The organism is Vibrio sp. 10N.286.45.E10 (assembly GCF_002874195.2).
GTDB lineage: Bacteria > Pseudomonadota > Gammaproteobacteria > Enterobacterales > Vibrionaceae > Vibrio > Vibrio crassostreae.
In genome coordinates this window covers 2,710,025-2,764,439 of the sequence record NZ_MCWD02000001.1, presented here as the reverse complement: position 1 = coordinate 2,764,439, position 54,415 = coordinate 2,710,025, and the positions used below count along the sequence as shown (strand labels likewise).

Annotated in this window: 67 protein-coding genes and 1 riboswitch (2 of these 68 cut by a window edge); of the genes, 41 read left to right on the top strand and 26 right to left on the bottom strand. The window is 45.2% G+C overall.

Features of this window, described 5'->3' with window-relative positions; all coding sequences use genetic code 11:
* The 25 genes from rplW to rplQ form a co-directional block, all read left to right on the top strand.
* Positions 1–209, top strand: partial view of a 50S ribosomal protein L23 gene (rplW, locus tag BCU34_RS12430; protein WP_004736765.1) — the 3' portion only. The gene continues 94 nt to the left of window position 1, outside the view; 209 of the gene's 303 nt are visible here — the last part of the coding sequence; its start codon lies beyond the left edge, outside the window; its stop codon occupies positions 207–209.
* A 14-nt stretch (positions 210–223) separates the two neighbouring features.
* Positions 224–1,048, top strand: coding sequence for a 50S ribosomal protein L2 (rplB, locus tag BCU34_RS12425; RefSeq protein WP_010435149.1), 825 nt, complete (start codon positions 224–226; stop codon positions 1,046–1,048).
* A 19-nt stretch (positions 1,049–1,067) separates the two neighbouring features.
* A complete protein-coding gene (gene rpsS / locus BCU34_RS12420) occupies positions 1,068–1,346 on the top strand; it encodes a 30S ribosomal protein S19 (RefSeq protein WP_004736729.1) in 279 nt (92 codons plus the stop codon).
* A 10-nt stretch (positions 1,347–1,356) separates the two neighbouring features.
* On the top strand, positions 1,357–1,689 hold the full coding sequence (gene rplV / locus BCU34_RS12415; protein WP_004736732.1) for a 50S ribosomal protein L22: 333 nt from the start codon (positions 1,357–1,359) through the stop codon (positions 1,687–1,689).
* A gap of 18 nt (positions 1,690–1,707) precedes the next feature.
* The gene (gene rpsC / locus BCU34_RS12410; protein ID WP_004736734.1) at positions 1,708–2,406 is read left to right on the top strand and encodes a 30S ribosomal protein S3; all 699 of its coding nucleotides are present in this window, start codon (positions 1,708–1,710) and stop codon (positions 2,404–2,406) included.
* 11 nt (positions 2,407–2,417) lie between these two features.
* Complete coding sequence (gene rplP / locus BCU34_RS12405; RefSeq protein WP_004736736.1) at positions 2,418–2,828, top strand: 50S ribosomal protein L16; 411 nt, start codon at positions 2,418–2,420, stop codon at positions 2,826–2,828.
* A complete protein-coding gene (gene rpmC / locus BCU34_RS12400; protein ID WP_004736737.1) occupies positions 2,828–3,019 on the top strand; it encodes a 50S ribosomal protein L29 in 192 nt (63 codons plus the stop codon). Before rplP ends, rpmC begins: the two co-directional genes overlap by 1 nt.
* Complete coding sequence (gene rpsQ / locus BCU34_RS12395; RefSeq protein WP_004736739.1) at positions 3,019–3,273, top strand: 30S ribosomal protein S17; 255 nt, start codon at positions 3,019–3,021, stop codon at positions 3,271–3,273. Before rpmC ends, rpsQ begins: the two co-directional genes overlap by 1 nt.
* Before the next feature lie 162 nt (positions 3,274–3,435).
* Positions 3,436–3,807: a 50S ribosomal protein L14 gene (rplN, locus tag BCU34_RS12390; RefSeq protein WP_004736740.1), complete on the top strand. Its 372-nt coding sequence runs from the start codon at positions 3,436–3,438 to the stop codon at positions 3,805–3,807.
* 11 nt (positions 3,808–3,818) lie between these two features.
* Positions 3,819–4,136, top strand: coding sequence for a 50S ribosomal protein L24 (gene rplX, locus BCU34_RS12385; RefSeq protein ID WP_004738792.1), 318 nt, complete (start codon positions 3,819–3,821; stop codon positions 4,134–4,136).
* A gap of 24 nt (positions 4,137–4,160) precedes the next feature.
* Entirely contained in the window at positions 4,161–4,700 is a 540-nt protein-coding gene (gene rplE / locus BCU34_RS12380) for a 50S ribosomal protein L5 (RefSeq protein ID WP_004738790.1), read from the top strand.
* A gap of 16 nt (positions 4,701–4,716) precedes the next feature.
* Positions 4,717–5,022 carry a 30S ribosomal protein S14 gene (rpsN, locus tag BCU34_RS12375; protein WP_004738789.1) on the top strand — a complete coding sequence of 102 codons (306 nt, stop codon included), beginning with the start codon at positions 4,717–4,719 and terminating at the stop codon, positions 5,020–5,022.
* 29 nt (positions 5,023–5,051) lie between these two features.
* Positions 5,052–5,444, top strand: a complete 393-nt coding sequence (gene rpsH / locus BCU34_RS12370) for a 30S ribosomal protein S8 (protein WP_017061309.1) — start codon at positions 5,052–5,054, stop codon at positions 5,442–5,444.
* A gap of 10 nt (positions 5,445–5,454) precedes the next feature.
* Entirely contained in the window at positions 5,455–5,988 is a 534-nt protein-coding gene (rplF, locus tag BCU34_RS12365; protein WP_017061308.1) for a 50S ribosomal protein L6, read from the top strand.
* 9 nt (positions 5,989–5,997) lie between these two features.
* Complete coding sequence (rplR, locus tag BCU34_RS12360) at positions 5,998–6,351, top strand: 50S ribosomal protein L18 (protein ID WP_004738784.1); 354 nt, start codon at positions 5,998–6,000, stop codon at positions 6,349–6,351.
* Positions 6,352–6,365: 14 nt separating this feature from the next.
* The gene (gene rpsE, locus BCU34_RS12355; RefSeq protein ID WP_017061307.1) at positions 6,366–6,866 is read left to right on the top strand and encodes a 30S ribosomal protein S5; all 501 of its coding nucleotides are present in this window, start codon (positions 6,366–6,368) and stop codon (positions 6,864–6,866) included.
* 7 nt (positions 6,867–6,873) lie between these two features.
* Positions 6,874–7,050 (top strand): 50S ribosomal protein L30, encoded by a 177-nt coding sequence (gene rpmD, locus BCU34_RS12350; protein WP_004736756.1) that lies wholly within the window; start codon positions 6,874–6,876, stop codon positions 7,048–7,050.
* Between the two features lie 5 nt (positions 7,051–7,055).
* Positions 7,056–7,490 (top strand): 50S ribosomal protein L15, encoded by a 435-nt coding sequence (rplO, locus tag BCU34_RS12345; RefSeq protein WP_004736758.1) that lies wholly within the window; start codon positions 7,056–7,058, stop codon positions 7,488–7,490.
* A gap of 20 nt (positions 7,491–7,510) precedes the next feature.
* Positions 7,511–8,845, top strand: coding sequence for a preprotein translocase subunit SecY (gene secY / locus BCU34_RS12340; RefSeq protein ID WP_004738781.1), 1,335 nt, complete (start codon positions 7,511–7,513; stop codon positions 8,843–8,845).
* Between the two features lie 41 nt (positions 8,846–8,886).
* Positions 8,887–9,000, top strand: a complete 114-nt coding sequence (gene rpmJ / locus BCU34_RS12335; RefSeq protein ID WP_000868186.1) for a 50S ribosomal protein L36 — start codon at positions 8,887–8,889, stop codon at positions 8,998–9,000.
* Between the two features lie 148 nt (positions 9,001–9,148).
* Positions 9,149–9,505 (top strand): 30S ribosomal protein S13, encoded by a 357-nt coding sequence (rpsM, locus tag BCU34_RS12330; protein WP_004738779.1) that lies wholly within the window; start codon positions 9,149–9,151, stop codon positions 9,503–9,505.
* 19 nt (positions 9,506–9,524) lie between these two features.
* Positions 9,525–9,914 carry a 30S ribosomal protein S11 gene (gene rpsK / locus BCU34_RS12325; protein WP_004738778.1) on the top strand — a complete coding sequence of 130 codons (390 nt, stop codon included), beginning with the start codon at positions 9,525–9,527 and terminating at the stop codon, positions 9,912–9,914.
* A gap of 31 nt (positions 9,915–9,945) precedes the next feature.
* Positions 9,946–10,566: a 30S ribosomal protein S4 gene (rpsD, locus tag BCU34_RS12320; RefSeq protein ID WP_004738777.1), complete on the top strand. Its 621-nt coding sequence runs from the start codon at positions 9,946–9,948 to the stop codon at positions 10,564–10,566.
* Positions 10,567–10,588: 22 nt separating this feature from the next.
* The gene (locus tag BCU34_RS12315; RefSeq protein WP_102479441.1) at positions 10,589–11,581 is read left to right on the top strand and encodes a DNA-directed RNA polymerase subunit alpha; all 993 of its coding nucleotides are present in this window, start codon (positions 10,589–10,591) and stop codon (positions 11,579–11,581) included.
* 24 nt (positions 11,582–11,605) lie between these two features.
* Positions 11,606–11,986, top strand: a complete 381-nt coding sequence (gene rplQ, locus BCU34_RS12310; RefSeq protein WP_004729812.1) for a 50S ribosomal protein L17 — start codon at positions 11,606–11,608, stop codon at positions 11,984–11,986.
* Positions 11,987–12,264: 278 nt separating this feature from the next.
* Here rplQ and BCU34_RS12305 read toward each other — a convergent pair whose 3' ends face one another.
* Both BCU34_RS12305 and BCU34_RS12300 read right to left on the bottom strand, forming a co-directional pair.
* Positions 12,265–12,759, bottom strand: a complete 495-nt coding sequence (locus BCU34_RS12305; RefSeq protein WP_019825468.1) for a DUF2780 domain-containing protein — start codon at positions 12,757–12,759, stop codon at positions 12,265–12,267.
* A gap of 134 nt (positions 12,760–12,893) precedes the next feature.
* A complete protein-coding gene (locus BCU34_RS12300) occupies positions 12,894–13,514 on the bottom strand; it encodes an FKBP-type peptidyl-prolyl cis-trans isomerase (RefSeq protein ID WP_008220519.1) in 621 nt (206 codons plus the stop codon).
* A gap of 213 nt (positions 13,515–13,727) precedes the next feature.
* Here BCU34_RS12300 and BCU34_RS12295 point away from each other — a divergent pair, with 213 nt between their 5' ends.
* Positions 13,728–14,312, top strand: coding sequence for a LysM-like peptidoglycan-binding domain-containing protein (locus BCU34_RS12295; RefSeq protein ID WP_102478724.1), 585 nt, complete (start codon positions 13,728–13,730; stop codon positions 14,310–14,312).
* Between the two features lie 44 nt (positions 14,313–14,356).
* Here the strand turns inward: BCU34_RS12295 and BCU34_RS12290 are convergent, their stop codons facing one another.
* The 11 genes from BCU34_RS12290 to BCU34_RS12240 all read right to left on the bottom strand — a co-directional run bounded on the left by BCU34_RS12290 (position 14,357) and on the right by BCU34_RS12240 (position 24,317).
* On the bottom strand, positions 14,357–15,205 hold the full coding sequence (locus tag BCU34_RS12290) for a DMT family transporter (RefSeq protein WP_102478725.1): 849 nt from the start codon (positions 15,203–15,205) through the stop codon (positions 14,357–14,359).
* A complete protein-coding gene (locus BCU34_RS12285) occupies positions 15,205–15,657 on the bottom strand; it encodes a GNAT family N-acetyltransferase (RefSeq protein WP_060983539.1) in 453 nt (150 codons plus the stop codon). Before BCU34_RS12285 ends, BCU34_RS12290 begins: the two co-directional genes overlap by 1 nt.
* Before the next feature lie 57 nt (positions 15,658–15,714).
* The gene (locus BCU34_RS12280) at positions 15,715–16,281 is read right to left on the bottom strand and encodes a Crp/Fnr family transcriptional regulator (RefSeq protein WP_102478726.1); all 567 of its coding nucleotides are present in this window, start codon (positions 16,279–16,281) and stop codon (positions 15,715–15,717) included.
* Between the two features lie 71 nt (positions 16,282–16,352).
* A complete protein-coding gene (locus BCU34_RS12275; protein WP_102478727.1) occupies positions 16,353–18,107 on the bottom strand; it encodes a lysophospholipid acyltransferase family protein in 1,755 nt (584 codons plus the stop codon).
* A 12-nt stretch (positions 18,108–18,119) separates the two neighbouring features.
* Positions 18,120–18,563 carry a hypothetical protein gene (locus BCU34_RS12270; RefSeq protein WP_102478728.1) on the bottom strand — a complete coding sequence of 148 codons (444 nt, stop codon included), beginning with the start codon at positions 18,561–18,563 and terminating at the stop codon, positions 18,120–18,122.
* Between the two features lie 10 nt (positions 18,564–18,573).
* Positions 18,574–19,011 carry a YHS domain-containing (seleno)protein gene (locus BCU34_RS12265; RefSeq protein WP_102433638.1) on the bottom strand — a complete coding sequence of 146 codons (438 nt, stop codon included), beginning with the start codon at positions 19,009–19,011 and terminating at the stop codon, positions 18,574–18,576.
* 12 nt (positions 19,012–19,023) lie between these two features.
* Entirely contained in the window at positions 19,024–19,773 is a 750-nt protein-coding gene (locus BCU34_RS12260) for an NRDE family protein (protein ID WP_102433639.1), read from the bottom strand.
* A gap of 2 nt (positions 19,774–19,775) precedes the next feature.
* Positions 19,776–20,318 (bottom strand): hypothetical protein, encoded by a 543-nt coding sequence (locus BCU34_RS12255; protein ID WP_102433640.1) that lies wholly within the window; start codon positions 20,316–20,318, stop codon positions 19,776–19,778.
* A gap of 19 nt (positions 20,319–20,337) precedes the next feature.
* The gene (locus BCU34_RS12250; protein ID WP_060983533.1) at positions 20,338–21,471 is read right to left on the bottom strand and encodes an ATP-grasp domain-containing protein; all 1,134 of its coding nucleotides are present in this window, start codon (positions 21,469–21,471) and stop codon (positions 20,338–20,340) included.
* On the bottom strand, positions 21,468–22,055 hold the full coding sequence (locus BCU34_RS12245; RefSeq protein ID WP_102478729.1) for a DedA family protein: 588 nt from the start codon (positions 22,053–22,055) through the stop codon (positions 21,468–21,470). Before BCU34_RS12245 ends, BCU34_RS12250 begins: the two co-directional genes overlap by 4 nt.
* A gap of 285 nt (positions 22,056–22,340) precedes the next feature.
* Positions 22,341–24,317, bottom strand: coding sequence for a bifunctional 2',3'-cyclic-nucleotide 2'-phosphodiesterase/3'-nucleotidase (locus BCU34_RS12240; RefSeq protein WP_055319928.1), 1,977 nt, complete (start codon positions 24,315–24,317; stop codon positions 22,341–22,343).
* Between the two features lie 414 nt (positions 24,318–24,731).
* Between BCU34_RS12240 and cysD the strand changes: the two genes are divergently transcribed.
* The 4 genes from cysD (at position 24,732) to cysC (ending at position 29,560) form a co-directional block, all read left to right on the top strand.
* Entirely contained in the window at positions 24,732–25,676 is a 945-nt protein-coding gene (gene cysD, locus BCU34_RS12235) for a sulfate adenylyltransferase subunit CysD (protein ID WP_226088532.1), read from the top strand.
* Positions 25,677–25,694: 18 nt separating this feature from the next.
* On the top strand, positions 25,695–27,125 hold the full coding sequence (gene cysN / locus BCU34_RS12230) for a sulfate adenylyltransferase subunit CysN (RefSeq protein ID WP_048662155.1): 1,431 nt from the start codon (positions 25,695–25,697) through the stop codon (positions 27,123–27,125).
* A 65-nt stretch (positions 27,126–27,190) separates the two neighbouring features.
* The gene (locus tag BCU34_RS12225) at positions 27,191–28,915 is read left to right on the top strand and encodes an SLC13 family permease (RefSeq protein WP_102478730.1); all 1,725 of its coding nucleotides are present in this window, start codon (positions 27,191–27,193) and stop codon (positions 28,913–28,915) included.
* A gap of 24 nt (positions 28,916–28,939) precedes the next feature.
* Positions 28,940–29,560 (top strand): adenylyl-sulfate kinase, encoded by a 621-nt coding sequence (cysC, locus tag BCU34_RS12220; protein WP_017067555.1) that lies wholly within the window; start codon positions 28,940–28,942, stop codon positions 29,558–29,560.
* Between the two features lie 164 nt (positions 29,561–29,724).
* Here the strand turns inward: cysC and BCU34_RS12215 are convergent, their stop codons facing one another.
* The 7 genes from BCU34_RS12215 to BCU34_RS12185 all read right to left on the bottom strand — a co-directional run bounded on the left by BCU34_RS12215 (position 29,725) and on the right by BCU34_RS12185 (position 35,298).
* The gene (locus BCU34_RS12215; protein ID WP_048659288.1) at positions 29,725–30,633 is read right to left on the bottom strand and encodes a TIGR03899 family protein; all 909 of its coding nucleotides are present in this window, start codon (positions 30,631–30,633) and stop codon (positions 29,725–29,727) included.
* 351 nt (positions 30,634–30,984) lie between these two features.
* Positions 30,985–31,500: a DUF3299 domain-containing protein gene (locus BCU34_RS12210; RefSeq protein WP_017058892.1), complete on the bottom strand. Its 516-nt coding sequence runs from the start codon at positions 31,498–31,500 to the stop codon at positions 30,985–30,987.
* 14 nt (positions 31,501–31,514) lie between these two features.
* Positions 31,515–32,774 (bottom strand): ABC transporter permease, encoded by a 1,260-nt coding sequence (locus BCU34_RS12205; RefSeq protein WP_102478731.1) that lies wholly within the window; start codon positions 32,772–32,774, stop codon positions 31,515–31,517.
* Positions 32,771–33,487, bottom strand: coding sequence for an ABC transporter ATP-binding protein (locus BCU34_RS12200; RefSeq protein ID WP_102478732.1), 717 nt, complete (start codon positions 33,485–33,487; stop codon positions 32,771–32,773). Before BCU34_RS12200 ends, BCU34_RS12205 begins: the two co-directional genes overlap by 4 nt.
* A 139-nt stretch (positions 33,488–33,626) precedes the next feature.
* Positions 33,627–34,325 carry a zinc uptake protein ZrgA gene (gene zrgA / locus BCU34_RS12195; protein ID WP_108145172.1) on the bottom strand — a complete coding sequence of 233 codons (699 nt, stop codon included), beginning with the start codon at positions 34,323–34,325 and terminating at the stop codon, positions 33,627–33,629.
* Positions 34,326–34,366: 41 nt separating this feature from the next.
* The gene (locus BCU34_RS12190) at positions 34,367–34,657 is read right to left on the bottom strand and encodes a DUF2607 family protein (RefSeq protein WP_102479867.1); all 291 of its coding nucleotides are present in this window, start codon (positions 34,655–34,657) and stop codon (positions 34,367–34,369) included.
* Positions 34,658–34,746: 89 nt separating this feature from the next.
* Positions 34,747–35,298 carry a YtfJ family protein gene (locus BCU34_RS12185; protein ID WP_102480206.1) on the bottom strand — a complete coding sequence of 184 codons (552 nt, stop codon included), beginning with the start codon at positions 35,296–35,298 and terminating at the stop codon, positions 34,747–34,749.
* Between the two features lie 253 nt (positions 35,299–35,551).
* Between BCU34_RS12185 and BCU34_RS12180 the strand changes: the two genes are divergently transcribed.
* Positions 35,552–35,752 carry a DUF1107 family protein gene (locus BCU34_RS12180; RefSeq protein WP_019821424.1) on the top strand — a complete coding sequence of 67 codons (201 nt, stop codon included), beginning with the start codon at positions 35,552–35,554 and terminating at the stop codon, positions 35,750–35,752.
* Positions 35,753–35,861: 109 nt separating this feature from the next.
* Here the strand turns inward: BCU34_RS12180 and msrA are convergent, their stop codons facing one another.
* Positions 35,862–36,491, bottom strand: coding sequence for a peptide-methionine (S)-S-oxide reductase MsrA (gene msrA / locus BCU34_RS12175; RefSeq protein ID WP_048662151.1), 630 nt, complete (start codon positions 36,489–36,491; stop codon positions 35,862–35,864).
* Between the two features lie 195 nt (positions 36,492–36,686).
* On the opposite strand from msrA, the gene BCU34_RS12170 reads away from it, so the two are divergent.
* The 4 genes from BCU34_RS12170 (at position 36,687) to BCU34_RS12155 (ending at position 42,997) form a co-directional block, all read left to right on the top strand.
* Entirely contained in the window at positions 36,687–38,399 is a 1,713-nt protein-coding gene (locus BCU34_RS12170; RefSeq protein ID WP_102432488.1) for an autotransporter assembly complex protein TamA, read from the top strand.
* The gene (locus BCU34_RS12165; protein WP_102432489.1) at positions 38,396–42,154 is read left to right on the top strand and encodes a translocation/assembly module TamB domain-containing protein; all 3,759 of its coding nucleotides are present in this window, start codon (positions 38,396–38,398) and stop codon (positions 42,152–42,154) included. Before BCU34_RS12170 ends, BCU34_RS12165 begins: the two co-directional genes overlap by 4 nt.
* Positions 42,155–42,202: 48 nt before the next feature.
* Positions 42,203–42,559: a gamma-glutamylcyclotransferase gene (locus BCU34_RS12160; protein WP_048659278.1), complete on the top strand. Its 357-nt coding sequence runs from the start codon at positions 42,203–42,205 to the stop codon at positions 42,557–42,559.
* An 81-nt stretch (positions 42,560–42,640) separates the two neighbouring features.
* The gene (locus BCU34_RS12155) at positions 42,641–42,997 is read left to right on the top strand and encodes a DUF2799 domain-containing protein (protein WP_048659277.1); all 357 of its coding nucleotides are present in this window, start codon (positions 42,641–42,643) and stop codon (positions 42,995–42,997) included.
* 92 nt (positions 42,998–43,089) lie between these two features.
* Here BCU34_RS12155 and fbp read toward each other — a convergent pair whose 3' ends face one another.
* Positions 43,090–44,100, bottom strand: a complete 1,011-nt coding sequence (fbp, locus tag BCU34_RS12150; RefSeq protein ID WP_048659276.1) for a class 1 fructose-bisphosphatase — start codon at positions 44,098–44,100, stop codon at positions 43,090–43,092.
* A 270-nt stretch (positions 44,101–44,370) separates the two neighbouring features.
* Here fbp and mpl point away from each other — a divergent pair, with 270 nt between their 5' ends.
* The 5 genes from mpl to thiQ all read left to right on the top strand — a co-directional run bounded on the left by mpl (position 44,371) and on the right by thiQ (position 49,993).
* Complete coding sequence (gene mpl, locus BCU34_RS12145) at positions 44,371–45,729, top strand: UDP-N-acetylmuramate:L-alanyl-gamma-D-glutamyl-meso-diaminopimelate ligase (protein ID WP_102478652.1); 1,359 nt, start codon at positions 44,371–44,373, stop codon at positions 45,727–45,729.
* 38 nt (positions 45,730–45,767) lie between these two features.
* A complete protein-coding gene (locus BCU34_RS12140) occupies positions 45,768–46,391 on the top strand; it encodes a flavin prenyltransferase UbiX (protein ID WP_016787846.1) in 624 nt (207 codons plus the stop codon).
* 43 nt (positions 46,392–46,434) lie between these two features.
* A riboswitch (TPP riboswitch) is annotated at positions 46,435–46,554 on the top strand.
* Positions 46,555–46,607: 53 nt separating this feature from the next.
* Complete coding sequence (gene thiB / locus BCU34_RS12135; protein ID WP_102432492.1) at positions 46,608–47,600, top strand: thiamine ABC transporter substrate binding subunit; 993 nt, start codon at positions 46,608–46,610, stop codon at positions 47,598–47,600.
* Between the two features lie 82 nt (positions 47,601–47,682).
* Positions 47,683–49,278 carry a thiamine/thiamine pyrophosphate ABC transporter permease ThiP gene (gene thiP / locus BCU34_RS12130; protein ID WP_170960880.1) on the top strand — a complete coding sequence of 532 codons (1,596 nt, stop codon included), beginning with the start codon at positions 47,683–47,685 and terminating at the stop codon, positions 49,276–49,278.
* 10 nt (positions 49,279–49,288) lie between these two features.
* Positions 49,289–49,993, top strand: a complete 705-nt coding sequence (thiQ, locus tag BCU34_RS12125) for a thiamine ABC transporter ATP-binding protein (RefSeq protein ID WP_102432493.1) — start codon at positions 49,289–49,291, stop codon at positions 49,991–49,993.
* Positions 49,994–50,101: 108 nt separating this feature from the next.
* Here the strand turns inward: thiQ and yjgA are convergent, their stop codons facing one another.
* Positions 50,102–50,626 (bottom strand): ribosome biogenesis factor YjgA, encoded by a 525-nt coding sequence (gene yjgA, locus BCU34_RS12120; protein WP_017058909.1) that lies wholly within the window; start codon positions 50,624–50,626, stop codon positions 50,102–50,104.
* 118 nt (positions 50,627–50,744) lie between these two features.
* Here yjgA and pmbA point away from each other — a divergent pair, with 118 nt between their 5' ends.
* Positions 50,745–52,088 (top strand): metalloprotease PmbA, encoded by a 1,344-nt coding sequence (pmbA, locus tag BCU34_RS12115; protein WP_048659271.1) that lies wholly within the window; start codon positions 50,745–50,747, stop codon positions 52,086–52,088.
* A gap of 96 nt (positions 52,089–52,184) precedes the next feature.
* Here pmbA and mgtE read toward each other — a convergent pair whose 3' ends face one another.
* The 3 genes from mgtE to rapZ all read right to left on the bottom strand — a co-directional run.
* Entirely contained in the window at positions 52,185–53,540 is a 1,356-nt protein-coding gene (mgtE, locus tag BCU34_RS12110) for a magnesium transporter (protein WP_048605905.1), read from the bottom strand.
* A gap of 148 nt (positions 53,541–53,688) precedes the next feature.
* Positions 53,689–53,964: an HPr family phosphocarrier protein gene (locus BCU34_RS12105; RefSeq protein ID WP_048659270.1), complete on the bottom strand. Its 276-nt coding sequence runs from the start codon at positions 53,962–53,964 to the stop codon at positions 53,689–53,691.
* A gap of 2 nt (positions 53,965–53,966) precedes the next feature.
* Positions 53,967–54,415, bottom strand: the 3' portion of a protein-coding gene (gene rapZ / locus BCU34_RS12100; protein WP_048659269.1) for an RNase adapter RapZ. The gene runs 421 nt beyond the window's last position; only the last 449 of its 870 coding nucleotides appear in the window; the start codon falls outside the window, past its right edge — the gene reads right to left on this strand; it ends in the stop codon at positions 53,967–53,969.

The following is a 54,415-nucleotide window of genomic DNA, read 5'->3' as shown; positions in this document are numbered from 1 at the left end:
TCAAAGTAGCTAAAGATGCAACTAAGAAAGAGATCAAAGCAGCTGTAGAAAAGCTATTTGAAGTTGAAGTTAAGTCTGTAAATACTCTTGTATTAAAGGGTAAGACCAAACGTCAAGGTATGCGTGAAGGCCGTCGTTCAGACGTGAAAAAAGCCTACGTTACTTTGAAAGAAGGTCAAGATCTTGACTTCGTTGGCGGCGCGGAATAACAGGAGTAGTAAAAATGGCTATTGTTAAATGTAAGCCGACTTCCCCTGGTCGTCGTCACGTCGTTAAAGTTGTTAACGCTGACCTACACAAGGGTAAGCCATACGCACCACTTCTAGAGAAAAACTCTAAGAACGGTGGTCGTAACAACAACGGTCGTATTACAGTACGTCACATCGGTGGTGGTCATAAGCACCATTACCGTGTAATTGACTTCAAACGTACTAAAGATGGCATCCCAGCGAAAGTTGAGCGTCTAGAATACGATCCAAACCGTAGTGCTAACATCGCTCTAGTTCTGTACGCAGACGGTGAGCGTCGTTACATCATTGCACCTAAAGGTGTTAACGCAGGCGACCAGATTCAATCTGGCGTAGATGCTGCAATCAAAGCAGGTAACACTCTGCCGATGCGCAACATCCCAGTAGGTTCTACTGTACACTGTGTTGAACTTAAGCCTGGTAAAGGTGCTCAACTAGCTCGTTCGGCTGGTGCTTATGCTCAAATCATCGCTCGCGATGGTGCATACGTAACTATCCGTCTACGTTCTGGTGAGATGCGCAAAGTACTTTCTGAAGGTCGTGCAACGATCGGTGAAGTTGGTAACTCTGAGCATATGCTACGTGAACTTGGTAAAGCTGGTGCTTCACGCTGGCGCGGCGTACGTCCAACCGTACGTGGTGTAGTAATGAACCCGGTGGATCACCCACATGGTGGTGGTGAAGGCCGCACATCTGGTGGTCGTCACCCAGTTTCTCCTTGGGGCGTTCCTACTAAGGGCTTCAAGACTCGTAAGAACAAGCGCACTGACAAGTACATCGTACGTCGTCGCACTAAATAATTTATAAAGAGGAATCGCCATGCCACGTTCTCTCAAGAAAGGTCCTTTTATTGACCTACACTTGCTGAAGAAGGTAGAGAAAGCGGTGGAAAGCGGAGACAAAAAGCCTATTAAGACTTGGTCCCGTCGCTCAATGATCATCCCAACAATGATTGGTTTGACCATCGCTGTCCATAATGGTCGTCAGCACGTTCCAGTTTTCGTTACCGAAGAAATGATCGGTCACAAACTGGGCGAATTTGCACCAACTCGTACTTATCGCGGTCATGCTGCAGATAAGAAAGCTAAGAAGAAATAAGGAGTAGATGATGGAAGCTTTAGCTAAACATAACTTTGCTCGTATTTCTCCACAGAAAGCTCGCTTAGTTGCAGACCAAATTCGCGGTAAGTCGGTAGACCAAGCTCTAGAAATTCTAACTTTCAGCAACAAAAAAGCTGCTGTATTAGTTAAGAAGGTTCTTGAGTCAGCTATCGCTAACGCGGAACATAACGAAGGTGCAGATATCGACGATCTAAATGTCGCTAAAATCTTCGTAGATGAGGGCCCTATCATGAAGCGTATTATGCCTCGTGCTAAAGGTCGTGCGGATCGTATCTTGAAGCGTTCAAGCCACATCACTATTGTTGTAGCAGATCGCTAAAGACTAGGAGAGTAAGCAATGGGTCAGAAAGTACATCCTAATGGTATTCGTCTTGGCATCGTTAAGCCTTGGAATGCTACATGGTTTGCTAATACCAACGAATTCGCTGACAACCTAGACGGCGACTTCAAGGTACGTCAGTTCCTTACAAAGGAACTACAAAAAGCATCATTATCTCGTATCGTTATCGAGCGTCCAGCTAAGAGCATCCGTGTGACTATTCACACTGCTCGTCCTGGCGTTGTTATCGGTAAGAAAGGTGAAGACGTAGAGAAGCTACGCGCAGCTGTAGCTAAAATCGCAGGTGTACCAGCGCAAATTAACATCGCTGAAGTACGTAAGCCTGAGCTAGATGGTCAGCTTGTAGCTGATAGCATCGCGTCTCAACTAGAGCGTCGTGTTATGTTCCGTCGTGCAATGAAGCGTGCGGTACAAAATGCTATGCGTCTAGGCGCTAAAGGCATCAAAGTACAAGTAGGCGGCCGTCTTGGCGGTGCTGAAATCGCACGTTCTGAGTGGTACCGTGAAGGCCGTGTGCCTCTACACACTCTACGTGCAGACATTGATTACGCAACTTCTTCGGCTCACACTCAATACGGTGTGATCGGCATTAAAGTTTGGATCTTCAAAGGTGAGATTCTAGGCGGTATGCCAGCTGCTAACGCAGTAGAGCCAAAAGGCGATAAGCCTAAGAAGCAGCGTAAAGGCCGTAAGTAAGGAGTCGAACGATGCTACAACCAAAACGTACTAAGTTCCGCAAGGTTATGACTGGTCGTAACCGTGGTCTAGCTAAAGGTACTGAAGTAAGCTTCGGCGAATTCGGTCTTAAAGCTGTTGGCCGTGGTCGTCTGACTGCACGTCAAATCGAAGCGGCACGTCGTGCTATGACACGTCACATTAAGCGTCAAGGTCAAATCTGGATCCGTGTATTCCCAGACAAGCCGATTACTGAAAAGCCTCTTGAAGTTCGTCAAGGTAAAGGTAAAGGTTCAGTTGCGTACTGGGTTGCTCAAATCCAACCAGGCAAAGTTATGTACGAGATGAATGGCGTACCTGAAGAGTTGGCACGTGAAGCGTTCCGCCTAGCGGCACGTAAACTGCCTGTTAAAACTACTTTTGTAACTAAGCAGGTGATGTGATGAAAGCACAAGATCTACGCGAAAAGAACGTTGAAGAGCTTAACGCTGAGCTATTGAATTTGCTACGTGAACAGTTCAACTTGCGCATGCAAGCTGCAACTGGTCAACTACAGCAAACTCATACTCTAAAAGCTGTACGCCGTGACATCGCACGTGTGAAAACTGTTTTGACTGAAAAGGCAGGCGCATAATGAGCGAAACTAACCGCATCCAGCAAGGCCGTGTAGTAAGTGACAAGATGGACAAGTCTATCGTTGTTGCTATTGAACGCACTGTAAAACACCCAATTTACGGTAAGTTCATCAAACGCACGACTAAAGTACACGCACACGACGAAGACAACACTTGTGGCCTAGGCGACAAAGTTGAAATCGCTGAGTGTCGTCCTCTGTCTAAGACTAAGTCTTGGACATTGGTTAAAGTTCTAGAAAAAGCGAAGATTTAATCTTTGTAATTCTATAACTTATAAGCGGCTCCAAATAATTTTTTGGAGCCGCTTGTTTTTTGTCTACCCAATTTAAAAAAAGGGTGGTACAATTCGCGTCCCTTTTAAAGAGGCAGCCCGACCCGAGAGGGTCTAGTTTTAATATTTAGCGGAGCACTAACAATGATCCAGATGCAAAGTACACTTGACGCAGCAGATAACTCTGGCGCGCGCAAGGTAATGTGTATTAAGGTTCTGGGTGGCTCTCACCGCCGTTATGCACATATCGGTGACGTCATCAAGGTTACAGTGAAGGAAGCGATTCCTCGCGGTAAAGTAAAAAAAGGTGATGTTCTGAAGGCGGTAGTAGTGCGCACCCGTAAAGGCGTTCGTCGCCCAGACGGTTCTGTCATTCGCTTCGACAGTAATGCTTGTGTATTGTTAAATGACACTACTGAGCAACCAGTCGGCACACGTATCTTTGGTCCTGTGACTCGTGAACTTCGTAACGCGAAATTCATGAAGATTGTATCACTAGCACCTGAAGTTCTGTAAGGAGCGGCAATATGGCAGCTAAAATCCGTCGTAATGACGAAGTAATCATTCTTGCTGGTAAAGATAAAGGCAAGAAAGGTAAAGTAACTAAGGTTCTGACAACTGGTAAAGTTATCGTTGAAGGCATCAACCTTGTTAAGAAACACCAAAAGCCGGTTCCGGCTCTAGGTCAACAAGGTGGCATCGTTGAACAAGAAGCAGCTATTGATGCTTCTAACGTTGCTGTTTTTAACGCGGCTACTGGTAAAGCAGACCGTATCGGTTTCCGTATCGAAGATGGCAAGAAAGTTCGTTTCTTCAAATCTAACGGCGAAACTGTTTCTAACTAATTAGAAGTAATTTGGAGTTCTACTATGGCGAAACTGCATGATTACTACAAGTCGTCTGTAGTCGCTGAGCTTACCAAAGAGTTCAGCTACACAAGCGTCATGCAAGTCCCTAGGATTGAGAAAATCACCCTAAACATGGGCGTTGGTGAAGCAATCAACGATAAGAAACTGCTAGAAAACGCAGCAGCTGATATGGCAACGATCTCTGGTCAAAAGCCACTTATCACTAAAGCGCGTAAATCTGTAGCTGGTTTCAAAATTCGTGAAGGCTACCCAATTGGTTGTAAAGTAACCTTGCGTGGTGAGCGCATGTGGGAATTTTTAGAGCGTTTAATCTCTATCGCACTTCCACGTGTACGTGATTTCCGTGGTGTTAGCGCTAAGTCTTTTGACGGTCGCGGTAACTACAGCATGGGCGTTCGCGAGCAAATCATCTTTCCGGAAATCGACTACGATAAAGTCGATCGTGTCCGCGGTCTTGATATTACTATCACGACTTCTGCGGGTTCCGATGAGGAAGGCCGAGCTCTGCTGGCTGCCTTTAACTTCCCATTCCGTAAGTAAGGGTAGGGTTACTGTTATGGCTAAACAATCAATGAAAGCACGTGAAGCTAAACGTGCAAAACTAGTAGCTAAGTTCGCTGAAAAGCGTTCTGCGCTAAAAGTTATCATTAGCGATGTAAACGCATCTGAAGAAGATCGTTGGAATGCGGTTCTTAAACTGCAATCTCTTCCACGTGATTCAAGTGCATCACGTCAGCGCAACCGTTGCAACCAAACTGGTCGTCCACACGGTTACCTACGTAAATTCGGTCTAAGCCGCATTAAGGTTCGTGAAGCTTGCATGAAAGGCGAGATTCCGGGTCTTCGTAAGGCTAGCTGGTAATTGCCACTTAATCATTTGGAGTAAATCTTATGAGCATGCAAGATCCGATTTCGGATATGCTGACCCGAGTTCGTAACGGTCAGGCAGCAAACAAAGTTGCTGTAAAAATGCCTTCTTCAAAGCTTAAAGTTGCAATTGCTGCATTACTTAAAGCTGAAGGTTACATCGTAGACTTCGCTGTTAACAGCGAAGCAAAACCTGAGCTAGAAGTTACTCTTAAGTACTTCCAAGCTAAACCTGTAATCGAGCAAATCAAGCGTGTATCACGTCCTGGTCTAAGAGTTTATAAAAATAAAGACTCTTTACCTACAGTGATGGGTGGTCTTGGTATTGCAGTTGTTTCTACTTCCAAGGGTCTGATGTCTGACCGTGCTGCTCGTAAAGCAGGTCTTGGCGGTGAAATCATCTGTTACGTAGCTTAAGGAGTAGATTATGTCTCGTGTTGCTAAAGCACCTGTCGCTATTCCAGCTGGCGTAGAGGTGAAACTAAACGGCCAAGAAGTTACTGTAAAAGGTAGCAAAGGTGAGCTTACTCGCGTTCTTAACAGCGCCGTAGTTATTGCACAGGAAGAAACCAACCTAACTTTCGGTCCGAAAGAAGGTGTTACTAACGCATGGGCACAAGCTGGTACAGCTCGCGCTCTAGTTAATAACATGGTTATGGGTGTTACTGAGGGCTTCACTAAGAAGCTAACTCTTAAGGGTGTTGGTTACCGTGCTGCTATGAAAGGCAACTCTGTAGCTCTAACTCTTGGTTTTTCTCACCCAGTAGAGCACGCTCTACCTGAAGGTATTAAAGCTGAGTGCCCTAGCCAAACTGAGATCATCATTACTGGTTGCGATAAGCAAGTAGTAGGTCAAGTTGCGGCTGACATTCGTTCTTACCGTGCTCCTGAGCCTTACAAAGGCAAAGGTGTTCGTTACGCAGATGAAAATGTGCGTACTAAAGAAGCTAAGAAGAAGTAAGGTATCACTATGGATAAGAAAGCATCTCGCATCCGTCGTGCTACACGTGCACGTCGTAAGATTGCAGAACTTGGTGCAACTCGCCTGGTAGTACACCGTACTCCTCGCCATGTTTACGCACAAGTTATCGCGGCAAACGGCTCTGAGGTTATCGCAGCTGCTTCTACTGTAGAAAAAGCGATCCGTGAGCAAGTTAAGAACACTGGTAACGTTGATGCAGCTAAAGCAGTTGGTAAAGCTGTTGCTGAGCGCGCTCTTGAAAAAGGCGTAGCTTCAGTTGCATTTGATCGTTCTGGTTTCCAATACCACGGTCGAGTAGCGGCGCTAGCAGAATCTGCTCGCGAAGCTGGTCTGAAATTCTAAGGTAGGGTTGGAAGATGGCTAAAGAACAACAACAAGCTAATGATTTGCAAGAAAAGCTGATCGCAGTTAACCGTGTATCTAAGACGGTTAAAGGTGGTCGAATCATGAGCTTTACTGCACTAACAGTAGTTGGTGACGGTAACGGTCGCGTAGGTTTCGGTTACGGCAAAGCTCGTGAAGTACCTGCTGCGATTCAAAAAGCAATGGAAAAAGCGCGCCGTAACATGGTTACAGTATCGCTTAACGAAGGCACTCTTCACCACCCGGTGAAAGGTCGTCATTCGGGCTCTAAAGTTTACATGCAGCCAGCTGCAGAAGGTACAGGTGTTATTGCCGGTGGTGCAATGCGTGCTGTACTTGAAGTTGCGGGCGTACATAACGTACTTTCTAAAGCATACGGTTCAACGAACCCGATCAACATCGTTCGTGCAACGATTGGTGCTCTAGTAGACGTTAAGTCACCAGAAATGGTTGCTGCTAAACGTGGTCTAACTGTTGAATCTATTTCGGAGTAAGCACACGATGGCAACTATTAAAGTAACTCAAACTAAAAGCTCAATTGGTCGCCTACCTAAGCACAAAGCGTGTCTTAAAGGTCTAGGTCTTCGTCGCATCAACCATACAGTAGAACTTGAAGATACTCCGTGCGTACGCGGTATGATCAACAAGGTTTACTACATGGTTAAGATTGAGGAGTAATCAGAATGCGTTTGAATACTCTATCACCGGCTGCTGGCTCTAAACCTTCTAAGAAGCGTGTAGGTCGTGGTATCGGTTCTGGCCTTGGTAAAACAGGTGGCCGCGGTCACAAAGGTCAAAAGTCACGTTCTGGCGGCTCTGTTCGTCCAGGTTTTGAAGGCGGTCAAATGCCTCTAAAACAACGTCTACCTAAATTCGGTTTCACTTCTCGTAAGAGCCTAGTGTCTGCTGAAGTTCGTCTAGCTGAGCTAGCGAAAGTAACAGGTGACGTAGTTGATCTTAACAGCCTTAAAGCTGCTAACGTTATCACTAAGAACATCGAATTTGTTAAGATCGTTCTTTCTGGTGACCTAAGCAAAGCTGTGACTGTTAAAGGTCTACGCGTGACTAAAGGCGCTAAAGCTGCAATCGAAGCTGCAGGCGGTAAAATCGAGGAATAATCTCGAGGAACGAGGTACAGATGGCTAAGAAACCAGGACAAGATTTTCGTAGTGCTCAGAGCGGCTTAAGTGAACTAAAGTCGCGCTTATTATTCGTAATTGGTGCACTTTTAGTATTCCGAGCCGGCTCTTTTGTGCCGATCCCTGGTATTGACGCAGCTGTACTTGCCGATTTGTTCGATCAGCAAAAAGGTACCATCGTTGAAATGTTTAACATGTTCTCCGGTGGTGCTCTTGAGCGTGCATCTATATTAGCATTGGGTATCATGCCGTACATTTCGGCATCGATCGTAGTCCAATTGCTAACTGTAGTTCATCCAGCGTTAGCGGAACTCAAGAAAGAGGGTGAAGCAGGCCGTCGTAAGATAAGCCAATATACACGCTACGGCACGCTTGTACTTGCAACATTCCAAGCTATTGGTATCGCAACAGGCTTACCAAACATGGTCGACAATCTGGTTGTTATCAACCAAACCATGTTTACGCTTATTGCTACCGTGAGTTTAGTAACTGGTACCATGTTCTTAATGTGGTTAGGTGAACAAATCACTGAGCGAGGAATCGGTAATGGTATTTCCATTCTGATTTTTGCAGGTATTGTTGCTGGATTGCCTTCTGCAATCGGTCAAACAATCGAGCAAGCGCGTCAAGGTGAATTGCATGTGCTTCTTCTGCTGTTGATTGCTGTATTGTCTTTTGCTGTTATTTACTTCGTAGTTTTCATGGAGCGTGGTCAACGTCGTATCGTCGTTAACTATGCGAAACGTCAACAAGGTCGTAAAGTTTTTGCAGCACAAAGCTCTCACTTGCCTCTTAAGATTAATATGGCAGGTGTTATTCCAGCGATTTTTGCATCGAGTATTATTTTGTTCCCAGGAACATTAGCACAGTGGTTTGGTCAAAATGGTGAAAGCAGCGCGTTCGGTTGGTTAACTGACGTGTCATTAGCTCTTAGCCCAGGTCAACCTTTGTATGTAATGCTTTATGCAGCAGCTATAATCTTCTTCTGTTTCTTCTATACAGCGTTGGTGTTTAACCCACGTGAAACAGCTGATAACTTGAAGAAGTCTGGTGCATTCGTACCCGGTATCCGCCCAGGTGAGCAGACAGCGAAATATATCGATAAAGTGATGACTAGACTAACCCTTGCGGGCGCTCTATACATTACTTTTATATGTCTGATTCCTGAGTTCATGATGGTCGCGTGGAACGTTCGTTTCTACTTCGGCGGCACATCACTACTAATCGTAGTGGTAGTTATCATGGATTTCATGGCACAGGTACAGACTCATCTGATGTCACAACAGTATGATTCTGTGTTAAAGAAAGCGAATCTGAAAGGTTACGGCCGTTAATTCGGTGGTAATTATTTCGATTCCATTTACGGAGTTTAGCAATGAAAGTTCGTGCTTCCGTTAAAAAAATCTGCCGTAACTGTAAAGTTATCAAGCGTAACGGTGTCGTTCGCGTGATTTGCAGTGAGCCAAAGCATAAGCAACGCCAAGGCTAATTAGCAGAAATTTTTACTTGAAATACAAGGTAGAGTCGAGTATATTCCTCGGCCTACCTTTTGCGTGCAAAAGAAGTAGTATGCCGCAGCGTATCCATAACGGGCTTTGCTGCGGATAATTCTTTTATGAACCCCTTAGGAGTGAATAATGGCCCGTATAGCCGGCATTAACATTCCTGATCATAAGCATTCTGTAATTGCACTTACTGCAATCTACGGTATCGGTAAAACTCGCTCTCAAGCTATTCTAGCTGAAGTGGGTATTGCTGAAGATGCTAAGATCAGTGAACTAACTGAAGAGCAGATCGATCAACTGCGTGATGGTGTAGCTAAGTACACTGTAGAAGGTGATCTACGTCGTGAAGTATCGATGAACATCAAGCGTCTTATGGACCTTGGCTGTTACCGCGGTCTTCGTCATCGTCGCAGTCTACCACTACGTGGACAGCGTACTAAAACCAACGCTCGCACCCGTAAGGGTCCGCGCAAGCCGATCAAGAAATAGTCGGATAAGGTAGAGTACAATGGCAAAACAACCAACTCGCGCGCGTAAGCGCGTACGCAAGCAAGTAGCTGATGGCGTAGCGCACATTCATGCTTCTTTCAACAACACAATCGTAACTATCACTGACCGTCAAGGCAACGCTCTTGCATGGGCTACAGCAGGTGGTTCAGGTTTCCGTGGTTCTCGTAAATCTACTCCGTTCGCAGCACAAGTTGCAGCTGAGCGTTGTGGTGAAATGGCTAAAGAATATGGCCTAAAGAACTTGGAAGTTATGGTTAAGGGTCCAGGTCCAGGTCGCGAATCTACTGTTCGTGCACTGAACGCTGCTGGTTTCCGTATCACTAACATTGTTGATGCGACACCAATCCCTCATAACGGTTGTCGTCCACCTAAGAAACGTCGCGTTTAAGTTTCGTTTCTAGGAATATTGGAGAAAGATCATGGCAAGATATTTGGGTCCTAAGCTGAAGCTTAGCCGTCGCGAAGGTACTGACTTATTCCTTAAGTCTGGTGTCCGTGCGATCGATACCAAGTGTAAAATTGATAACGCACCAGGTGTACACGGCGCTCGTCGCGGTCGTCTATCTGAGTATGGCGTTCAGCTTCGTGAGAAGCAAAAAGTTCGTCGTATCTACGGCGTTCTAGAAAAACAATTCCGCAACTACTACAAAGAAGCTGCACGTCTTAAAGGCAACACAGGTGCAAACCTGCTTCAGCTTCTTGAAGGTCGTCTTGATAACGTAGTTTACCGTATGGGCTTTGGCGCTACTCGTGCTGAATCTCGTCAACTAGTTAGCCACAAGTCTATCCTAGTTAACGGTAAAGTTGTAAACGTTCCTTCTTTCAAAGTAGCGGCAAACGACGTTGTTTCTATCCGCGAGAAAGCTAAACAGCAATCTCGTATTAAAGCGGCTCTAGAAGTTGCTGAACAACGTGAAAAGCCAACTTGGATTGAAGTAGATGCTGGCAAAATGGAAGGTACATTCAAGCGTATGCCTGAGCGTTCTGACCTATCAGCTGACATCAATGAACACTTGATCGTCGAACTTTACTCTAAGTAAGGTTAAAAAAAGAGAGGACACAATGCAGGGTTCTGTAACAGAATTTCTTAAGCCGCGTCTTGTTGACATTGAACAGATCAATACGACACACGCGAAAGTAACTCTTGAGCCATTAGAGCGCGGTTTCGGCCACACTCTAGGTAATGCTCTTCGCCGCATTCTTCTATCTTCTATGCCGGGTTGTGCCATAACAGAAGTTGAAATTGAAGGTGTGCTACACGAATACAGCACTAAAGAAGGCGTTCAGGAAGATATCCTGGAAATCCTTCTAAACCTTAAAGGTTTGGCTGTACGCGTTGCTGAAGGCAAAGATGAAGTGTTTATTACACTGAACAAATCAGGCTCAGGCCCTGTTGTTGCAGGTGACATCACCCACGATGGTGATGTAGAGATCGCTAACCCTGAGCACGTAATTTGTCACCTAACGGATGACAATGCTGAGATCGCTATGCGTATCAAAGTAGAACGTGGTCGTGGTTACGTTCCAGCTTCAGCTCGCATCCATACTGAAGAAGATGAGCGTCCTATCGGTCGTCTACTAGTTGACGCTACTTACAGCCCGGTTGATAAAATCGCTTACGCTGTAGAAGCGGCACGTGTAGAGCAACGTACTGATTTAGACAAGCTTGTTATCGATATGGAAACGAACGGTACTCTAGAACCTGAGGAAGCAATTCGTCGTGCAGCTACTATTTTAGCTGAACAACTGGATGCGTTCGTAGATCTTCGTGATGTACGTGTACCTGAGGAGAAGGAAGAGAAGCCAGAATTCGATCCTATCCTACTACGTCCTGTAGACGATCTTGAACTAACAGTTCGCTCTGCTAACTGTTTGAAAGCAGAAGCGATTCACTACATCGGTGATCTTGTACAGCGCACTGAGGTTGAGCTACTTAAAACGCCAAACCTTGGTAAGAAATCTCTTACAGAGATTAAAGATGTGCTTGCTTCACGTGGTCTTTCTCTAGGCATGCGTCTAGAAAACTGGCCACCAGCGTCAATCGCTGAAGATTAATCGAAAAGTTAGAAGGATTAGGTCATGCGCCATCGTAAAAGTGGTCGTCAACTCAACCGCAACAGCAGTCATCGCAAAGCGATGTTCAGCAACATGGCTAGCTCTCTTGTTCGTCACGAAGTTATTAAAACTACCGTGCCTAAAGCAAAAGAACTACGTCGCGTAATTGAGCCATTGATTACCCTAGCTAAGACAGACAGTGTTGCTAACCGTCGTCTTGCATTTGCTCGCACTCGTGATAACGAAGTTGTAGCAAAACTATTTAATGAACTAGGCCCGCGTTTCGCGGCTCGCCAAGGTGGTTACACTCGCATTCTTAAATGTGGTTTCCGTACTGGTGATAAAGCTCCAATGGCTTACATTGAGCTTGTAGACCGCCCAGCTGCTGAAGAAGCTGCTGAGTAATCTATACTAGATTCTTAATACAAAAGCCGAGCATTAGCTCGGCTTTTTTGTATCTGTCGAATAAGGAATAGATATTAGAAATTGCACCATGATGTTTGGCATTTTTGCTTGTCTTATCTGCTCCATTTTTCAACAATATCTCATCTCATCTCATCTCATCTCATCTCATCTCATCTCATCTCATCTCATCTCATCTCAAATATCTTTTCTTCCACGCATAAAAAAGAGCACCGAAGTGCCCTTATCAAATTCTTAAGCTAGCTATTAATAACTAACGGTTATTGCCATATAGCTGCAAGTGAATCCATCAAGCCGCTTGTTGCGCCTTGAGATTGCAGTGTTTGCAGAATGATTGGTGCAAACGTTGATACCATCGATGGATCCATACCTAAACTAGAAAAGGCACTTTCAACTGCGCCTTGTGAGTTTAGTAGTGATGATAGCCCCGTAGACTCAAGAGTCGACATGCCAGGAATCAGCGTTGTAAGTTCTTTGTTGTCAGCAGTGCCAAGAGAGTTTTGAGCAAGAGCCAACATTGAACCGATACCGCCAATAGCTTGATCGCTGGTAACAGAAGCTTGGTCGGCAACGGTATCTGCAAGCGGCGTTGTTTCGTTTTGTTGAGACCACATATTCACTGCTGCCATTAGTGCAGTTTGGGATAGTTGGGAATAGTTAGTATCTGATGATGAACTGGTTTGTTCAGAGTCACTAGTGCTAGCGCAAGAGACAACAGCAAGGCTGCTTAAAACTGTGATGAGTACTTTCTTCATTATTCGTCCTTAAGTAATAAAGTAATTTACTCTTTCACTATAAACGAAAAACGGCGATGTAGTCACATCGCCGTTGGATTATTTCAATTTTATTTGCCTATAGTATTTTGTTTTACTATAGGTTTTTATAAAAATTAAAGAATTGCTAGAAGTTCTACTTCAAATACTAGAGCAGCAAATGGTGGGATTGCAGCACCTGCGCCACGCTCACCGTATGCTAGATCTTGAGGGATGTATAGCTTCCACTTAGAACCAACAGGCATCATTTGTAGAGCTTGTACCCAACCTTGAATTACGCCAGTTACTGGGAACTCAGCAGGTTGACCGCGAGATACAGAGCTGTCGAAAACAGTACCGTCAGTTAGTTCGCCGTGGTAGTGAACACGTACTTGCTTGTCTGCAGTTGGGATTTCGCCAGTACCTTCAGTTAGTACTTCGTACTGAAGACCAGACTCAAGAACCGTTACTTCTGAACGAAGAGCGTTGTCAGCTAGGAAAGCTTCGCCGTCAGCAGCAGCAGCTTTAGCTAGTTCTTGACGTGCAGCTTCACCACGAGTGTGTAGCTCTTGTAGTGCGTTGTTGATTTCGTCAACTTCGATAGCTGGCATGTCGCCAACTAGAGCTGTTGCGATACCAGCAGCGATTGCGTCAACGTTTAGGCCTTCAAGACCAGAACCAGCAAGTTGTTGGCCCATTTGTAGACCGATACCGTAGCTAGCTTTTTGCTCTACAGTTTCAAATTTTACTTCAGACATGAAAAGTCACTCTTTTTGTCAGTACGAAAAGGGTAAGAATACCAGTATTAGCAGCGTGAAGAAACGGCTAGCCTCTGATCACTTGCGCTTTACCGTGCCCAAATCACAGCCATGTCAATTTTCTCGCTTTGAGCCTTGTTGTGACGGAAAGATCTATACTGTTGGTACTTTGGTTTTTATACTGTAGTTATTCAATGTATAGGACGCAGTGGTATGAATCGTCGTCAAAAGAAAAAACAGAAAGTTGACCACTTAGCAGAATTCAAGGATCGACTGAATCAGGTCAAAGAGAAATTGAGTTCGATCGATGTGAAGAAAATGAAAACCTCGACAGCGCAAACTTTGGGCTCATTGCCGAAGTTACACCAAAGACTGTTGATGGTGATTTCTCCGATCGTACTGATATTACTTTTTGTGCCGCTACCAGAACCTAAAGTAGACGTTGCGCCAACAACATCGCGCGTTGAGCTAGAGATAAACACCGTTGGCTTAAGCGAACAGCAAAATGCCAAGAGCAGTTCATCAGAAACGAGCAACAACAACTGGCAGGAGTACCTCGTAAAGCAAGGGGATACGTTAGCACAGGTTTTTCGAAACAACGATTTACCGTTGTCGGACTTGAATGCGCTAGTGCGTATTGAAGGCTCAGACAAACCACTAAGTCAGATTCGTAAAGGCCAGTTAGTTCGATTCAAACTGGCCGAGACCGGGCAGCTTGATATCCTGCAGTTAGAGAAAGGCAACACATCGGTGATGTTCTTCCGCTTGTCTGATGGCGGCTTTGGCCGTAGTAAATAAGTGCCTTGCTTGAGTTATGAACTCAACAGCACGATAGAAAAGAGCTAAGCATTAGCTCTTTTTTTTGGTCGCTTAAAAGGGGCGAGTGGCAAGATGATCAGCATGATACCGATAAAGGTTAATGTATCTGGAATCTCATCGAACCAAATGGCGCCTATTAGCGCGACAAACACCAAGCCTGAATATTCAGCCAAGGCAATTTGGCTAGAGTGTGCTTTTTGGTAGGCAGTAACCGCAAGGCCGTTATAGCTTAAGATGAGTGTTGCACTTAGTGCTATGTATCCTAAGTGCTCGACAGACACAGGTTGCCAGTATAAGAAGCACAGTATCAATGATGCAGGAATAGAGAATAAGGTTGTCCACCACAGCGTTGTGACAACAGTTTGTTCGCTAGGCAGCTTTCTTACGAGTACATTAAATAGTGCGAGGGTGAGTGCTGTACCTAAAGCAAACAGTGCTGCCCAATGAAATTGTGATGGCCTCAATACAATTAATGTACCAATAAAACCTATGGTAGTGGCGATGACCTTGCCGAGTGCAGGTTGCTCTTTCAATAACAACATAGAGAGCGGCAACATCAATAAAGGCGCGACATAAAATACAGCGTTGGCGGTTGCCAAAGACAAGTGAGTGATCGCGACCAGCATACACCCACTACCGATTAGAATTAATTGACCTCGAATGAAGGTTACTTTGGCTTGCTGTAAGCATCGTTGTTCTTTTTTCTGCTGTAACCACAGTGGGGTGATGATCAGCAGAGATATCAACTGTCGGAAAAAAATATACTGAAGAGGCGGTACCTCGCCATTCAATAGCTTTACTGCTACATCGGAAAGCGAGGCAAACAAATTACCTGCAACCAACAATAGAATACCGGCAGTGATATTCGTCATTATTTTTCTAATCTCATATCTACATGAGGAATGTCATCTTCCAGATACATCTCAGAGATCGTCTTGAATCCATGACTTTCATAGAAACTTTCTAGGTGCTCTTGTGCACCAATATCTATGGTCGTGCCAGGCCAAAGAGACTCACAGTGTGTTAATGCTTCTTTCAATAATTGGTGGCCTAAGCCATCACCTCTTGCTGATTGCTTAGTTGCCACTCGGCCGATGCTGGTGTTGTCATAACTCGTGCCCGGCGGTAATAAGCGAGCACACGCCACTAACTCCTCATCGGCGTAACCAAGAAGGTGGTGAACACCAGCGAATGTGTCTTTACCGTCAAGCTCTGGATAAGGGCAGGTTTGCTCAACCACAAATACATCTACTCGTAATTTAAGTAGTTGATAAAGCTGATGTGTTGAAAGTTCAGAGAAAGGAATTGAGTGCCAAGTGATCATGTTTACATCCAGAGGTTATCGATGCTCTGAATGTACTATGCGTGATGATTGTTGGCATTAACTAATGTTAATTCGACCTTTAATTCTGCTCAAACTTATCGCGGTTATTCCTAAGTAGGCGGCAATTTGATTGTCGTTGAGGCGTTGTTCAAGGTCTGGGTAGTGTTCGCAGAAAAGCTGGTAACGTTGCTCAGGGGTATAAAGCAGCATGAAGCGTTCTTTGTTTTCCTTATGCATCAGTTGTGTTTCTAACAGCTTTAAATACAAAGGGTTATTCGATGCACGCCACTCGATTACTGCATTCATTGGCAGTTCTAACATTGTGATGGGGGTGAGTGTTTCTAATAGGTAAGGGGAAGCTTGGTTTTTTATCAGACTCTCAAAGCCGATGATCCAATCTTGTTCCCAGTAGAACTCTTTGCTGTATTGCTTACCATCATCAGTGAGGTAGCAAGCATGGCACAAGCCTTCAAGTACGAAGTAGATTGAGCCAGCCATCTCACCTTGGTTAATAAGAATGTGTCTGGTCGGTAGCTCAAGTGGCTTGGCGACGGCGACTAGAGATTCAATCTGACTTTCTGAGAAGTCGAAGCTTTGCAGTTGTTCGATAAAAGAGGTGTGCATGAAAATAACCTAACCCAAATAAGTGCCGAAATCATCGCACTTATTTGAGTGTAGGTACAGAGCGGGCGAAATCAGCGTCGTGCGTGTTGCTCTAGGTAATCTTGAGCAAGTTCTCGACCCATGTATTTGCCTAAGGTCTTCAATGGTACCTTCTTAAGGTTCACGACAATCAAACCATCTAAGGCATCATTAAATGATGGGTCGACGTTAAAGCAAACCAGTTTCCCGTTCATCCCTAGGTATTGGCGCAATAATACCGGTAAGCCTTTTCCTTGTTCCATCCGTGCTAATACTTTTGAAAGTAGGGGCACACTCGCCAGTGACGATAATAGATGATTCTGCCAGAACACATGACTACTGGTATTGAGCGGTGATGAAGGGGAAACCAGATTGGCCTTTTCCTCATCGTAGTGGTGAATCGATAAGGTTGTTGCTATCAACAGGCGTGCATTGTGGCTGTAATCATTACTGATACTGACCGGGCCAAATAGGTGGGTGTATTGAGGATGACGAGACACAAAGGTCGCGATACCTTTCCATAACAATAACAGTGAGTTAAGGCTCTTTTGGTAAGGCTTGCTCACTACAGAGCGACCAAGCTCAATGCTGTTGTCTAACGTATCGATAAACTCTTGGTTATAGTTAAATAGACTGCGGGAATAGAGTTGGTCCAACCCGTGCTCTGCGATTAACTTGTCGACCATACCCAGTCGATAAGCGCCGACCAATTCTGCCTTAGTTTTGTTCCACACAAACAGTTGGTGGTAGTAAAGGTCGTACTCATCTAAATCACAAGCAAGCCCACTGCCTTCTCCAACTTCACGGAAGCTCTCTTCTCTGACTCGACCAATCTCACGCATTAAGTTTGGAATAGATTGGCTTGGCGTGCAGTAGACCTCGAAGTCGCCTTGTTCGAGCAGCTTCATCTCTTCAGGGAGTGAGCCTACCTCAATTGCCAATACTTCGGGTGATATTGGCGCTATCACTTGAGTATCGAAAGAAGGCGCGTGGATTGGTGTATTCGTACTATCTTGTTGACTCATTAGGTAGGTATTAAGTCGTAGGTAGTTGACGATATCCATCTCTTTTTCAAACGATTTTATCTCTGAATACGGAATCGATGAGCCAATCGAGATAGAGATAGTTGTCGCTTGTTTATTAAGAAGTTCACGCCCGAGTAGAGCGGTTCTCAACAGTGGATGCACACGACCCGCTTGATAGAAAAGCTTACTGTTTTTACCATTGATAAAGATAGGAACCGTAGTGGCTTGATGACGTTTAACGAACTTCGCGACTGATTTGCTCCATTCGATATCAGTTAGTGTTTTAGCCCCTTTGCGGTAACTTGAGACTTCCCCTGCAGGGAACACGATCAATAGCCCGCCGTCGGCTAGGTGACGATTGGCATCACGAATGGCTTTGGCATTGGTGCGTTTCGATTCTTTACTATTAAAGACATCAACACCTATGAAAAGGTCATCCAGTTCAGGCAGTCGCTTGAGTAACTCATTCGCTAATACCTTCACATCCTTTCTTACCGATCCTACGAGTTCAGCAAGGATCACACCTTCAATAGCGCCAAGTGGGTGGTTCGCCACAATCACGACGGGCCCTTCTTCCGGGATGTTTTCCGTGCTTCCCGATGCCACCGAGTAGTCGATATTGAGCGCCGATAGGGTGTAATTCATGAATTCAAAGCTAGATAACTCGTTTTTTCGATCTTGGTAGAGTCGGTCTAGCTTAGATAGCCCAGTTGCCCACTCGACAACAGACTCACCTAAACCAAAAGGTGTGTAACGTGGTAAACGAAAAGGACTATCAATCATAATGAAGCTACCTTATTTACTAAAGTTGTTTAGGAAACCGTCTTGATTCTTGAAATCTTTCACACTTAAAAACGCACCGCATAACCAAACTAGGCATGCCATGCCAAACAATAACCCGCCGTCGTAACCGACAATTTCACCCGCTGCATTGAACTCAGGCATTTGAATACCTAATGGCGTAAACAGGTGGAAGAATATTGCGCCACTCATGATCCCCACACTCATAATGGCGCCAAGGCCATGCCAACGAGTGAACAGTAGAATGGCCGCTATTAATTCAGCGAATCCAATCAAGTAGCCGCCAAACGAACCGAACCAGCTTAAGCCTGACCATGTTGCTAGCGTTCCAAAGATATACTCTGTCTCGTACGAGCCGGTGAACTTAAAGAACAGCGACTGAATAAACACAAAAGCGATAAATGCTGCTGGGAGATGTTTAGCAGGAGTGAATGTCATGGTTATTCCCTTACTTAATCAGCTGCGGCCAAGCTTTATCGGCTTGTTGAATATGCTGAGCACGGTCTTGCTCCCAAGTGGCTTGAATCTCTTGGTCGTAGTTAAGATAAAGTTTGTCATCAACTATGGTCCAATACTGTGGATCGCCGGGTGCGAAGTCGTTTTTGGCAGAAACGGCCCATGCGCAATAACCACCATATTGAGGGGCATATTTTTCAGGATTATTAACAAATAAAGTCAGATTCTTTTCAGAAGAGAAATACCAGTCCGCGCCTTTGTACTCTGTGCTGAACTTCTTGCTCCCTTCAACAGGCTTTCCAGAAGTGAAGTATGCGACGGTATCGTAGCCATCGAGTGCCTTACTGCTAAAGAAGCCGGTATAGATTTCATCGGCAGCAAATACGTATGGGCTAACAAGTAGCATGACCATGGTGATTAGTTTTCTCATGATGGACTCCATCTATAGATTGATTGCGGGTGACAAATCGAAGGTAAAGCGCTGTTGATTTATCTGGCATGGGTTTATTGGTTCGCAAGGTGAGCCGGGTGCATAAAATATAGAGGCTTGACCGTGCAGATTACGTAAATGGGTAAAGCTGACTGTGTGTGCATCTTCACGATGCATACAGGTTGCTAAATGGGGCTGTTCACTGTGATGGTGAGAATGAAACTTGAGTAAGCTCTGTTGATTCTTACCTGTTGCCATAAGCTGATCGTATTTTGCTTGTCGGTAAGCTTGCACTCGCTCTAAATCAACCCCGGATGAGAACAGTGGTGAGTCGGTTTCCACTATTTTCTGTTGAATGCCATCCCACATGTAGGCAATCACCAAACCATTGTGTTGAGTTAGGTTCGGTGCGAAAGCCAGCAAGGTAAACGGGGCAAAAGAGTGGAGGTCGAGCTTATGAAACGCTTCAGAGAGCTGACTGATATTACGACTTGAGGATAGGTTCTTAAGTAACAAACCACGGCTGACCAAAGGACCAACTGGAACAAGGCCTTGATAGTTATTGAGTAGGCATAGCGAAAGCCCGAACTCATTAATGCTTATCCAGCTACCACCGCCAGTTGGGTCGAGTGGCATGATGATATCGACACCGTTAACTCGGTACTGCTTAGGTGGCATTGCTAATGCTCGGGTCTTTTGCTCATCACGATTAAAAAAGACCTGATAGCCATTTTCTTCAAGCAACCAAGATACTGAACACATAGTTATTGCTCCCTCAGATAGCTACTGGTGGTTGGGGCATAACCAAAGGTGTTGCAGGTTTCAATGTCTAGGAAGGTGGTGATCACCTTGATCATCGCGTAATGATGATTGGCATGCAGCGCCGCAAAAGTCACTTCTCTTTCTAGCGTAGAAGGTAGGCTTGCAAATACTTGAACATCCATCGAAACCTCGGTTTGGATCATGATAGGCGCTTCGAGATCGTTGCGGTCTAATCGTTCAAGCCAGTTGATCACATAGTGGATCTCTTTTACTGCGATTGAACGATCGTATTCGACCGGATGACCACGGCGACGAGTGTTGTAATCAACGGTCGCGTTCTCTTTTAAAATCAGCGCATGAAAAAGATCGAGCGTGTGGCGAGTGTGCTCACCAATAGAGCTTGTGACGTGCGGCTTCGCTCGTGTCAGATAGTCGCTGTCAGAAATCGCTAATAGAAACTCTAAACCCTGATTCAATATCTCTACCGCTCCCTTGATACTAGGAGAGAAAGAAGTGAGGGCGCTCGGTTGGGCTGTGGGGTTCATTCATGATCCTCGTACAAAGTTAATCGGTGGTCGGATATTGTTGAACAAGACGTCGCTCTTCTTGCCACGCGTTAAACAGGCTCTTAAAAGAAGGAGGTTGATGGCCTCTCTGTTTCTGTTGAGCGCCAATATCAAAAAGAATGCGATATTGAAGAAGTAGTGTGGAAAATATCTCTCGCAGTGGTGTGTTGCGATCCCAGATGTGCCCGGCTTCACTACTTGCACCATTGACCTCAAGGATCGTGAAATCCTCACCTCTCATTAGGCTGTGCATGTCCTTGAATTTGACGTCGAGCCGACCAAAATGAAAACCGTCGAAGTCGTCGAATATCTCATCTAAGCGTTCAGTTAAAGCTTGAGTGATGTATTGATTGCCGTCTCGGAAGATGCAGCCACGGCTATGGCTACCTGCGAACGCAAGTTGGAACTCTTCGCCCTCTGCGAGTACTTGATCCAACTTATCTTGATGTCGAGGGATATACAGGTGACTGAGCTGCCCAGCACGTGGGCTGTTCTCGATTAACTCTTTGAGTGTCGAGGTACCATCCCCCGTCACCATTGGCGAATATTTAAGAGTGATCGAGATGATCTCGCCTTGTTTGCTATTCGGGTAGCGAACATAGAAAACGCCGGCCTCGGCTTGATAAGGCGCCTTTTCTTGCAGCAGAAAGCGAGCATGATTTGGGAAAGATTCAATATATTGCTCAAGGTGATCTTGGTTGTTGATCAGCTTTACCCCAACACCTCGGCAACCAAGATCCGGTTTCGCCACAATAGGGAAATTAAGATCCGATTGGATGAGTGCACTGCGCGCATCTTCAGCTTGTTTCTTACTGCTGAGATCGGTTTTGGTTAAGGTGATAAATGGAGAGATCCAACGCTTACTCGACGATCCGGCAAGGCTCAGTATCTCGTGTTTCGATTCGCCGACCATGCCACTGAGTTTAATGCTCGGGTTGGCGATGAGCGGTAGCGCCCAATCAAAGTGCCGTAACCCTTGCATCAGGCTTTGAATCACTACTGGAGTGTAGAAGAACCACGTCGGAAGAAACTCATAAGGAGAGACACTGCGCACGGTATCTTTTTCAAGCAGGGGCATGCCTGCATTAATTTGATGTGCTGGAATGATGTGAATATCTTGCGGTGAACTCATGATAATCCTCTAGAGTGGGTTTTATTCATTAATCGATTACCGACAAACAGCAAAGCGATGGAACACGGGATGACGATCCATTGATATTCAGAGGCTTGCAGCCACGCTGATGTCCCTAAACAGTAGATGGTAGAGAAGACAACGCCAGTCCAGATCGCTGTTGCGCTAATAACGGCAAACAAGAAAGTAGGCAGTGGGATGGCGAAAAAGCCACTCAGAGTAAAACCAACGGTTCGTAGCCCAGGAATAAAGCGGATAACAAAAAGGCTGCTGAATGCGTTTTGGCGTAATTTGGTACGGAGCGAACGAAAGTACTTATTGGTGAGGGCTTTATAACGAACGCCTCTGAAATAACGCCCTGATTTCCCGAGGTAATAAAGGCCAAGATCCCCGGTGGCAATACCGATGAAAATCGCAAGTAACGCATATTGAGCTGGGATGAGCCCTTGAGTCGCTAAACCTGCCGCAGTAATGATGGCCAGATCTTCAAGCAGGTAAGAAAGCGCGACAATGCCAAGCATCAGCCATAGCAGCGACTCCTCCCCTGAATTTAACCATGCTTGAATGCTCTCGACGGTGCCCATCAAATGTCCTTATCTATCCTATAGATGAATGGCTTATCGGCCATTCATTGAGTGTAGTAAATTAAATAGACAGGAGGAGCTCAGAAAAACTTACAGTGAATTGCTTCTTTTTTACGTTGATTTGATTCAATAGATGATTTGAGGTGTGCGATTTAGATGAAGAATGAGCAGGTGTTTAAGGTTCGAAAGTTAAGGCTTTAGACTGTGAATTTAGATAAGAAAAGAAAAAGGCTGAGTTGTTAAACTCAGCCTTTTAAAAGGTTACCTATTGATTACTAGAGTAATCTATTTAGTTAGGTCAATTTGGTAAACGCCGAAACCAACATCGTCAGTCGCTACACGTTTCATTGGGTATTGACCCTTCTCTTTGATGAACTGTGCCGCTTTCTCACTTGGCGACGTTTCAAAGCGGATATCTAGCTTTTTATCCGTTTTGATTGGTGCGAATGACCAGTTGTTGTCAGCCGTTGGGCTTACTTGGCCTTGCTCTTTACTTACGCGAGAGATGTAGTTTGCAAGCACAGTACGGTTCTCATCTGGTGCATCAAATGCGATGAAATCTTCACCTGTACCTGGGAACTTAGCACTGTATGCACGGTAGTTGTTGGTCGCGATCAAGAAGTCTTGCTTCATGTCGATTGGCTTACCTTGGTAAGTTAGGCCAACAATACGCTGTGAGTCAGGGTTAACGACTTTACAGTTTGCATCGTATTTCGCAGGTTGAGTTACGTCGATTTGGTAATCAACACCGTCGATAACATCGAAGTTGTAAGTACGGAAGTTATCCCACTCGATCAGTTGTTGTGGTGCTGTTGAGTTCACGTCGATCTGGTTGAATTGACCAGCAGAACACTCAAGCCACTCTTTTACTTCGTGACCGGTTACCTTCATCGCAACTAGCGTGTTCGGGTAAAGGTACAAGTCAGCTGCGTTACGGAATGTCAGTTGACCAGATTCAACTTCAGTGAAGTTTGCTGGGTCATTCTTACGGCCGCCCGCTTTGAACGGTGCAGCTGCTGAAAGTACTGGTGTGCCATCTAGGTCTGGGTCACCTTGGATGAATTGCTCAACGTAATCTTTCTGTGCAAGGTTAACAATCTGTACTGTTGGATCGTCTTGTACTAGAGACAGGAAGCTGTACATCACATCGTCTGCTTTACCAATTGGCTGGTTAACAAACTCACGAGTACCTGCGTGGTCTTTTTCTAGTGCTGTTACGATGCCTTCATCTGCAGCAGCAAGCGACTTCTTCTCGATCTTGTCGTAGATAGGGCGTGCTTCTGATTGGCCTTTAACCACTTCCCACTTACCGTCTTTTTGTGCCAGTGTTAGGTCCATAACACCTACGTGGCTACCCCAACGGCCTGGCATGACTGCCGCAACACCGTTCATGGTGCCGTTTTCGTTATCAACACCTTGGATGTTGTCGAAGCCTTTACCAGGGAATACCGCGTGAGAGTGACCGAATGCGATAGCATCAATGCCTTCTACTTCAGAAAGGTAAAGCGTAGAGTTTTCTTCGCCTGCTTTGTATGGGTCTTGAGATACGCCAGAGTGAGGGATCGCAACGATAACGTCTGCACCTTCAGCCTTCATTTGAGGCACTAACTCGTTAGCAGTTTCAATGATGTCGCGAGCAGTAACTTTACCTTCAAGGTTCTTCTTATCCCACGTCATGATTTGTGGTGGAACGAAACCGATGTAACCCACTTTGATCTCATGCTCTACGCCAGCTGTATCTTCAAACGTGTGTGTCTTGATGATGTAAGGCGTGAAGTAGTGCTCTTTCGTTTCTGCGTCGTAAACGTTAGCACTGATGTATGGGAAATCAGCGTCGTTGATAGACTCTTCTAGGAACTCAAGACCGTAGTTGAATTCGTGATTACCGATGTTTGCTGCATCGTAGCTTAGTTGGTTCATTGCTTTGTATGCAGGGTGAACTTCACCTGCAACGATGCCTTTGTCTGCCATGTAATCACCCATTGGGCTACCTTGCAGCAAGTCACCGTTATCAACTAATACGCTGTTGGTTACTTCGTTTTGAGCTTCTTTTACTAAAGTTGCAGTACGTGCTAAGCCGATTTTTTTCGATGGCTTGTCTTTGTAGTAATCGTAATCCATTAGGTTGGTATGGATGTCCGTTGTCTCTACGACACGTAGTTTAATCACTTCATCGGTATCTGGTGTTGTTGTACAGCCTGCTAGAGTCAAACCAAGACCCGCAAGTACAGCCAATGACAAAGGTTTCATTGCAACTTTCATTTTGTAGCTCCAAAGTGGATAGTAGAAAATTCGTTGCGTAATGTAACAAAATGGAATGAAACAATGATTACAACGAATGTTAATTCGTGACTTAGATCGATTACTTTATGGTGTTCTGCAAGACGCCTCCCAAAGCTGTTCAATCGATGCGCAATTGGTATCAATTATATTAGTCCATTCATTTCACTTGCTTATCGATAAATTCAATCCCTTATCAGCTTTTCGAATAAAAAATGAAATTTTAGAATTTCCAGTAATATGAGAGGCTCGTCATAATGCCTATATCAAGGACGTATCAGGCAGATGAATAGCAAGGATAGCTCAACACGAAGCTTCTGTTTTCTTCTAGTGCCAATACTCCCATTCACTTAAGTGGATGAGTTAAATCCCTTGCTTGGCAAGACCAAGTAATGAATTGCTCGTAACGCGAGCCTTAAAGGAAGCACTGAAATGGACCAAGAACGTTTAACCCACCTAAAACAGCTAGAAGCGGAAAGTATTCATATTATCCGTGAAGTAGCGGCTGAGTTTGATAACCCAGTAATGATGTACTCCATCGGTAAAGATTCTTCTGTGATGCTTCATTTAGCTCGCAAAGCGTTTTACCCAGGCAAGATTCCATTCCCACTGCTACACGTTGATACGGATTGGAAATTCCGCGAGATGATTGAGTTTCGTGATCGTACGGCTAAAAAGTACGGCTTCGACCTTTTAGTACATAAGAACCCAGAAGGTATTGAGATGGGATGTAGCCCGTTCGTACATGGTTCTTCTAAGCACACTGACATCATGAAAACTCAAGGCCTTAAGCAGGCGTTAAACAAGTACGGGTTCGATGCCGCTTTTGGTGGTGCGCGTCGTGACGAAGAAAAATCTCGAGCGAAAGAGCGTGTTTATTCTTTCCGCGACAAGAACCATACATGGGATCCAAAAAACCAGCGTCCTGAGCTTTGGCACACCTATAACGGTCAGGTGAATAAGGGCGAAAGCATTCGTGTATTCCCATTATCAAACTGGACTGAACTGGATATTTGGCAATACATCTATCTAGAGAGCATCGATATTGTTCCACTTTACCTTTCAGACAAGCGCCCGGTTGTTGAGCGTGATGGCATGCTTATCATGGTTGATGATGACCGCATGGAGCTGCAAGAAGGTGAAGTGATTGAAGAGAAAAGCGTTCGTTTTCGTACTTTAGGCTGTTACCCACTAACCGGAGCGGTTGAATCTGAGGCGAATACGCTAACAGGCATTATTGAAGAGATGCTGGTGGCTACGTCTAGTGAGCGTCAAGGTCGAGCGATTGACCATGATCAGTCAGGCTCTATGGAGCTGAAAAAGCGCCAAGGTTATTTCTAAGAATCTAAGGAAAGAAAAATGAATAGTGCAGTAGAAGCCGAATTGGCTGAACTAGGGATTGAAGGTTATCTAAGTCAGCATCAGCATAAATCTATGCTTAGATTTTTAACTTGTGGCTCAGTAGATGACGGTAAAAGTACGCTAATTGGTCGCTTGCTCCATGATACAAAACAGATTTATGAAGATCAGCTAGCCGCAGTTCACTCGGATAGCCAACGAGTGGGTACTACAGGTGAGAAGCCTGACTTGGCACTGCTTGTTGATGGCTTGCAGGCTGAACGTGAGCAAGGCATCACGATCGATGTCGCTTACCGCTACTTCTCGACGCAAAAACGTAAATTCATTATTGCTGATACCCCTGGGCATGAGCAGTACACGCGCAACATGGCTACAGGCGCTTCAACGTGTGATCTGGCGGTGATCTTGATTGATGCTCGTAAGGGCGTACTGGATCAAACGCGTCGTCACTCGTTTATTTCTAACTTGCTTGGTTTGAAGCATTTCATCGTTGCAGTCAACAAGATGGATCTCGTGGAATATTCACAAGATCGTTTTGAAGAGATTCGCGATGAATACCTAGAGTTTGCTGAAAACCTAGAAGGCGAAACTAACATTCAGATCCTGCCAGTTTCGGCGCTTGAAGGCATCAACGTTGCTGCACCAAGTAAAGAGCTAGCATGGTTCGAAGGTCCATCTCTACTGGAAGTGTTAGAGAACGTCGATATTGATCAAAAGCGTTCTGCGGGAGAATTCCGTTTCCCTGTGCAGTATGTGAATCGTCCGAACTTAGATTTCCGTGGCTTTGCAGGCACAGTGGCCTCTGGCCGTGTAAGTGTTGGTGACGAAATCAAAGCACTGCCGTCAGGCAAAACGTCTAAGGTTGCACGTATCGTGACCTTTGATGGTGATTTGGAATCTGCACAAGCGGGTTTGGCGGTAACACTGACTCTTGAAGATGAAATTGATATCAGTCGTGGTGATTTGATTGTGCTGGAAAACGCTCAGATTGAATCTACTAACCACGTATTGGCTGACATCGTGTGGATGACAGAGCAACCACTACAACCGGGCAAAGCTTATGACATCAAGATCGCAGGCAAGAAAACCGTCGGTCAGGTTGAAACCGTTCGTCACCAATACGACATCAACAACCTGTCGACTCACGCCGTTGATGAGTTGCCACTGAATGGCATTGGCTTGTGTGAATGGTCATTGAACGAGACAGTTGCGCTGGATAAATACCGTGAAAGTGCCGATACCGGTGGCTTCATCGTTATCGACCGTCTAACTAACGTGACGGTTGGCGCAGGTTTGATTCGAGACCGTTTGGACTCTGTTGAACAGCAAGTGGGTAACTTCTCTGCATTTGAACTTGAGTTCAACGCATTGGTTCGCAAGCATTTCCCTCATTGGGATGCCAAAGATTTAAGCCAACTACTGAAGTCATAAACGACTAAGTAACAGCTTATTGAATCAGGCGGAAACCGATCGTTTCCGCCATAAAGGACGGGTATATGTGGCAACAAGGATTTGTATTAGCGATTTTGCTCGGCATTATTACTTGCCTGCTCGTTACCCGTATTAAGCCAAGCTTTATTTTTGCTGGTGCGGCGTTTATTGCTTTTATGGCTGGTATGATCGACTTGTCGAGCTTAGCCAATAATTTCACTAACTCCTCATTACTGACTTTAATTCTTCTGATCCTCGCATCAAGTGCGTTGGAGAAAACTCGCTTAATCAGCTGGGTTAGCCGCAATATCTCTGAAGGTAGGCTAGGTACTGTGGTTGCGAAGTTAGGTATTTCCACAGCGTTACTTTCTTCTTTTACTAATAATACGGCAGTAGTTGTCTCTTTGATCGGAGCGATCAAACGTAATCAACAGCATGCGCCATCTAAGTTACTTATTCCTTTGTCATACGCTGCTATTCTTGGTGGAACACTGACATTGATCGGTACCTCAACCAACTTGATCATCAATAGCTTTGTTGAAGATGCTGGACTGCCAAGCTTAAACTTTTTTACACCCACTTTGATCGGTTTAGCGGTTTTAGTCGGCGGTGTGTTGATCCTTATCCCTCTGAGTTACTTCTTACCAAGCTACGATGATGGTTCCCAAGATGATCTGCCTTACTTTCTAGAAGCGAGAGTTGAGCCCGGCTCACCGTTAGTCGGCCGCAGCGTAAGTGAAAATAACCTCCGAGCATTGAGAAAACTGTTCTTAGCGGAAGTGATTCGCGACGGTAAAACCACGGCTTCGATTGACCCTGATTTTATTCTTCAAGCTCGTGACCGATTGCTGTTTTGTGGTGATGTCGAGAGCGTGGCGACACTGCAAGAAATCCAAGGCTTAACCCTGTTTGGTCAGCACCATTTGAACGGTCAGAGCTTTGTTGAAGTGGTGGTGAGTTCATCTGCAAGCTTCTGCAATAAAACATTGAAAACCAGTCAGTTTAGAGACCGTTTTGATGCCGTTGTGGTCGCTATTCGTCGTGGTCATGAGCGCCTTGAAGGCGGTCTTGGAAACATCACACTGATTGCTGGTGACACCCTGATTTTGGTACCCGGTAAACGTTTTGAAGAGCAGCGCCAACAACACAATAAAGAGTTCGTGTTGATGAATGACTTGGACTCAAGTGCCAAGCTTGATGCTGACAAATCGACATTAGTGTTATTGGGTTTTGCTAGCGTGATTGGCCTCGCTCTTATCGATGCAGTGCCGATTATCAAAGGCTTAGCTGGTTTTCTACTGTTGCTGGTGGTATTTGGCGTGGTACAGCTTGGTGAGCTCCGCCGCCGTTTTCCAGTCGATATTGTGGTGATCGTGGGCTCTGCGCTGTCTATTGCTCAACTGATGATTTCATCAGGGCTATCTGAGCGCATGGGGTTGATGTTCATGGAGGCCTTTAATGGTTGGGGCGTGTTCGGCGCGTTAGTTGCGACTTACTTTATGACTTTGGTTCTGACTGAACTTGTTACCAATAATGCGGCTGCAGCACTCTCATTTCCGATTGGTTACAGCATGGCGATAGGCTATGGCGTCGATCCCATGCCGTTCATCATGGCGGTACTGTTTGGTGCCAGTGCCAGTTTCATCTCTCCATACGGCTACCAAACCAACTTACTAGTTTATAGCGTAGGTAATTACCATCTTACGGATTACCTACGTATTGGTATTCCAATCTCGATTGTTTATTCGGGCTTGGTATTGACCCTAATTCCTTATTTTTTCCCATTTTAATGCTGTTTATTTAAAGGACTAATTATGACCGCAGTACTCAAACCAAAAGATGAGAATGTTGTGTGGCATCAACACTCGATTGATAAAACATTTCGCGCGGATCTGAAATCACAAAAGCCAGCTGTGCTCTGGTTCACGGGGTTGTCTGGTTCTGGTAAATCGACAGTCGCTGGCGCATTAGAAAATCGCTTGGCACAGCTTGGTTACCATACTTACTTATTAGATGGCGACAATGTGCGTCATGGATTATGTAGTGACCTTGGCTTCTCTGAGCAGGATCGTAGAGAGAACATCCGTCGTATTGGTGAGCTCGCTAAATTGATGGCGGATGCAGGCTTGATCGTGTTGTCAGCCTTTATTTCTCCGCACCAAGCAGAAAGACAATTGGTACGTGACTTACTGCCGGAAGGTGAGTTTCTGGAGGTGTTCGTCAATACGCCATTAGAGGTTTGCGAACAGCGTGATCCTAAAGGTCTGTATAAGAAAGCACGTGCCGGAGAGATCCCGAACTTTACAGGTATTAGTTCAGTGTACGAAGCGCCTCAGAACCCTGAGATTGATCTACCTGCAGGTGAGAAGACGCTCGATGAATTGGTTGAACTGTGTATTGATGCGTTGGAGAAGCGAAATATTTTAGCCAATTGAGATCGTTGGTATGATTAAGGCTGTCCACTTGCTTATCGGTTTGTTCATAACTGACAAGTAATACAGCCTTGGTTTACCGAGACAAGAAACCTATCCTCTATATTCTCTTTATTCTTCTCAATCCACTTCACTTTTTACACCGTCTATTTCTTAAACTCTATTATCTAGACGGTGTAATTCACGCTGCTTTTCACTTCTGTCTGAACCGTGAATTTCTGGCTCAATAGTGCAATCAGCTGGTCGTAATACTGTGTGTTTGGCTTGTTGCCAAGCAAGGTACAAAGCTCATTACCTGTTGGGCTGAATCGGTAGTAAACCAGCTTCACCCCTTTTGATAACGGTGCCAGTGACATACTTTTACCTTGATAGGTTAGGTGCAGAGCTGGATCGAAATCAATTTCTCCAGACTCTAACTCAGTGCCGAGAATAATCCCGAGTTCAATCAAATGGAGCAGGCTAGAGTAGGGAAGGTTATGCCCACCAAGGTTGATGGTGTTGGTGGTGTCTCTTTTACCAAAGCTGAACAGCCCTGCATGAGATTTGAAGCCGAGTAAGAGCTTTCTGCTGTTATCGCTACCAAAGCTACAACCCAGTGATGCCGCTCTTTGTAGGGTCAGTGCTTCCTTTGGCGTCATGTCTTTTAAGATCTGAAGCGCCTTCATCGACGTCGAGCCTGGGTTAGTGACTTCTCGTTTCAGTACTTGAGCCCATAGCCTTTGCATCGATGTATTGTGGATCTCTTGTGCCATATCGAAAAAGCGGTACAGCCAGTCCTGATCCGGGTCGCCCGCCGCTTCATCCTTACATGAAGAGTGCGCCAACTTTAGAATCTGTTCTAGGTTCTTTTGGCGAAGCTCTCTACGTTTTTTCTCTCGCAATAGTGCCCGTTCGATAAGGGTACTCTCACCTTTATCGTTTGGCTTTGCATTGTGACTAATTAAGGAATCGAGGCCGAAGCTTTGTGCGATGTGCAGCATTCTGCTGGCACTGTCGGCAATATGAGGCTTTTTCTCATGCTTGTGCTGTGTATCGCTAGCATGCTCGATGATCACTGGCTGTTTGGTTTCTGACATAAGAGTATCCTAAGGAAACGACTTAACTGTCTAAAATGTAACTCTTTATCTGATTGGTGGCTAGATTTTGCGTGCAGAGTTGAAGGTTTCAACAAAATTTTACTTTTGCTAATGATAATAAAATGTTAAATTTGTTGTAATTCTCAAGGAGGAGTTATGAATCAAGTCAATGATAACAAGCTGAAGAAACAGCTCAGTATAGGGTTATTGCTCGCGACTTATGTTGCTGTTCTAGCTTACTTATCTAATTACATCGCGTAATTCAGAAGAAAATTATCGTTATTAAACTGTTATTGAATGATCTCACTCGTTCAGTGACGGCAGCTCATCCTTGAGCCACCCTTCTAATGACTACATGTCGTCATATTCTTCAATCGCAGTACCTTCAATAAGATAACCTGTTTGCGCTAAGTCATGGCTGATCGACTCAGTTTTTAGCGTACCGACTAAATAAATCACATCCCATAACTGCTGTATTGGCGCACCTTTCGGGAACTTCACGTAGATGATTTGGTTCGGTGGCGGCGGTGGCACGTGGATACATGCGCCAAAGTACGGTACCAGCAGAAACTCAGTGATCATATTCTCATCACCTTCCAATGGAATCACAAAGCCTGGAATCTTCACTGTGCTGCCATTCAGCTCTGGGCGAACAGCACCAAGTGTCGATTGTTGAGGTTTGTCCATACTATTGTGGTCAACCATTGGCATACCAAATGAATCTAGTTGAGCGCGCTCTGATTCTGGAATCAAATCAATCCATTCAAGTGTTAATACCGATTCGTCATTCTGAGTGGTTTCAGCGTGAGCTGTACTGATAAATGGGAACAGAAGTAGCCCAAGTATCAGTAGGAATTTGCGTTGCATCGTAGGTTCCTATTTTAGATTCGAATCGTCATGCCATCAGACAATGACTGGCGGTAAGCCCTGAAAGCGGGAATAAAGCCGATAATGATTCCGGCAACTTGGACCAGCATAAGCAGTTTCCACTCATGAGGTGTGATTGCGGATATCGATATGTTGATACAATAACTTTGTTGCACAATAGGAGCAACCACTGCGATCAGCGCAAATAACACCGCAACACCTAATGTAATGCCAAGGAAGGTCAGCGCACTGGCTTCACTGATCAGTAAACCAAACACATGGCGAGGTCTTGCGCCCATTGCACGCAGGATGGCCATCTCGCGACGCCTTTCTTGCAAACTAGTGAGTAGGCTACTGAGCATGCCCAATAAACCGGCGACAACAACAAATCCTGAAACAATTAACAATGCTTGTTCTGCTACAGCCATCATTCCCCACAATTCGTGAAGGGCAATGCCCGGCATAATGGCGCTCAAAGGTTCTTGACGGTAGTTATTGATTTCTCTTTGCAGTGCGAAGGTTTGGATCTTCGAATTCAGCCCGAGCATCATTGCGGTAATCTGCTTCGGTTGGAAATCAAAAGTCTTTAAGGTTTCGGCATCCGGTGTGTGTCCTAGGTTAGCACCTGACTCCCAGCCAACATGAATCGCTTCAATAGCCTCTAACGAAACATGCACCGTTTTATCTACTGGTGTGCCGGTTGGCGCGAGTATTCCGACAATGGTGAAGGGCAGATTGTCGTGGCGACTGAAGGCGACATCACTGATACCGTGCGCCAGAATGATGTGATCACCAATCTTGTAATCTAACTTCTTCGCGACATCGGCACCAATCACGACATCAAATAGCTGATTAAACTCTTTACCTTGCTGAAAAGTAAGTGGTTGCTTACTTCCATAGCGATAATTCTCGAAGTAGCTATGGTTAGTGCCCATTACGCGGAAGCCTTTATGTGAATCACCCAATGAGATTGGGATCGCCCACTTTACAGCGTTGTGCTGGCTAAATTCTTCATAGCTTTTCCAGTCGATGTTGTTGGTCGCATTACCGATTCGAAATACGGAATAAAGCAGCAGGTTTACCTGACCTGAGCGGCCACCGACGATAAGGTCAGTACCTGAAATCGTATTCGCAAAGCTGCTCTTAGCTTCGGTTCTTACACGTTCCACACCGAGCAAGAGAATCACTGACACCGCCACGGTGAGAATAGTCAGAATGGCTGTGGCTTTACGGTTGAGTACGCTTTTTAAGGCTAAGTGAGTAATTACTTTCATACGACAACCTTAGCTTGGTTAGCGGTTTTTAAATCTATGGTTCGAGTGAACAGTTTTTCTAGTGTTGGATCGTGACTAACAAAGATCAAGGTAGAACCCGCCTGATTCGCTTGTTCTAGCAACAGTTCGATAAAGGCTTCTCGGTTGTCATGATCCAGAGCTGATGTCGGTTCGTCGGCAATAATGATTTTGGGTTGGCCGATCAAAGCACGAGCGGCAGCAACACGTTGTTGTTGACCAATACTCAACTCGGTAACGGGCTTGTCCATGAGAGCTTGAGGTAGCTTTAATCTGAGCAACAACTCTTGAGCGGTGGCTTGCAGGCTGTTCTGACTTTTAGTGACTTGCTGCTTACGAATCTTAGAAAACTGACAAGGAAGCGTCACGTTGTCGATGACTGACAAGTAAGGAAGCAGGTTAAATTGTTGGAATATATAACCAATATGATCGGCTCTGAATTTGTCTCTCTGGCGAGGTGTTAGCTGTGTGAGATCTTGGCCAAGGATAGATACTTCGCCTTGTTCAGCTTGGTTGATTCCGGTCAGTAACCCTAACAATGTTGATTTCCCGCAACCACTAGGCCCTTTGATGAAAAGGTGCTCTTGGGCTTGGATATGCAGTGAGGTGATCTCTAGCGTTGGGGGCAATTCAGGCTTCCAACGAAAGCTGATATTTTCGAGTTTGACCACAAGTGATGAACTGTCAAAAGACATATTAGCTCCAATAATTAAAGCGGTGTCTCTACTGGACAGTTATCAGAATAATAAATTCCCAGAGCACACCGATTTGTACAGCCAAGTAAGTGAACACTTACTTGGCTGCTTATCTACGTTTAATTCAATCTAATGCTAATTAGAATCGAAAACTAATACGATCTGCGTTAAGCACTTCTTGAATTTGAGCACTGTCAGTTAGCAGGTTTACAGTCATTGATTTTGTGTTGCTGAACTTAGAGAACCACTGAGTATTCACGGTATCCAGTTTTTCAATGTCAGAACATTGGTAGTGGTACTCGACAGTGAACTCACCGTGGCCGCCTTCTGAGTGGTCATGGCCTTCGTGGTCATCATGATCGTGTTCTGCGTGGTCGTGGCCTTTGTGGTCGTCATGATCGTGCTCTGCGTGGTCATGGCCTTTGTGGTCGTCATGATCGTGCTCTGCGTGGTCATGGCCTTTGTGGGCGTTATGATCGTGTTCTGCATGGTCATGGCCTTCATGGTTATCATGATCGCCTTCCAAGGTGTTAGTCACTGACTTGAACTTCAGAGTACAACTTGCATTATTGAAACCAAATAGATCTTCTGGCTTGTTTAATTGCGCGATAGCTTGTTCAAACACTTTCTTTTGTTCAGCCGTTTCTGGAGCATGCTCAAAGCCAACCACATCAGCACCGGGTGCTGTCACTTCAACAAGTAGCTCTTGTCCATCCTGAGCGATGTTCACTTCAACTTTACCGTGCACGTGTGCTTCGTGAGAGCGGAATTCTTCGTTAGCTAGAACACTAGCAGAGACAGTCATGCCGATAACAACGGCTAAGATAGTAGGTTTCATGTTTTTTTCCTGAATAAAGGTTAATTAAAAAGTAGTGGTAATTAAGCGATATTTACAGGAGGTGAGCGTGCCAAATAAGCGAAATATAGGCGTTGTAACGAAATAACTGATTCTGTGATAGCGACAGTAAATTCCGAATGGAACTCTGGGACCTGTGGAAGTGAGTGTGCCGTAATAAACTGATTTATCGAAAACAGCTCACAATGGTGTGAGGTGTGGTGTTCTGGTGCGATATCTACTATGTGCGTTGCGGCTAACACGCTTAACATGAGCATAAGCCCAAGCAAGAAGCCTGTTTTGGGTTTCACATTGTTAGGTGTTTTTTGCCACATCAGGATGATTAACCACAGAATTAAAAAAGATACTGTTATAATATAACAATATCCTTTGGTTAGGTCTCGAAAAAGACGCGAATATCTTATTAAAGACTCGCTTTAATCAATTCAATGACTTGAGTGACTTCTGCTTCGTTTAATGCACCTTCTTTAACAAACAAGATTTTACCTTGCTTGTCTTGAACGATAATCGCTGAGCTTTCTTCTTTCAGAGCCCAAGATGACGCAACGGCGCCGTCTTCATCTAGAACCATAGAAGACCATGGAAACTCTTCTTTGCTACTTTCTGCTGACGATTTAACAAAAGAACCCGTACCCCAGATAGCATCATCTTGGTTGATGATGGTGGTGGTTTGGTAGCTGTCTTCTGAGAACTTCGAGGCGGTAATGGCGGCCATCAATGGTGCGTTTAGCTCTTTAGAGCTGCTGCGGCCAGCGATAGCTTGAACGACACGAACTTTACCTAGGAGATTGTTGGTTGCCCAAGCTTGATATCCGGTATTTCCGTCGTTTAGTACGATTTCACCATAGTTGCTAACATCGACAGCAGGCAGAGTTGCACCTACAGATAGATTGTGAGCATTGGCGAAGAGTGGAGAGGCTGCGGCTAAAAAAGCCAGTAGAGTTTTGTTTTTCATTATATTTTTGTTCCGCTTATTGGTTTGCACTGGAAGTATAATATGAAATTTGAAAAATGCCTCTTTAACTTTTTTATCGTACGGCGTGGAAAGAAGTTGCAGGCTTGTTATCAAAAGGTATAATGCATCAATATCGAGATGAACAATAGATTATCTTGCTGTTTGCTAAAGGAATTAGCGATTAAATCTGCTTTGAATAGTGATGCTGTTCAGGTATGTGACTGTAGTACTCAAATGGAATTGAGGTTGTATTATGTTAAGAAAATTTTCTACTTACCGTCCACATCAGGTGGCGCGTTTCGTTAAAGTCCTGTTCAAAGGTCAATTTGCTATTGAAGGTGTTGGGGAGTTTCGCTTCGACCAAGGCAAGGTGCTTCTTCCTGAAGTTTCAGACAAACAAAAGCTCACTATTTTTAAAGAAGTTAACGGTACTATTGCAGCGTTGCCGGTGTAACTGCGCTTTATCGATTTGTTTACACCGAATAGATTAACAATGAAAAGGGCTTCCTAATGGAAGCCCTTTTTTAATGCGTGTCGTTCTCGCTGGTATGTCGAACGGCACTTTATTGTGGAGGGAAGCAGACACCGGTTCCACCCAACCCGCAATAACCATTCGGGTTTTTAGCTAGGTATTGCTGGTGGTAGGTTTCTGCGAAAAAATATTTTCCAGCAGGCAGAACTTCCGTCGTGATCTCGTTGCCTAATGATTCAGTCATTGCTCGTTGATATTCACGTTTAGAGTGCTCAGCGATAGATTGTTGTTCTTCACTGAAGGTGTAAATCGCGGAACGGTATTGAGTCCCTAAATCGTTGCCTTGGCGCATCCCTTGAGTTGGGTCATGACGCTCCCAAAAGGTTTCAAGTATTCGAGCTAGAGAGGTTTGTTCGCTATCGAAAATGACACGAACGACTTCGGTATGGCCAGTTTGTCCAGTACATACTTGTTCATAAGTGGGGTTAACAGTGTATCCGCCAGCGTAACCAACGGATGTTGAAATAACGCCATCCAATTGCCAAAACAAGCGCTCAGCTCCCCAGAAGCATCCCATACCAAGTAGGACTTCTTGTTGAGAACTCGTAGGCGCATCGAGCAGGTCAGTTTGATTGACGAAATGGCGCTCAGTAATTCGAATTGGGTCAGCATTTCCCGGTAATGCGGTTGCTGCAGAAACCAGTTGTTGTTTGTTTAGCATGTTATATTCCTTTTCGCATACGTTTACCGCGCTGGCTTTTATTTAACATGGGTTCATATTAACTGTTGGTCAATATTGAATAAGTCTTTAAATTAGACCGTGTTATTCCAGGATTTATTACAGACTCAATGCCTATTTAGCGGTATTATTTCTTTTCACTTATTAACGTATTGATAACTTCTTCACCAATTAAACATGATAAGAAAAACTTTACCAGTTCTGATTGGCACTCTACTGTCATCGACGCTCGCTTTCGCTGACGTTTCCCTTGAAATCAAAGGGCTGGATGGAGCGCTTGAGGATAATGTTGATGCTTATCTGAGTGCGATCCCTGAAGAAGAGTATTCGATCTCACTAAGGTTCCAATCTCGCTTGGAATCTATGATTAAAGAAGCCCTGAATGCGTTAGGCTACTACCAACCTGTTATCACATTTACTCACTCCGAAGATGATACCGAGTTGACCGTTACGGTTGAGTCGGGAGAGCCTGTTATTATTTATGCTTCCGATATCGTTCTGACGGGTGAAGCCAAAGATGACCCAGACTTTCTAGCGTTGATCGCTAAGAGTAAGCTGTCTAAAGGTTCAATCTTGAACCATGGTAATTATGACTCTTTGAAATCGTCGATACGTAATCTTGGATTAGCGAAAGGCTATTTTGATGGGGCATATGACCTCAGTAAGCTAGAAGTCGCCCCTGAATTAAACCGCGCTTATGTTCGTCTTCATTATAACAGTGGTATTCGCTATCACTTTGGTACCACTCAGGTTACTGGTAGCCAAATAGAAGAGGATAAGGTGCAGTCACTCAAACCATTTAAAGATGGCGAACCTTACTCCATTACCAAAGTTGGTGAGTACAACCAAAATCTATCTAATACTGATTGGTTCTCGTCGGTATTTGTTGAGCCTGATTTAAGCCAGTTGGGTGAGGGCAGAGAGATTCCGATGAAGGTTAGCCTTGCTCCACAAGCTCGTAACCAAATCGAAACGGGTATCGGTGTCTCAACAGACCTTGGTGTGAAAGGCACTCTTAAATGGAAAAAACCTTGGGTTAACGAAAAAGGCCATAGCTTCAATAGTAGCTTGTCGATTTCTAAGCCTGAACAGACGATTACGGCGGCGTATAAAATCCCATTGGATGACGTACTTAATGACTACTATCAAGTTAAGTACGGTATGAAGAACTTAGATAACCGAGATACCAAAAGTTTGGAATCAAATTTAGCCTTAGAAAGGTATTGGCGTCTGGATAATGGTTGGCAGCGCACGGTATTCATTCGGTACTTGGTCGAAAACTATGAGCAAGGTTTACAAGACGATTTAGCACAATTTGTATTGCCGGGGATCTCGTTCTCACGAACTCGAACACGAGGCGGTTCGATGCCGATGTGGGGCGATAAACAAACCATTATGTTTGAGGCGGCTGATGACACATTGTTATCTGAAACCAAGGTGGTACGTTTTCAAGGGCGAACGGCATGGATACGAAGTATTGGCAATAACCATCGTGGTTTAACTCGCCTTCAATTCGGCGGTAACTTTGCAGACGAGTTTGAGAAGCTGTCTCCCTCGCTAAGGTTCTTTGCCGGTGGTGACAACAGTATCCGTGGTTATGGTTATGAGTCTATCTCTCCTCGCGATGAAAGTGGCGCACTAACGGGTGCAAAATTCATGGCAACCAGTTCGTTTGAATACCAATACCGTTTGGTTGGAAACTGGTGGGGGGCGGCATTCTACGACATTGGTGATGCATTCAATGACAAACCTGATTGGAAGCACGGTACCGGAGTCGGGGTGCGGTGGGCCTCTCCTGTTGGTCCAGTGAGTTTAGATTTTGCTTGGGGTCTAGATGCAGCAAAAGGTGATGAGTTCCAACTGCACTTTAGTTTAGGGCCAGAATTATGATCAAAGTGATGGGAAAATTCATTAAGTGGACGTCGATTTCATTGACGTCTATTTTGCTGTTGTTGATAGCCCTACTAGGTTTTGTTTTGTTCACCAATCCAGGGTTGAACACTGTGCTATGGGGTGCTGAGAAAGCGTTGCCACAACTTAAAGTGGAAAGTACCAAAGGGGCGCTTTTCCCAAGCTTTACGCTTAATAACGTTCAGTTTAAAGATGACAGCCTGCATATCGATACCAAGGTTCAAAAGCTGAACTTGGCTATTAATCCTCGCTGTCTGCTCGATCCTAAGCTGTGTGTCGACCGCTTAGCTATTCAAGGGTTGGACTTCGCATTTACTGAATTGCCGCCAGCTTCTACAGAAGAAGCAGAGCCTACTCCGCCCGTAACATCGGTAAAAACACCGCTGCCAATCGTAATCAATCGAATCGCTTTATCTGATATCAAGCTGAATATCCTAGGCCATGAAATTGAATGGAGTCTGTTCTCTACGGCTTTGAGTATGCAGGGCGAAAAGCTGACGGTATCGCCAACCTTATTCAATGATCTGAAAGTTAAACTCGCGGAATCGACAGAAGAACCGCAAGCAGAAGCTGTCGAGCCAGGGACTGCTACTAAAACTGCTATCGAATTGCCGGAAGTCTGGATTCCTTTACAGATTATGTTGGAGCGTTTTGATCTCAACCGTTTTACCTTAGAGCAAGAAACGCCAATTGTGGTGAACCATCTTGGACTCGAGGCGCAAGCTGGTGGGCACTCTGTGAACGTTTCATCTCTCGAGCTCGACATGCCACAAGCAAGCGCGAATCTAACGACTAAGGTTGAGCTCAAAGGTGGCTACCCGCTAGACCTTTCTTTAGATGCTTTGGTGAAAGAAACCGACCTTGCTGGGCAGAAGTTGTCTCTGAAAGCGCAAGGTAGCGTGGCTAAACTAAACCTAGATTCCCAATTTTCTGATCTGATTGAGGCAAAGTTGTCTGGGGAGATTCAACCGCTAGAGCCAACTCTACCGTTTGACCTTCTTTTAGAGGGCGGCCAAGCGCAATGGCCTCTTACAGGCAAAAGCGATTACCAAGCGACAATTGATCAATTCAAAGCTGATGGCTCACTAGATCGTTTCAATGTTCTACTTAAAGGTGAAGCGGATGGTAAGGAGATTCCTGCCCTAGCCATCGACCTAAAGGGTAAAGGTACCACTGAACAAATAGAGCTTGAGCGACTGAAACTGAAGACCTTGGGCGGTGAACTCAATGGTGTCGTTAAAGCGAACTGGAAAAAGCTTGTGAATTGGCAAGCGGATGTGACCCTAAAAGACATTCAGCCTGGTCTGCAATGGCCAGAAGCGGAAGGTAACATCAGCGGTAGTTTAGTGACTTCGGGGGAGTTGACCGAAGCTGGTGGCTGGGCGATTGAGCTACCTAAGCTTGATATCGAGGGTATCTTGCGTGATTACCCGTTGGACATCGAAGGTCAGTTGTCAGCGTCGGATCGTAGTGCAAGTGGTGAGCCTAAACTGCAAACCAGCGGCTTGAGCTTGGCTCATGGTGTTAACTCGATTAAGGCACAGGGACAGCTTGATAAGCAATGGGACATGGGCGTTGATATTTACTTCCCTGAGCTGGTGAAAAGTGTTCCAGACTTGAAAGGACAAGTGATTGGTAACATCCAACTTAGCGGCCCCACGAAAGAGCCTGAAGTCGATCTTGCACTTAATGTTGATAAGGTCGATTGGAATAACGAAGCAACACTAGAATCCCTATCGCTTAATGGTTCGGTGGTTCCCCTACCATTGCCTGAAGCTCAAGCCGATCTTGTATTAAAAGCTAAGAACCTAACCTATCAAGATCAAAGTGTGGAAAGCATTGATCTTACGGTGAGTGGTGGCGAAAAGAAACACACAGTGACACTTGATGTGATATCCGACATCGTGTCGACCAGCTTGGCTATCTCTGGAAAATTGATTCAGAAGCCTTCTCTTATTTGGGATGGTTCGTTAGACAGAGTCAAAATCACCACTCAGCAGGGGCCTTGGGTATTAGACCAGCCTGTCGCGATAAAGGCGGACGTCGATAAGCAGTTTGCCGACGTTCAAGCGCACTGCTGGAAGCAATCTAGTTCGAGTGTCTGTCTGGATGAGGATATCCGCGCCGGAAAATCAGGTGAGGCTAAGATTGCAATCAATCAGTTCGACTTCGATCAGATCAAAGCCTTTGTTCCTAAAGAGACGGAACTGCAAGGTTTAGTGAATGTTAAAGCTCATGCCAAGTGGTCTGAACAAGGTGAGCCTGAGGTTACGGTAAGCGTTGATATGCCGAAAGGTCAGGTTGTTCAACAAGTTGGCGAGCCCATCACACTGGGTTGGGAAAGCGTTGCATTGAATGCCCAGCTAAAAGACAACAAACTGGATGCCGACTTTAAGTTGGATGTTTCCGACAATGGTGATCTGTCTGGCACGGTGTCGCTACCGGATATTCTTGTCGAAGACAAAATGGTCGATGCTGCAATTAAGCTGACCACGTTCCACCTTGATTTCTTACAGCCACTCCTAGGTGAATATAGTTTATTAAAAGCCGACCTTGAGAGTGAGCTTCAAGTTAAAGGCTCTTTGATGCACCCTCAAGTATTTGGTCAATTCTTTGTTGATGGCATTCAAGTCAAAGGTGATGTTACGCCTGTTGATGTGAAAGATGGCCGTATCGCTCTCGACTTTGATGGTTATAGTGCAAAGTTGGATGCGAATATTGAAACGCCCGATGGTCACCTTGATATCGAGGGAGGCGGGGTTTGGCAAGATCTTAAAGCATGGCACTCTAACGTCAGAGTGTTTGCTGATGAGTTGATGGTTGATATTCCGCCGATGGTCAAGGTGAAGGTCGTGCCTGATATGACCATTGATGTCACACCAGAATTGGCGAAAATCACCGGTGATATTGCATTACCATGGGGACGAATTGTTGTAGAAGACTTACCACCGTCAGCGGTAGGTGTCTCTTCTGATCAAGTTATCTTGAATAAAGATCTAGAGCCAGAAAACGAAGATGCGATTCCATTCAATGTGATGACTAATATTAATATTTCTATTGGTGATGACTTTAAATTGTCTGCCTTTGGTCTTGAAGGTGATTTGGTCGGTAAGCTTAACGTGGCTCAAAAAGATCAAGGTCCTTTTATTACAGGCGAAGTAAACATCGTCGATGGTACTTACCAATCATTCGGGCAAGACCTGTTGATCGAAGAAGGTAAGATTCTAATGAACGGACCTCCGGACCAGCCATACGTCGCGATAAATGCGGTACGTAACCCTGATAATACTCAGGACGATGTGACAGCAGGTATTCGAGTGACTGGCCCAGCGACAGAGCCGACGATAGAGATTTATTCTGACCCTGCAATGCCGCAAGCCAATGCGCTGTCTTATATTTTGCGTGGCCAAGATATCGACGGTGAGTCGAGCGGTTCGATGACAACCACCTTAATTGGTTTGAGTTTAGCGAAGAGCGGTAAGGTTGTTGGCGAAATCGGTGAGGCATTTGGTGTACAGGATTTACAACTGGATACCGCAGGTTCTGGTGATGACTCACAAGTAACGGTAAGTGGTTACATTTTGCCAGGCTTACAGGTGAAGTATGGTGTGGGTATCTTCAACTCGTTGGGTGAGTTTACCGTTCGTTATCGATTGATGCAGGATCTCTATGTCGAAGCTGTATCTGGCCTAGACAGTGCAGTAGACCTTCTTTATCAATTTGAGTTCGAGTAACACTTTGAGCGGGATTGACTAGCGGATGACGAATACTAGGGAGTGGGTATGCAGCACCTCGTTTTTGTTTATGGGACATTGAGAAAAGATCAATCGAACCACTACTATTTAAAACAGTGTGAGTGTTTAGGAAGGTTTGACACACCAGAGGAATACGCACTTTTTGATTTAGGTGCCTATCCGGCGATGATTCTTGGAAAGAAAAGTGTCGCTGGTGAGGTCTATATCATTAACGACGAAATTTTAGAGTCGCTCGATCGGCTAGAAGATGTTCCTGTTGAGTATCGTCGCGAGCAAATAGAGACTATATTTGGATTAGCATGGGTATATTTGTATCAGCTTGATCTAACAGCTAATAAAGAAATACTTTCGGGTAACTGGTGTAAGCGGAACAACCCGCTATAGTGAATGAACTACTGGAAGCATTCTGACGCAATAGCTAAAAGTCTCAATGTACAGGCTAGTCTTTTCCACTAGGAGGAAATTATGAAATATCTATTATTGGTGCTATCAGTAATGTTATTTGGTTGTGCGCAAACTCCGCCACCAACGTCAATGAACACAGCCGATTGGCAGAGCTTTGGCGAAGAAATGGCGCTAAAAGGAAAAACCAAGCAGACTGAAGCAAGCTTGGCTGAAGCCGCGTCTTCACCATCCATTGATGCAGACTTATATGCCGCTTATGGTCAAGGTTATGAAATGGGTAAAACTCAGTATTGTTCTCAAAACCCGAGAGCGCTAGGTCGCCGTGGTGAGACTTACCTTGGGATTTGTGACGACGTCGATAAATGGTTCCGTTTTAACTACGAACGTGGTGCTGAATCAAAGTATAGCGTTCAATAATTCGGTGATTGTTTAACGCAGCGAACAACAAAAAGCCAGCATGTGAATGCTGGCTTTTTTAATGACGTTAATTTAATAAATAAACGAATGGCTTAGTCTGGGTTAAGCTCAAGAAATTCTTCTACTTTTTTCACCATGTTCTTCGAACCGACAAAGAAAGGTACGCGTTGGTGTAGCTCTGTTGGTTTGATATCCATGATGCGTTGGGCACCATCGGATGCGATGCCACCCGCCTGCTCCATGATGAAGGCTATTGGGTTACATTCATACAATAAACGTAGCTTACCTTGAGGGTGGCTTTCTGTACTTGGGTACAGGTAGATGCCGCCTTTAAGCAGGTTACGGTGAAAATCAGATACAAGAGAACCAATGTAGCGAGAAGTGTAAGGGCGATTATCACTTGGTTCGCTTTCCTGACAGTATTTTATGTACTTCTTAACACCTGTAGGGAAACGAATGTAGTTACCTTCGTTGATTGAGTAAATTTTACCTTCGTCAGGGATCATCATATTTTCATGAGACAGACAGAAGGTACCCAATGATGGGTCGTAGGTGAAGCCATTTACGCCTGCACCAGTTGTGTATACAAGCATGGTTGAAGAACCGTAAATTACGTAACCTGCGGCCACCTGCTTATGTCCAGGTTGTAGGAAGTCTTCTTGCGTTGGTGGAGTTCCAATCGGTGATACTCGACGGTAGATAGAGAAAATGGTACCAACCGATACATTCACATCGATGTTTGAAGAACCATCAAGTGGATCCATCAGTACAACGTATTTTGCGTTTTTGTTGAGCTCTTTATTGAAGGCAACGGCTTCGTCTTCTTCTTCACTCGCGACGCCACAAACTTGATCTCGAGCTTCAAGTGCGGCTTTAAATTTGTCGTTAGCATACAGGTCTAGCTTTTGTTGCTCTTCACCTTGCACGTTGTCTGTACCAACAGCGCCAGTAATGTCGACAAGACCTGCTTTGTTAATTTCGCGGTTAACAATTTTTGCAGCAAGGCGAATTGATGACAAAAGGGATGATAGATCACCGCTTGCATGGGGGAAGTCATTTTGTTTTGCAACAATGAACTCACCAAGGGTGCGCATCTCAGACATGTTATTTCCTTAAACTTCTCTGAATATTAGGGGGGATTTGAGCACTATTGAATTTGCCTCTTGTACGGGCTTTATTCATCTAGACGCTTACCTAAATTCTAAAGGCTAGATCTTTTTAATGGTAATGAACTAAGCGACGCAGATCTCACTTACTATGTCGACTAAATTTGTTTTGCATTGTCACTCGCTTTTAATCGTCATTTAATGATAATGAGTGCTAGCCGTTTTAATTAGGCATCGTTTATTTAGCCAAGCGTTTGGAAGCAATTTATGCATATTCATATCTTAGGAATTTGTGGCACCTTCATGGGAGGTGCTGCGGTATTGGCTCGTCAATTAGGTCACAAGGTTACCGGTAGTGACGCGAATGTGTACCCACCAATGAGCACTTTGTTGGAATCTCAAGGGATTGAAATTATTGAAGGGTTCGACCCAAGCCAATTAGAACCAAGGCCGGATCTCGTGGTGATTGGCAATGCGATGAGTCGTGGTAACCCGTGTGTTGAGTATGTATTGGATAACAACCTTAGATACACCTCAGGCCCGCAATGGTTGCAAGAGTTCTTACTGCATGACCGTTGGGTATTGGCGGTATCGGGTACGCATGGCAAGACAACAACATCGAGCATGCTGGCTTGGGTCTTAGAGGACTGTGGCTATGCACCAGGCTTTTTAGTTGGTGGTGTGTTGGGTAACTTTGGTATTTCTGCTCGTCTTGGTGAAAGCATGTTCTTCGTGGTAGAAGCCGACGAATACGACAGTGCTTTTTTTGATAAACGATCTAAGTTCGTCCATTACCACCCAAGAACCTTGGTGATGAATAACCTAGAGTTCGATCATGCGGACATCTTCGATGATCTTGAGGCAATTAAACGTCAGTTTCATCACTTAGTGCGCACTGTGCCAAGCAATGGCCGTATTTTCTCACCTAAGCAAGATACGGCTATTCAAGACGTTCTATCTCGTGGCTGTTGGAGTGAGACTGAATCGAGTGGTGAACTCGGTGATTGGGATGCGAAGAAGCTGGTTAAAGACGGCTCTAAATTTGAGGTTTACTTCCAAGGCGAATGCGTTGGAACTGTCGACTGGGATTTGGTTGGCGACCATAACGTCAATAATGCTTTGATGGCGATTGCAGCTGCGCGACATGTAGGGGTGACACCTGATTTAGCGTGTGAATCGTTGGCGAAGTTCATCAACACCAAACGTCGTCTAGAGTTTAAAGGCGAAGTGGCAGGCGTTTCTGTCTATGACGATTTTGCACATCACCCAACGGCAATTGAACTTACGCTGGGCGGCTTACGTAATAAGGTCGACACGAAGAAAATCATTGCCGTGCTAGAGCCTCGTTCTGCCACCATGAAACGTGGTGTGCATAAAGAAACCCTGGCTGATTCGTTGAAGCAAGCGGATTCTACCTACTTATTCCAACCGGAAAACATTGATTGGTCGGTACAAGATGTTGCGGACGCTTGTCACCAACCGGCACACGTGAGTGGTGACATGGATGCATTCGTTGCTAAAATTGTCTCAGAGGCACAAGCGGGCGACCAAATCTTGGTAATGAGTAATGGCGGTTTTGGTGGTATTCACCAAAAACTGTTGGATGGGTTGGCACTCAAAGGCTAATGGCGTTCACGACCTTATAATTTGAAGTAATTGAGAACATGACAAAACACGATAAAGCGATAACTCTTGCTTTTACTGGCGCATCCGGTGCGCCTTATGGCTTGCGTTTACTTGAATGCCTTTTGGCGGCCGATTATCAGGTCTACTTGTTGATTTCATCGGCAGCACGAGTGGTATTGGCGACCGAGCATGAACTCAAGCTACCTGCTGGGCCGGATGCGGCGAAACAAGCTTTGGTTAAACATCTTGGGTGTGACCCCGAAAAGCTGGTGGTGTGTGGCAAAGATGACTGGTTCTCGCCGGTTGCCTCTGGATCAGCAGCGCCGAAGCAGATGGTGGTGTGTCCATGTTCTGCAGGAAGCTTGGCTTCAATTGCACATGGCTTGTCGGATAACTTGATTGAGCGAGCGGCAGATGTGGTCATGAAAGAGCGAGGCCAATTGTTGTTGGTGGTTCGTGAGACGCCATTTTCGACGCTTCATTTAGAGAACATGCACAAACTCTCAACCATGGGCGTGACGATCATGCCTGCTGCTCCAGGCTTTTATCACCAACCCAAGTCGATTGAAGACTTGGTTGATTTTATGGTGGCGCGCATTCTGGACCATCTTGGTATCGAGCAAGGTTTAGTGCCACGTTGGGGTTACGATCAACGTAATTGATCCAAACTTGATAGCTTATTGTTAAAATTCGAATTACAATTCTGAACACTCATCGGGGAGCGAACCATTCAAATAATGAATGCGAGCTGAGATCAAGCATACGCTTGGGACCCGTAAACCTGAACCAGATAATGCTGGCGTAGGAATTGAGTTAGGAACAACCTCTACCGTTCTCCTCCCTCAAACCTGTGCCGCTCAGACCATGGAGAGCGTCCAGTGAAAATCACATTAACTACCCTTGCTGTAACTACAGCGATCTCTTTTTCTGCCTTCGCTGCAGACAACACTTTGACTGTATATACCTATGACTCTTTTGCTGCGGATTGGGGCCCTCGTCCTGCCGTTGAAAAAGCATTTGAAGAGAAGTGTGGTTGTGATGTGAACTTTGTCGCGCTCGAAGATGGCGTGTCTATTCTTAACCGTTTGCGTCTTGAAGGCGGTAACAGCAAAGCTGACATCGTGTTAGGTCTAGACAACAACCTAATGGCTGAAGCGAAAGCAACGGGTTTATTGGCTGAGCACAACGTTGATACTTCATCAGTAACACTGCCTAATGGTTGGGATGACAGCACCTTTGTACCTTATGACTTTGGTTACTTTGCCTTTGTATATAACACAGAGAAACTCGCAAACCCGCCTAAAAGCCTAAAAGAGTTGGTTGAGCAGCGTGATGATCTGAAGGTTATCTACCAAGATCCACGTACTTCAACACCTGGACAAGGCATGATGTTATGGATGAAATCTGTTTACGGTGATGAAGCAACGGCAGCTTGGAAGAAGCTAGCTCAGAAAACCGTTACGGTAACCAAAGGTTGGTCTGAAGCTTACTCTATGTTCCTAGAAGGTGAGTCTGACTTGGTTCTGTCTTACACAACGTCTCCGGCTTACCATATCATTGCAGAGAGCGATTCTAAGTACGCAGCAGCGAGCTTCGAAGAAGGGCATTACACTCAAGTTGAAGTGGCCGCTAAGGTTAAAGGCAGTAACAACGAAAAGCTTGCTGATGAGTTTATGGCCTTTATCCTAAGTGATGAATTCCAATCGGCGATGCCTACAGGTAACTGGATGTATCCAGTAACGGGTGTCGAGCTACCAAAAGGTTTTGAGCAGTTAACTGTACCGCAGAAGGCGCTGAGCTTTAGCTCTGAAGAGATCGCCGAGAAGCGCAAGCCTTGGATTCGTGAATGGCAGAGTGCACTTACTTTCTAACGTACTTTTAAAAATTAGCTTTCTGTATTTAAAGGTTCATTCGACATCAATTGAGTGAGCCATTTACGGTAAAAATCAATCTATGATAAAGAAAACACCTAAGGTCGGGATCTGGGTTGCGATACTCATTACCGCCTTCGTGGTTTCAGCAGTTGGGGCATTGCTTAGCAATGCCCCTTCTCTTGATATCAGCCAAGTATGGTCAGATCCTTACTATTGGCATGTAACGAAATTCAGCTTTTATCAAGCGACATTCTCAACAGTGCTGAGTGTTGGTTTTGCTATACCTATTGCGCATGCTTTGTGTCGTAGACAATTTTTTGGACGAGCCTTGTTATTAAGGTTGTTCGCGTCGACCTTGGTTCTGCCTGTGTTGGTCGGAGTATTTGGCTTGCTGGCGATTTACGGCAACAGTGGTTGGTTAGCTAAGTTCTTGGCGAACTTCGACATTGAGCTACCATTCTCGATTTATGGCTTGAATGGTATTTTGTTGGCGCACGTTTTCTTCAACCTGCCTTATGCCAGCCGTTTACTTCTGCAAGCGTTAGATACCGTGCCTGCCGAGCAGCATAAACTCTGTGCTCACTTAGGCATGAGCCATTGGAATAAATTTAAATGGGTTGAATGGCCGAGGCTAAGACAGCAATTGCCTCATGTGTGTGGCTTAGTCTTCATGTTGTGTTTCACCAGCTTTGCTACCGTGATGGCGTTGGGTGGTGGTCCGAAATCAACCACCATTGAGCTAGCCATCTATCAAGCAATCAAATTCGACTTTGACCTGCAAGCTGGCGCGTTGCTCGCGATATGGCAAATGCTGTTGTGTGGCGTATTAGCTGTGAGTATTCAGCGTTTGTCTAAGCCTATATCTGTGACGGCTAGTCAGCTGTCGGAAGAGAAGTATTTGGTCAAGGACAGCTGGTGGTCAAAAGCTTGGGATAGCTTTTGGATCATCATAGTCTCAATGCTGGTATTGCCGCCCTTAGCGATGGTTATTTTAAGTGGTATTAACTCTCAGGCGCTCACTGTACTGAGCAGCGAGCCATTTTGGGCTGCGTTAATGACCTCGGTTCGTGTTGCTGCCCTCGCAAGTATCATCGCTGTTGGTATTGGTATCACGATCCTTCTAACCAGTCGCGCATGGCGTTTGCAGAACAAGAACTTTAGAGCGGATAAGATTGAGCTGATTGGCACTATTATTTTGGTGACACCGGGCTTGGTGATTAGTACTGGCCTCTTCTTATTGCTACGTTCATTTACCGATGTGTTCAGCTTAGCTTTCTTTATTGTGATTGCCGTAAACAGTTTGATGGCGCTGCCTTACGTAATTAAAACCTTAGCTCAACCTATGCTGCATTTGTCTCAGCAGTACCAGTATGTGTGTGCAAGCTTAGGAATGACAGGGTTCACTCGCTTTAGGTTGGTGGAGTGGCGCGCATTACGTAAACCTATGGCACAAGCATTCTCAATCAGCTTTATGCTGGCGATGGGCGACTTAAGTGCGATTGCCTTGTTTGGTAGCCAAGATTTTAGAACTCTGCCTTTGTATCTATTCCAATTGTTAGGCAGCTATCAAATGGAAGCGGCGGCTGTGGTGTCAGTGAGTTTACTGTTGTTGAGTGTGGGCAGTTTTAGCCTGATTGAATTTTTGTTTACTCGAAGCTCAAAGCTAAAGAGTTAAGGAACCGATGATGTTAGTGATGAAAGATGTGGATTACCACTATCACCAAGAGTTGTTTAGTTTTGATTTCCAAGCCGAGCAGGGTGATATTGTTGCTCTGATGGGGCCAAGTGGTGCGGGTAAATCAACGCTACTCGCATTGGTTGCTGGGTTTATCGAGCCTACATCGGGTGAGATCTCAGTGGCTGGCCAGTCGCTTATTGGCAAAGAAGCACATCAGCGCCCATTGGCGATGTTGTTCCAAGAACACAACCTATTTTCTCACCTCACGGTGCGTGAAAATATTGGATTAGGCTTACATCCAGGGTTAAAGCTTACCGTAACCCAAAAGCAATCTGTGGAACAAGCCGCAGCACAAGTGGGTGTTGCTGAGTATTTGGATAGATTGCCTGAGCACTTATCAGGCGGTCAACGCCAGCGTGTCGCACTAGCGCGTTGTTTTGTTCAACCACACGACATTTGGCTGCTTGATGAACCTTTTTCTGCGCTTGACCCTGTGCTGCGGGAAGAGATGCTGAGCTTGGTAAAGCGATTAGCGGCAGAGCGCAATATTACCGTCTTGATGGTGACACACCATTTAGGAGATGCACGCAGCATTGCAAATAAGTTTGTTTTTGTGGCGCTAGGTAAGGTTTTGGTTGAAGACTCGATAGAGGTACTGACGGCGGAGCATCCACAGCCAGAATTAAGCTCATTTGTTAAAGCGGGTGAGTGACGATTTATCACTTTTGTTGGATATCTTTAATATTGAGTACGTAGAAAACAAAAAGACCTAGCATGCGCTAGGTCTTTTATTCACTCTATAAGTAAAGCGAGATAACGATTAGTCTTCTAGCTTTAGCTCTTTTAAGATTTGGAAAATTTCACGAGAAGACTTTGCAGGCTTGTTCGCAGATTTCTCTTTGTTAGCCTGGCGAGCTAGCTGACGAAGACGCTGACGGTCTGCTTCAGGGTACATTTCCATGACTTCTGAAATAGCCGCATCACCTTCAGCAACAACACGATCACGCAGTTGCTCAAGCTTATGTAGCTCAGCTGTTGCTTGTGAGTGTTTGTTGCGTACTTTATCCAAAGCCGCTTGAATTGGCTCAGGATCGACATTGCGCATTACTTTACCAATGTATTGAAGTTGACGACGCTTCGCTTCATTTTTAAAGCGTTGTGCATCTTTAATCGCTTGTGCCAAATCTTCAGACAGCGGAAATTTGTCTAATACAGAAGGCTTTAGACCAACAAGCTCTTCTCCCAGCTTTTGCAGGGCATCCATGTCCGTTTTCATTTCTGTCTTACTTACCCAGATGATTTCTTCTTCTGGTTCCCATGGGGCTTTTTGGTTTTTGCGAGCCATCTTTTCTGCCTATGTCACTATCTCAAACGAATATATTGCCTATTTTAGCAAGAATCTTGGGGAGAAAGCGAAATTCTTGTTATCCTACGTAATATTGACCTAAAAAATTAGAATAGATATGGATGTAAAACAGCAAGTCGCCCAGCAAAGAGTTGAGCTAGAAGCCGCAGTAGCTAAAGCGTTGGATATGGCATCAGTGAGTGCAGACGCAGCTGAGGTCGCTATTACTAAGTCAACGGGTTTAAGTGTTTCAACACGTATGTGTGAAGTGGAAAACGTTGAATTTAATAGTGATGGTGCGCTAGGTATTACTGTTTATCGCGGCCAGAAAAAAGGCAGCGCATCTACATCTGATCTGAGTGAAAAGGCCATTGCTCAAACAGTAGCGGCTGCGCTTGATATCGCTCAGTACACTTCTGAAGACCCATTTGCAGGTCCTGCAGCAAAAGAATACATGGTAAAAGAAATTCCAGACTTGGATCTTTTCCACCCTGATGAACCAAACCCTGATTATGCTGCTGAAATTGCGATTGCTGCTGAGAAGCAAGCGTTAGCTTATAGCGACAAGATTAAGCAGAGTGATGGCGCAAGCTACGACAGCCATTATGGCGTTAAGGTTTATGGTAACAGCCATGGCTTACTAGCAAGCTACGCTTCAAGTCGCCATAGCACGAGCTGCTGTGTGATTGGAGAAGGCGCTAACGGTGAAATGGAACGAGATTACAGCTACACCGTTGCACGTCACCGCGATGAGCTATGGACGCCTGAGCGCGTAGGTCAAGAAGCAGCAGAAAAGACCATTAGCCGTTTGGATGCGAAAAAGCTACCAACAGGCCAATACCCAATTATGTTTGCTAACGATGTAGCTACTGGCCTGATCGGTCACCTTGTGATGGCGATCAGTGGCGGTAACCTTTACCGCAAGTCGTCATTCCTATTGGATCATCTAGGTCAGAAAATCCTACCGGACTGGTTTAATATTTCTGAGCGACCACATATCCTGCGAGGTTTGGCTTCAAGCCCGTTTGATAGCGAAGGTGTGTTCACTCAAGATCGTGAAATCATCACTGACGGTGTGCTAGCTACTTACTTACTAACTAGCTATGCCGCACGTAAAATGGACATGACACCAACAGGCCATGCGGGTGGTATTCATAACTGGTTTGTTAAATCGACCGGCCAAAACTTTGAGCAGATGCTAAAAGAGTTAGGGACTGGCTTCCTAGTCACTGAAGTGATGGGCCAAGGCGTAAACACCGTAACGGGTGATTATTCACGTGGCGCTGCAGGTTTCTGGGTTGAGAACGGAGAGATCCAATACCCAGTATCGGAAGTGACGATTGCGGGTAACCTAAAAGACATGTTTACTCAGATTGTTGCAGTCGGTAACGACGTAGAAACACGTTCTCAGATTCAAACGGGTTCTATCTTGCTTGAGTCAATGAAAGTCGCAGGTGAGTAATTCAATTAACACTAATTGATGAATTAAAAAAGGGAGCCAATGGCTCCCTTTTTGTTTTCTGTATGTCGCCAAAAATTGGCTAGCTGCTTCTGCTAACTAGATCAGTATGGTGGCTAAGCCTAAGAACACAGATAGGCCAATAACATCGGTTACGGTGGTCAGTGCCATACCGCCAGCAAGGGCTGGATCGATATTCATTTTCTTCAGCATCACCGGGATGGTTACACCGGCAATACCAGCCACTATCAAGTTGGTCATCATCGCTGCTGAGATTATGCCTCCCAGTATCCAGTTACCTTTCCAAGCGACCACGATACCGCCAATGATAACGGCCCATAGAACGCCGTTTAGGAAGCCGATTGCCGCCTCTTTGAGTAACAGTTCGCGTTTGTTACTGTCACCGATATGACCGAGTGCCAAACCACGAATCACTAAAGCAACGGTTTGGTTGCCCGCAACACCACCCATTGAAGGTACGATAGTCATCAGTACTGCTATCGCTGCCATTTGGTCGAGCGTTGCTTCAAACATATTCGATACCGATGCTGCAGCAAGTGCCGCGAGTACGTTAGCACCAAGCCACACACTACGACGACGAGCGGATTTTACGACTGGTGCGAAGGTATCTTCGTCATCGTCCATACCCGCCATACTCATCATTGAGTGTTCAGCATCTTCACGGATAACATCAACCACGTCATCGATGGTGATACGACCAACAAGGTGTTGATTGCTATCGACTACTGGCGCTGAAACCCAATTACGACGTTCGAACAGGCTCGCAATATCTGAAGCGCTGGTTTCAACCGCGATCGCTTCGTCGGCATCCTCCATCACTTCGGAAACTGCCACATCAGGCTGAGTCGTTACTAGTGTGGTAAGCGATAGGTTGCCGATAAGACGTTCTTCTTCATCAATAACATACAGAGCGTCAGTTGCATCGGGCAGTTCGCCACGCATACGCATGTAACGCAATACAACGTCAACATCGACATCACCACGAATCGTGATTACGTCGGTATTCATGATCGCACCCGCTGAATCTTCAGGGTACGACAGGGCGGTTTCAACTAATGCACGATCAACAGAGTCCATTTGAGAAAGGACTTCGCGAGAAACATCGTCGGGTAGGCTTCGAAGTACGTACGCGACGTCATCGGTTTCCATACCTTCGGTTGCTTCTGCTAAGGTCTCCGGTGCCATTTTTGACACAAGAGCATCTTTGACGTCTTCGTTTAGTTCATCAAGAATTTCACCGTAGTCTTCAGGGTCGGTGAGTTGCCAGAGTACGTCACGACTTTTGCGAGGGGAGGCTTCTAAAAGGTGTGCAATATCCTCAGGTTCCATGTCCTGAAGTTGTCGGCGTACGTGAACAAATCGGCCGTTTTCTAGGGCTTCGCTGACTTCTTGGAGGGTTTGGTGAGCTTGGTCGAATTCTAATTGCTCTGCCATATTTTCCTCCTATCTCATTATTCTAACAATGTTTGGAATAGTAACTTAATTCTGGGGCTTATTTAAATCATAAACTTAGATAGAACTAAGATTTAATATTGGTTGGTTCACTGTTTGAGTCTTATGTGTTGTAAGTGAAGCGTTTTCGCTACTCACCCTCATCAAACTTGTCTTCAATGAGATGACAGACGGCATCAAGCGCTTGCTGTGAATCGGTGCCTGCAGCTTGAATAGTAATATGTTGCCCTTGCGCTGATTCCAGCATAAGTAGCCCCATCACACTGTCTGCAGTTGCGATTTTATCTTCTTCGCTATGGATAGTGATGGTTGCATCAAAGCTTTGGGCAAGCTCAACCAATTTTACGGCTGCTCTAGCGTGAAGACCCAAGCGATTTTGGATCAGTACAGTTCGAGTTAATTCCATGGTTAGCCCTGTTGGTGCTTCTCTAGGGAGGCGTGTCTGATTTGAACTTGATGACCTAGTTGATCGAAGTACTCACCAATTTTTTGAGTTAGATAAACCGAGCGGTGTTTACCGCCAGTACAACCAATCGCGACCGTTAGGTAACTGCGATTATTCTTCTCCAACATTGGCAACCACTGTTCAACAAAGCCTTGGATCTGTTGCTTGAGCTCAAGAACTTCTGCGTGTTTTTCTAGAAAAGAGTGAATTGGAGCATCAAGACCTGTTAAAGGCCGTAGTGCTGGTTCCCAGTGAGGGTTCGGCAAAAAGCGAACGTCGAACACATAGTCGGCATCACTTGGTAGGCCGTATTTAAAACCGAAAGATTGAAAGACAATGATTAGCTCTTGCTTCTCTTTGCCTTCAACTTTAAATCGAACCTTTTCGCTCAATTCGTAGAGGTTGCAGTCAC

Bases quoted from the DNA above. Each gene is read 5' to 3' on its own strand.
- rplN (WP_004736740.1), top strand. From the start codon at position 3,436: ATGATCCAGATGCAAAGTACACTTGACGCAGCAGATAACTCTGGCGCG.
- BCU34_RS12270 (WP_102478728.1), bottom strand. From the start codon at position 18,563: ATGACATTCACTCCTGCTAAACATCTCCCAGCAGCATTTATCGCTTTT.
- rplE (WP_004738790.1), top strand. From the start codon at position 4,161: ATGGCGAAACTGCATGATTACTACAAGTCGTCTGTAGTCGCTGAGCTT.
- BCU34_RS12225 (WP_102478730.1), top strand. From the start codon at position 27,191: ATGTGGCAACAAGGATTTGTATTAGCGATTTTGCTCGGCATTATTACT.
- BCU34_RS12170 (WP_102432488.1), top strand. From the start codon at position 36,687: ATGATAAGAAAAACTTTACCAGTTCTGATTGGCACTCTACTGTCATCG.
- rplX (WP_004738792.1), top strand. From the start codon at position 3,819: ATGGCAGCTAAAATCCGTCGTAATGACGAAGTAATCATTCTTGCTGGT.
- BCU34_RS12105 (WP_048659270.1), bottom strand. From the start codon at position 53,964: ATGGAATTAACTCGAACTGTACTGATCCAAAATCGCTTGGGTCTTCAC.
- BCU34_RS12315 (WP_102479441.1), top strand. From the start codon at position 10,589: ATGCAGGGTTCTGTAACAGAATTTCTTAAGCCGCGTCTTGTTGACATT.
- BCU34_RS12240 (WP_055319928.1), bottom strand. From the start codon at position 24,317: ATGAAAGTTGCAATGAAACCTTTGTCATTGGCTGTACTTGCGGGTCTT.
- BCU34_RS12250 (WP_060983533.1), bottom strand. From the start codon at position 21,471: ATGAGTTCACCGCAAGATATTCACATCATTCCAGCACATCAAATTAAT.
- rplV (WP_004736732.1), top strand. From the start codon at position 1,357: ATGGAAGCTTTAGCTAAACATAACTTTGCTCGTATTTCTCCACAGAAA.
- secY (WP_004738781.1), top strand. From the start codon at position 7,511: ATGGCTAAGAAACCAGGACAAGATTTTCGTAGTGCTCAGAGCGGCTTA.
- BCU34_RS12245 (WP_102478729.1), bottom strand. From the start codon at position 22,055: ATGGGCACCGTCGAGAGCATTCAAGCATGGTTAAATTCAGGGGAGGAG.
- rplP (WP_004736736.1), top strand. From the start codon at position 2,418: ATGCTACAACCAAAACGTACTAAGTTCCGCAAGGTTATGACTGGTCGT.
- BCU34_RS12290 (WP_102478725.1), bottom strand. From the start codon at position 15,205: ATGACGAATATCACTGCCGGTATTCTATTGTTGGTTGCAGGTAATTTG.
- rplF (WP_017061308.1), top strand. From the start codon at position 5,455: ATGTCTCGTGTTGCTAAAGCACCTGTCGCTATTCCAGCTGGCGTAGAG.
- yjgA (WP_017058909.1), bottom strand. From the start codon at position 50,626: ATGGCTCGCAAAAACCAAAAAGCCCCATGGGAACCAGAAGAAGAAATC.
- thiP (WP_170960880.1), top strand. From the start codon at position 47,683: ATGATAAAGAAAACACCTAAGGTCGGGATCTGGGTTGCGATACTCATT.
- rplQ (WP_004729812.1), top strand. From the start codon at position 11,606: ATGCGCCATCGTAAAAGTGGTCGTCAACTCAACCGCAACAGCAGTCAT.
- rplR (WP_004738784.1), top strand. From the start codon at position 5,998: ATGGATAAGAAAGCATCTCGCATCCGTCGTGCTACACGTGCACGTCGT.
- BCU34_RS12180 (WP_019821424.1), top strand. From the start codon at position 35,552: ATGTTAAGAAAATTTTCTACTTACCGTCCACATCAGGTGGCGCGTTTC.
- cysN (WP_048662155.1), top strand. From the start codon at position 25,695: ATGAATAGTGCAGTAGAAGCCGAATTGGCTGAACTAGGGATTGAAGGT.
- BCU34_RS12200 (WP_102478732.1), bottom strand. From the start codon at position 33,487: ATGTCTTTTGACAGTTCATCACTTGTGGTCAAACTCGAAAATATCAGC.
- rpsC (WP_004736734.1), top strand. From the start codon at position 1,708: ATGGGTCAGAAAGTACATCCTAATGGTATTCGTCTTGGCATCGTTAAG.
- rpsQ (WP_004736739.1), top strand. From the start codon at position 3,019: ATGAGCGAAACTAACCGCATCCAGCAAGGCCGTGTAGTAAGTGACAAG.
- rplO (WP_004736758.1), top strand. From the start codon at position 7,056: ATGCGTTTGAATACTCTATCACCGGCTGCTGGCTCTAAACCTTCTAAG.
- BCU34_RS12260 (WP_102433639.1), bottom strand. From the start codon at position 19,773: ATGTGTTCAGTATCTTGGTTGCTTGAAGAAAATGGCTATCAGGTCTTT.
- rpsH (WP_017061309.1), top strand. From the start codon at position 5,052: ATGAGCATGCAAGATCCGATTTCGGATATGCTGACCCGAGTTCGTAAC.
- BCU34_RS12255 (WP_102433640.1), bottom strand. From the start codon at position 20,318: ATGAACCCCACAGCCCAACCGAGCGCCCTCACTTCTTTCTCTCCTAGT.
- rpsE (WP_017061307.1), top strand. From the start codon at position 6,366: ATGGCTAAAGAACAACAACAAGCTAATGATTTGCAAGAAAAGCTGATC.
- BCU34_RS12185 (WP_102480206.1), bottom strand. From the start codon at position 35,298: ATGAAAAACAAAACTCTACTGGCTTTTTTAGCCGCAGCCTCTCCACTC.
- pmbA (WP_048659271.1), top strand. From the start codon at position 50,745: ATGGATGTAAAACAGCAAGTCGCCCAGCAAAGAGTTGAGCTAGAAGCC.
- BCU34_RS12165 (WP_102432489.1), top strand. From the start codon at position 38,396: ATGATCAAAGTGATGGGAAAATTCATTAAGTGGACGTCGATTTCATTG.
- BCU34_RS12210 (WP_017058892.1), bottom strand. From the start codon at position 31,500: ATGCAACGCAAATTCCTACTGATACTTGGGCTACTTCTGTTCCCATTT.
- BCU34_RS12205 (WP_102478731.1), bottom strand. From the start codon at position 32,774: ATGAAAGTAATTACTCACTTAGCCTTAAAAAGCGTACTCAACCGTAAA.
- rpmC (WP_004736737.1), top strand. From the start codon at position 2,828: ATGAAAGCACAAGATCTACGCGAAAAGAACGTTGAAGAGCTTAACGCT.
- mpl (WP_102478652.1), top strand. From the start codon at position 44,371: ATGCATATTCATATCTTAGGAATTTGTGGCACCTTCATGGGAGGTGCT.
- msrA (WP_048662151.1), bottom strand. From the start codon at position 36,491: ATGCTAAACAAACAACAACTGGTTTCTGCAGCAACCGCATTACCGGGA.
- rpsD (WP_004738777.1), top strand. From the start codon at position 9,946: ATGGCAAGATATTTGGGTCCTAAGCTGAAGCTTAGCCGTCGCGAAGGT.
- BCU34_RS12300 (WP_008220519.1), bottom strand. From the start codon at position 13,514: ATGTCTGAAGTAAAATTTGAAACTGTAGAGCAAAAAGCTAGCTACGGT.
- fbp (WP_048659276.1), bottom strand. From the start codon at position 44,100: ATGTCTGAGATGCGCACCCTTGGTGAGTTCATTGTTGCAAAACAAAAT.
- BCU34_RS12140 (WP_016787846.1), top strand. From the start codon at position 45,768: ATGACAAAACACGATAAAGCGATAACTCTTGCTTTTACTGGCGCATCC.
- BCU34_RS12280 (WP_102478726.1), bottom strand. From the start codon at position 16,281: ATGCACACCTCTTTTATCGAACAACTGCAAAGCTTCGACTTCTCAGAA.
- BCU34_RS12305 (WP_019825468.1), bottom strand. From the start codon at position 12,759: ATGAAGAAAGTACTCATCACAGTTTTAAGCAGCCTTGCTGTTGTCTCT.
- rpmJ (WP_000868186.1), top strand. From the start codon at position 8,887: ATGAAAGTTCGTGCTTCCGTTAAAAAAATCTGCCGTAACTGTAAAGTT.
- zrgA (WP_108145172.1), bottom strand. From the start codon at position 34,325: ATGAAACCTACTATCTTAGCCGTTGTTATCGGCATGACTGTCTCTGCT.
- BCU34_RS12285 (WP_060983539.1), bottom strand. From the start codon at position 15,657: ATGATCACTTGGCACTCAATTCCTTTCTCTGAACTTTCAACACATCAG.
- rpmD (WP_004736756.1), top strand. From the start codon at position 6,874: ATGGCAACTATTAAAGTAACTCAAACTAAAAGCTCAATTGGTCGCCTA.
- rplB (WP_010435149.1), top strand. From the start codon at position 224: ATGGCTATTGTTAAATGTAAGCCGACTTCCCCTGGTCGTCGTCACGTC.
- mgtE (WP_048605905.1), bottom strand. From the start codon at position 53,540: ATGGCAGAGCAATTAGAATTCGACCAAGCTCACCAAACCCTCCAAGAA.
- rpsK (WP_004738778.1), top strand. From the start codon at position 9,525: ATGGCAAAACAACCAACTCGCGCGCGTAAGCGCGTACGCAAGCAAGTA.
- BCU34_RS12215 (WP_048659288.1), bottom strand. From the start codon at position 30,633: ATGTCAGAAACCAAACAGCCAGTGATCATCGAGCATGCTAGCGATACA.
- rpsN (WP_004738789.1), top strand. From the start codon at position 4,717: ATGGCTAAACAATCAATGAAAGCACGTGAAGCTAAACGTGCAAAACTA.
- BCU34_RS12190 (WP_102479867.1), bottom strand. From the start codon at position 34,657: ATGTGGCAAAAAACACCTAACAATGTGAAACCCAAAACAGGCTTCTTG.
- rpsS (WP_004736729.1), top strand. From the start codon at position 1,068: ATGCCACGTTCTCTCAAGAAAGGTCCTTTTATTGACCTACACTTGCTG.
- BCU34_RS12295 (WP_102478724.1), top strand. From the start codon at position 13,728: ATGAATCGTCGTCAAAAGAAAAAACAGAAAGTTGACCACTTAGCAGAA.
- thiQ (WP_102432493.1), top strand. From the start codon at position 49,289: ATGTTAGTGATGAAAGATGTGGATTACCACTATCACCAAGAGTTGTTT.
- BCU34_RS12275 (WP_102478727.1), bottom strand. From the start codon at position 18,107: ATGATTGATAGTCCTTTTCGTTTACCACGTTACACACCTTTTGGTTTA.
- BCU34_RS12155 (WP_048659277.1), top strand. From the start codon at position 42,641: ATGAAATATCTATTATTGGTGCTATCAGTAATGTTATTTGGTTGTGCG.
- cysC (WP_017067555.1), top strand. From the start codon at position 28,940: ATGACCGCAGTACTCAAACCAAAAGATGAGAATGTTGTGTGGCATCAA.
- rpsM (WP_004738779.1), top strand. From the start codon at position 9,149: ATGGCCCGTATAGCCGGCATTAACATTCCTGATCATAAGCATTCTGTA.
- BCU34_RS12160 (WP_048659278.1), top strand. From the start codon at position 42,203: ATGCAGCACCTCGTTTTTGTTTATGGGACATTGAGAAAAGATCAATCG.
- BCU34_RS12265 (WP_102433638.1), bottom strand. From the start codon at position 19,011: ATGAGAAAACTAATCACCATGGTCATGCTACTTGTTAGCCCATACGTA.